The 57,671-nt window shown below is 61.5% G+C and carries 47 protein-coding genes and 3 pseudogenes (2 of these 50 cut by a window edge); 25 read left to right on the forward strand and 25 right to left on the reverse strand.

Annotation, left to right across the window (positions count from 1 at the left end; translation table 11 throughout):
- On the reverse strand, positions 1-167 hold the beginning of the coding sequence (gene hemQ, locus CCICO_RS06605; RefSeq protein WP_018020435.1) for a hydrogen peroxide-dependent heme synthase. Its footprint begins 538 nt before the window's first position; 167 of the gene's 705 nt are visible here — the first part of the coding sequence; it begins with the start codon at positions 165-167; its stop codon lies beyond the left edge, outside the window.
- Positions 168-447: 280 nt separating this feature from the next.
- Between hemQ and CCICO_RS06610 the strand changes: the two genes are divergently transcribed.
- The gene (locus CCICO_RS06610) at positions 448-1,065 is read left to right on the forward strand and encodes a DUF3000 domain-containing protein (protein WP_026161581.1); all 618 of its coding nucleotides are present in this window, start codon (positions 448-450) and stop codon (positions 1,063-1,065) included.
- A gap of 83 nt (positions 1,066-1,148) precedes the next feature.
- A complete protein-coding gene (locus CCICO_RS06615; RefSeq protein WP_018020433.1) occupies positions 1,149-2,375 on the forward strand; it encodes an HRDC domain-containing protein in 1,227 nt (408 codons plus the stop codon).
- Positions 2,376-2,533: 158 nt separating this feature from the next.
- On the opposite strand, the gene CCICO_RS06620 is transcribed toward CCICO_RS06615, so the two are convergent.
- The 5 genes from CCICO_RS06620 to dut all read right to left on the reverse strand — a co-directional run bounded on the left by CCICO_RS06620 (position 2,534) and on the right by dut (position 8,299).
- The gene (locus tag CCICO_RS06620; RefSeq protein WP_244264019.1) at positions 2,534-3,370 is read right to left on the reverse strand and encodes a formate/nitrite transporter family protein; all 837 of its coding nucleotides are present in this window, start codon (positions 3,368-3,370) and stop codon (positions 2,534-2,536) included.
- An 81-nt stretch (positions 3,371-3,451) separates the two neighbouring features.
- A complete protein-coding gene (gene dxs, locus CCICO_RS06625) occupies positions 3,452-5,398 on the reverse strand; it encodes a 1-deoxy-D-xylulose-5-phosphate synthase (protein ID WP_018020431.1) in 1,947 nt (648 codons plus the stop codon).
- A gap of 279 nt (positions 5,399-5,677) precedes the next feature.
- Entirely contained in the window at positions 5,678-6,865 is a 1,188-nt protein-coding gene (locus CCICO_RS06630) for a class I SAM-dependent RNA methyltransferase (RefSeq protein ID WP_018020430.1), read from the reverse strand.
- 9 nt (positions 6,866-6,874) lie between these two features.
- Positions 6,875-7,798 (reverse strand): DUF3710 domain-containing protein, encoded by a 924-nt coding sequence (locus CCICO_RS06635; RefSeq protein ID WP_018020429.1) that lies wholly within the window; start codon positions 7,796-7,798, stop codon positions 6,875-6,877.
- 69 nt (positions 7,799-7,867) lie between these two features.
- Positions 7,868-8,299, reverse strand: coding sequence for a dUTP diphosphatase (gene dut, locus CCICO_RS06640; protein WP_018020428.1), 432 nt, complete (start codon positions 8,297-8,299; stop codon positions 7,868-7,870).
- A gap of 231 nt (positions 8,300-8,530) precedes the next feature.
- Between dut and CCICO_RS06645 the strand changes: the two genes are divergently transcribed.
- Positions 8,531-9,109, forward strand: coding sequence for a DUF3093 domain-containing protein (locus tag CCICO_RS06645; RefSeq protein WP_018020427.1), 579 nt, complete (start codon positions 8,531-8,533; stop codon positions 9,107-9,109).
- Between the two features lie 179 nt (positions 9,110-9,288).
- Here the strand turns inward: CCICO_RS06645 and CCICO_RS06650 are convergent, their stop codons facing one another.
- Both CCICO_RS06650 and CCICO_RS06655 read right to left on the reverse strand, forming a co-directional pair.
- On the reverse strand, positions 9,289-9,585 hold the full coding sequence (locus CCICO_RS06650; RefSeq protein WP_018020426.1) for a DUF4193 domain-containing protein: 297 nt from the start codon (positions 9,583-9,585) through the stop codon (positions 9,289-9,291).
- Positions 9,586-9,794: 209 nt separating this feature from the next.
- A complete protein-coding gene (locus CCICO_RS06655) occupies positions 9,795-10,652 on the reverse strand; it encodes an inositol monophosphatase family protein (RefSeq protein WP_018020425.1) in 858 nt (285 codons plus the stop codon).
- Positions 10,653-10,806: 154 nt separating this feature from the next.
- Between CCICO_RS06655 and ppgK the strand changes: the two genes are divergently transcribed.
- Both ppgK and CCICO_RS06665 read left to right on the forward strand, forming a co-directional pair.
- Positions 10,807-11,559, forward strand: a complete 753-nt coding sequence (ppgK, locus tag CCICO_RS06660) for a polyphosphate--glucose phosphotransferase (RefSeq protein WP_018020424.1) — start codon at positions 10,807-10,809, stop codon at positions 11,557-11,559.
- Between the two features lie 337 nt (positions 11,560-11,896).
- Positions 11,897-13,552, forward strand: coding sequence for an RNA polymerase sigma factor (locus CCICO_RS06665; RefSeq protein WP_018020423.1), 1,656 nt, complete (start codon positions 11,897-11,899; stop codon positions 13,550-13,552).
- A gap of 138 nt (positions 13,553-13,690) precedes the next feature.
- Here the strand turns inward: CCICO_RS06665 and CCICO_RS06670 are convergent, their stop codons facing one another.
- The 5 genes and pseudogenes from CCICO_RS06670 to CCICO_RS06685 all read right to left on the reverse strand — a co-directional run bounded on the left by CCICO_RS06670 (position 13,691) and on the right by CCICO_RS06685 (position 17,954).
- Entirely contained in the window at positions 13,691-15,103 is a 1,413-nt protein-coding gene (locus CCICO_RS06670; RefSeq protein ID WP_301354435.1) for a DUF418 domain-containing protein, read from the reverse strand.
- 164 nt (positions 15,104-15,267) lie between these two features.
- A complete protein-coding gene (locus CCICO_RS06675; protein WP_018020421.1) occupies positions 15,268-15,822 on the reverse strand; it encodes a hypothetical protein in 555 nt (184 codons plus the stop codon).
- A gap of 174 nt (positions 15,823-15,996) precedes the next feature.
- Positions 15,997-16,170: pseudogene (locus CCICO_RS11410) on the reverse strand (ATP-dependent helicase); the annotation flags it as partial.
- Positions 16,171-16,295: 125 nt separating this feature from the next.
- Positions 16,296-17,718: pseudogene (locus tag CCICO_RS06680) on the reverse strand (DEAD/DEAH box helicase); the annotation flags it as partial.
- Positions 17,715-17,954 (reverse strand): DUF3039 domain-containing protein, encoded by a 240-nt coding sequence (locus tag CCICO_RS06685; RefSeq protein ID WP_026161577.1) that lies wholly within the window; start codon positions 17,952-17,954, stop codon positions 17,715-17,717. The gene CCICO_RS06685 and the pseudogene CCICO_RS06680, both read right to left, overlap by 4 nt.
- Before the next feature lie 72 nt (positions 17,955-18,026).
- On the opposite strand from CCICO_RS06685, the gene CCICO_RS06690 reads away from it, so the two are divergent.
- From CCICO_RS06690 to galE, 6 genes are all read left to right on the forward strand, one after another.
- The gene (locus CCICO_RS06690; protein WP_018020418.1) at positions 18,027-18,512 is read left to right on the forward strand and encodes a DUF3099 domain-containing protein; all 486 of its coding nucleotides are present in this window, start codon (positions 18,027-18,029) and stop codon (positions 18,510-18,512) included.
- Between the two features lie 22 nt (positions 18,513-18,534).
- A complete protein-coding gene (locus CCICO_RS06695) occupies positions 18,535-20,046 on the forward strand; it encodes a DUF7782 domain-containing protein (RefSeq protein ID WP_018020417.1) in 1,512 nt (503 codons plus the stop codon).
- Between the two features lie 32 nt (positions 20,047-20,078).
- Complete coding sequence (gene dtd, locus CCICO_RS06700; protein ID WP_018020416.1) at positions 20,079-20,519, forward strand: D-aminoacyl-tRNA deacylase; 441 nt, start codon at positions 20,079-20,081, stop codon at positions 20,517-20,519.
- A gap of 143 nt (positions 20,520-20,662) precedes the next feature.
- Complete coding sequence (locus tag CCICO_RS06705) at positions 20,663-21,655, forward strand: sigma-70 family RNA polymerase sigma factor (protein ID WP_018020415.1); 993 nt, start codon at positions 20,663-20,665, stop codon at positions 21,653-21,655.
- Between the two features lie 168 nt (positions 21,656-21,823).
- Entirely contained in the window at positions 21,824-22,504 is a 681-nt protein-coding gene (locus CCICO_RS06710) for a metal-dependent transcriptional regulator (protein ID WP_018020414.1), read from the forward strand.
- A gap of 225 nt (positions 22,505-22,729) precedes the next feature.
- Entirely contained in the window at positions 22,730-23,713 is a 984-nt protein-coding gene (gene galE, locus CCICO_RS06715) for a UDP-glucose 4-epimerase GalE (protein ID WP_018020413.1), read from the forward strand.
- A gap of 94 nt (positions 23,714-23,807) precedes the next feature.
- On the opposite strand, the gene CCICO_RS06720 is transcribed toward galE, so the two are convergent.
- Positions 23,808-24,890 carry a DUF4192 domain-containing protein gene (locus CCICO_RS06720; protein WP_018020412.1) on the reverse strand — a complete coding sequence of 361 codons (1,083 nt, stop codon included), beginning with the start codon at positions 24,888-24,890 and terminating at the stop codon, positions 23,808-23,810.
- Positions 24,891-25,302: 412 nt separating this feature from the next.
- Here CCICO_RS06720 and CCICO_RS06725 point away from each other — a divergent pair.
- Positions 25,303-26,322: pseudogene (locus tag CCICO_RS06725) on the forward strand (PAC2 family protein); the annotation flags it as partial.
- 378 nt (positions 26,323-26,700) lie between these two features.
- Positions 26,701-29,244, forward strand: coding sequence for a DEAD/DEAH box helicase (locus CCICO_RS06730; protein ID WP_018020410.1), 2,544 nt, complete (start codon positions 26,701-26,703; stop codon positions 29,242-29,244).
- Positions 29,245-29,416: 172 nt separating this feature from the next.
- Here the strand turns inward: CCICO_RS06730 and ahpD are convergent, their stop codons facing one another.
- Positions 29,417-29,941 carry an alkylhydroperoxidase, AhpD family gene (gene ahpD / locus CCICO_RS06735; RefSeq protein ID WP_018020409.1) on the reverse strand — a complete coding sequence of 175 codons (525 nt, stop codon included), beginning with the start codon at positions 29,939-29,941 and terminating at the stop codon, positions 29,417-29,419.
- A gap of 3 nt (positions 29,942-29,944) precedes the next feature.
- A complete protein-coding gene (locus CCICO_RS06740; RefSeq protein ID WP_018020408.1) occupies positions 29,945-30,541 on the reverse strand; it encodes a peroxiredoxin in 597 nt (198 codons plus the stop codon).
- Between the two features lie 375 nt (positions 30,542-30,916).
- Between CCICO_RS06740 and CCICO_RS06745 the strand changes: the two genes are divergently transcribed.
- Both CCICO_RS06745 and hrpA read left to right on the forward strand, forming a co-directional pair.
- Entirely contained in the window at positions 30,917-31,858 is a 942-nt protein-coding gene (locus CCICO_RS06745; protein WP_018020407.1) for a LysR substrate-binding domain-containing protein, read from the forward strand.
- A gap of 73 nt (positions 31,859-31,931) precedes the next feature.
- Entirely contained in the window at positions 31,932-35,906 is a 3,975-nt protein-coding gene (hrpA, locus tag CCICO_RS06750; RefSeq protein WP_018020406.1) for an ATP-dependent RNA helicase HrpA, read from the forward strand.
- Positions 35,907-35,984: 78 nt separating this feature from the next.
- Here hrpA and nrdR read toward each other — a convergent pair whose 3' ends face one another.
- Positions 35,985-36,449 (reverse strand): transcriptional regulator NrdR, encoded by a 465-nt coding sequence (gene nrdR, locus CCICO_RS06755; RefSeq protein ID WP_026161576.1) that lies wholly within the window; start codon positions 36,447-36,449, stop codon positions 35,985-35,987.
- Between the two features lie 1,052 nt (positions 36,450-37,501).
- Here nrdR and lexA point away from each other — a divergent pair.
- The 3 genes from lexA to CCICO_RS06770 all read left to right on the forward strand — a co-directional run bounded on the left by lexA (position 37,502) and on the right by CCICO_RS06770 (position 40,534).
- On the forward strand, positions 37,502-38,200 hold the full coding sequence (gene lexA / locus CCICO_RS06760; RefSeq protein WP_018020403.1) for a transcriptional repressor LexA: 699 nt from the start codon (positions 37,502-37,504) through the stop codon (positions 38,198-38,200).
- A gap of 586 nt (positions 38,201-38,786) precedes the next feature.
- Positions 38,787-39,566, forward strand: coding sequence for a transcriptional regulator SugR (sugR, locus tag CCICO_RS06765; RefSeq protein WP_018020402.1), 780 nt, complete (start codon positions 38,787-38,789; stop codon positions 39,564-39,566).
- Positions 39,563-40,534 (forward strand): carbohydrate kinase family protein, encoded by a 972-nt coding sequence (locus tag CCICO_RS06770; RefSeq protein ID WP_018020401.1) that lies wholly within the window; start codon positions 39,563-39,565, stop codon positions 40,532-40,534. Before sugR ends, CCICO_RS06770 begins: the two co-directional genes overlap by 4 nt.
- Before the next feature lie 154 nt (positions 40,535-40,688).
- Here CCICO_RS06770 and ptsP read toward each other — a convergent pair whose 3' ends face one another.
- Entirely contained in the window at positions 40,689-42,380 is a 1,692-nt protein-coding gene (ptsP, locus tag CCICO_RS06775) for a phosphoenolpyruvate--protein phosphotransferase (protein WP_018020400.1), read from the reverse strand.
- 496 nt (positions 42,381-42,876) lie between these two features.
- Between ptsP and CCICO_RS06780 the strand changes: the two genes are divergently transcribed.
- The 4 genes from CCICO_RS06780 to CCICO_RS06795 all read left to right on the forward strand — a co-directional run bounded on the left by CCICO_RS06780 (position 42,877) and on the right by CCICO_RS06795 (position 47,151).
- A complete protein-coding gene (locus CCICO_RS06780; RefSeq protein ID WP_018020399.1) occupies positions 42,877-43,656 on the forward strand; it encodes a DeoR/GlpR family DNA-binding transcription regulator in 780 nt (259 codons plus the stop codon).
- The gene (locus tag CCICO_RS06785) at positions 43,653-44,615 is read left to right on the forward strand and encodes a 1-phosphofructokinase family hexose kinase (protein WP_018020398.1); all 963 of its coding nucleotides are present in this window, start codon (positions 43,653-43,655) and stop codon (positions 44,613-44,615) included. The genes CCICO_RS06780 and CCICO_RS06785 overlap by 4 nt, the downstream gene beginning before the upstream one ends.
- Before the next feature lie 32 nt (positions 44,616-44,647).
- A complete protein-coding gene (locus CCICO_RS06790) occupies positions 44,648-46,729 on the forward strand; it encodes a PTS fructose transporter subunit IIABC (RefSeq protein WP_018020397.1) in 2,082 nt (693 codons plus the stop codon).
- A 155-nt stretch (positions 46,730-46,884) separates the two neighbouring features.
- The gene (locus tag CCICO_RS06795; protein WP_018020396.1) at positions 46,885-47,151 is read left to right on the forward strand and encodes an HPr family phosphocarrier protein; all 267 of its coding nucleotides are present in this window, start codon (positions 46,885-46,887) and stop codon (positions 47,149-47,151) included.
- An 88-nt stretch (positions 47,152-47,239) separates the two neighbouring features.
- Here the strand turns inward: CCICO_RS06795 and CCICO_RS06800 are convergent, their stop codons facing one another.
- From CCICO_RS06800 to CCICO_RS06820, 5 genes are all read right to left on the reverse strand, one after another.
- Positions 47,240-47,878 carry a pyridoxamine 5'-phosphate oxidase family protein gene (locus CCICO_RS06800; RefSeq protein ID WP_040357945.1) on the reverse strand — a complete coding sequence of 213 codons (639 nt, stop codon included), beginning with the start codon at positions 47,876-47,878 and terminating at the stop codon, positions 47,240-47,242.
- A gap of 53 nt (positions 47,879-47,931) precedes the next feature.
- Positions 47,932-49,221 (reverse strand): uracil-xanthine permease family protein, encoded by a 1,290-nt coding sequence (locus CCICO_RS06805; protein ID WP_018020394.1) that lies wholly within the window; start codon positions 49,219-49,221, stop codon positions 47,932-47,934.
- A gap of 172 nt (positions 49,222-49,393) precedes the next feature.
- The gene (gene hflX / locus CCICO_RS06810) at positions 49,394-50,956 is read right to left on the reverse strand and encodes a GTPase HflX (protein WP_018020393.1); all 1,563 of its coding nucleotides are present in this window, start codon (positions 50,954-50,956) and stop codon (positions 49,394-49,396) included.
- A 546-nt stretch (positions 50,957-51,502) separates the two neighbouring features.
- A complete protein-coding gene (feoB, locus tag CCICO_RS06815; RefSeq protein WP_040357967.1) occupies positions 51,503-53,470 on the reverse strand; it encodes a ferrous iron transport protein B in 1,968 nt (655 codons plus the stop codon).
- Between the two features lie 89 nt (positions 53,471-53,559).
- Positions 53,560-53,811: a FeoA domain-containing protein gene (locus CCICO_RS06820; RefSeq protein WP_083878348.1), complete on the reverse strand. Its 252-nt coding sequence runs from the start codon at positions 53,809-53,811 to the stop codon at positions 53,560-53,562.
- 343 nt (positions 53,812-54,154) lie between these two features.
- On the opposite strand from CCICO_RS06820, the gene CCICO_RS06825 reads away from it, so the two are divergent.
- Together CCICO_RS06825 and CCICO_RS06830 are read left to right on the forward strand one after the other, a co-directional pair.
- A complete protein-coding gene (locus CCICO_RS06825) occupies positions 54,155-54,916 on the forward strand; it encodes a hypothetical protein (RefSeq protein WP_018020390.1) in 762 nt (253 codons plus the stop codon).
- Between the two features lie 119 nt (positions 54,917-55,035).
- Entirely contained in the window at positions 55,036-55,548 is a 513-nt protein-coding gene (locus tag CCICO_RS06830) for a hypothetical protein (protein ID WP_018020389.1), read from the forward strand.
- Between the two features lie 25 nt (positions 55,549-55,573).
- Here the strand turns inward: CCICO_RS06830 and miaA are convergent, their stop codons facing one another.
- Positions 55,574-56,512, reverse strand: coding sequence for a tRNA (adenosine(37)-N6)-dimethylallyltransferase MiaA (gene miaA, locus CCICO_RS06835; protein WP_018020388.1), 939 nt, complete (start codon positions 56,510-56,512; stop codon positions 55,574-55,576).
- Positions 56,512-57,129, reverse strand: coding sequence for a class III extradiol ring-cleavage dioxygenase family protein (locus tag CCICO_RS06840; RefSeq protein ID WP_018020387.1), 618 nt, complete (start codon positions 57,127-57,129; stop codon positions 56,512-56,514). Before CCICO_RS06840 ends, miaA begins: the two co-directional genes overlap by 1 nt.
- 180 nt (positions 57,130-57,309) lie before the next feature.
- Between CCICO_RS06840 and CCICO_RS06845 the strand changes: the two genes are divergently transcribed.
- On the forward strand, positions 57,310-57,671 hold the start of the coding sequence (locus CCICO_RS06845; RefSeq protein ID WP_026161573.1) for a DUF349 domain-containing protein. The gene runs 1,003 nt beyond the window's last position; the window shows 362 of its 1,365 coding nt (coding positions 1-362); its start codon is at positions 57,310-57,312; its stop codon lies beyond the right edge, outside the window.

Here is a 57,671-nt window from a genome sequence, read left to right on the forward strand (position 1 = left end):
CGCACTACTACGCGATCGGCCTCAGCAATGGCGGCGAAAAACTCGCGGGCCTCGGTAATCACATCCTCGCGCTCGTTGCCGAGGCTCCCCGGGATAGCCCGAAACACTGCCCACTGGGTGTAGCGCTGAATGGAGTTGAGCTTGGCGTAGTCTGGCCGTTCACTCACGAATAAGACCTCGTTTCACTTCTCTTGAGTAAAGCTGGAGCTCGCATGGGTGGCTATCCACCGGATTTCCTGCACATCTTAGGGTGGACTATCCACACGAGTGCTGACAGTGCAAAGTCTAGCTAACCCCACTGCCCTTGCCCATACCCACCCCGCAAAGCAGCGGTGGGCATCACGGATGAATGAGCTGCCACTCGAGCCGCTCACTGCAGATTATGGCGCTGCACGGGTTCGGCGCGCCTCCCGCGGGCGTGCGCGTGCAGAAGCTAGCTTGGATCACGTGAAGGAATCTGAAGCAACCTTGGCATCCGCCCCGAATAGGACGTCCTCGCAGGGCTACCCGCAGGAATTTGCTGCGGCTGTGGAGTCGCTGCACAGTGTCTCGCTGCGGCCGGAGATTTCGCTGGGCACGATCCGCCCGCCCCAGAAGCTCGCGCCGTATTCCCACGCGATCGGGCTGGAAGTCGAGCATCCCCTTCGCGAGAACGAGCCCATCCCCACCGAGTCCGAGGGCGACGCCTTTGGCCGGTTGATCGTGCTCTACGATCCCAACTCGGATGATGGCTGGAACGGCAATATGCGCCTGGTGGCCTATATTCAGGCCGATATGGATGACGCCGTGGCTAATGATCCCCTGCTCCCCGAAGTGGCGTGGCAGTGGCTATCGGAGGGACTCGACGATTCTGGGGCGTCCATCACCGATGTGGGTGGCACCGTCACCTCCACCGCCTCCGTGCGCTTCGGTGATATCGGCGGCTCGCCGCGCTCCTTCCAGCTGGAGATGCGCGCCTCGTGGACCGCGCTGGACACGGACCTTAGCGATCATGTGCTCGCCTTCGCCAAGGTGCTTGCCCTCGTCGCCGGTCTGCCACCCGAAGGCGTCAGCACACTGCGCTAGCACTAGAATGCTCGTGGAGCCACCCGCGCCTATGCTCGGGTGAGTTGCTTATTTGCTTATCGACGCCAACCTCAGGAAGCACAGTGCAGCTTGACGAGCCACGGGACGGCCTGCCCCCTGTTTATTCCACTCCCACCGAATTTCAGCACGCCGCCGCTGCCCTCGCCGCCGGCCATGGCCCCATTGCCGTAGATACCGAGCGGGCCCAAACTTATCGCTTCGACGATCGCATTTTCCTTCTGCAGCTACGCCGTGCCGGCTCCGGCAGCTTCCTCATTGCCCCCGAGCGCCACCGCCGCGAGCTGCCGCGCATTCTTGCTCCGGTGCTCAATCCTGAGACGTGGATCCTACACTCCGCCCACAATGATCTGCCCATGCTGCGCGCACTGGGCATCTATCCCAGCGGACTTATTGATACCGAGATAGCCTCACGGCTGCTCGGTGTGGACAAACCTAATCTGTCGAACTCCCTGCAGCACTTCCTCGGAATTTCCTTGGCCAAGGGGCACGGCCGCGAAAATTGGTCGCGCTGGCCGCTGCCTAGCTCTTGGCTCAACTACGCAGCACTGGACGTGGAGCTACTGATCGAACTCGCAGAAGCGCAAGCAGCACTGCTGGAGCAGGAGAACAAGAGCAGCTGGATGGCCCAAGAGTGCGCTCACTTGCTCGCCCTGTGCGATGTCGATGCACCCGAGCCCAGCTGGACGGGAGTCAAGGGTGTGGGCACGATCCGCAGCCGCAAACAGCTGGCCTTCATGCGAGAGCTGTGGGCCGGGCGGCGCACAGTGGCACGCAAACACGACCTGCCGCCGTTTAAAGTGCTGCCCAATCCCCTGCTGCTCGAGCTTGCGCGGCGTCAGCCCCGCAGTAAGAAAGAGCTCAAAGATGCCGTGCAGCCTCAGCGGCGACTCAAGGACGTGCCATCCCGGGTGCGAGCAGAGCTACTCGATGAGCTCAGCATGGCCTTAGGGAGGGCCCGCGCCATGCGTAAAGAGACGTGGCCGCAGCGCCCGGGCGAGAATCAGCGCTCTGGCGACTATGGGGTGAAAAGCAGCGACCCGCTCTACAAAGCGAGCCTGCAGGCGGTGCGAGAAGACCTAGAGGATCTAGGCGAATCGCTGCACCTTGACCGCGGGTTGCTTATCGACGCCCGCGCGATGAAAAAGATCGTGGCCCACAGCGTCAACGTCGGCCCGCTCGACGACGCCGAGCTTGATGCCGACTATCAGCGTTTCGATGTCCGCCCTTGGCAGCAGGAACTCACCCGCACGATCTTTCACCGGCACCTGCAGGCTTCAAGCAACTACTAGCCCCCGCGCCCCTAAGCTGCGCATGGGTGCTGCTGCGCTCTGCACCGTTGGGCCGAAGCGGGCAGTTCCCGCTTGGCCCCTTGTGTCGAGATAGAAACACAGCCCACACCGGCTAGTTAGGGCCGCGTGTGGGCTGTGTTGGGAAAGACGCTGTGCGCTTAGTCGGCAGCGCCGGCGCGCCAGCCGCGCAGCACGCGCGGCATGGTGGTCAGCAGCAAGCCACCGAGCACGTTGAGCGGGATCACCCACCACACCCACGCGAGCCAATCGATGAAACCGATACCAGGGGCACCGGAGAAGATGGCACCGAAGATGATGATGGAGTCCAGCACCGAGTGGAACAGCGGCGGGCCTGCCAGCAGGAAGGCTCCGGCCACAGCCGCGGCGATGGTGGTGGCACCATCTTGGGAGCCGACCTGCATGCGCGTCATCAGAGTGATGGCGCCGCCGGCAAGAAACGCCAAGGCAACACCTTGAATGCTCAACCCGATTTCGAGGAATCCATGCGCACTTTCGGCCATGGTTCCGTGCAGTTCCGGCATGGCCAGCTGCACCAACCAGATGGAGAAGGCTCCGCCCATGAAATTGGTGACGAGGGTGATCGACCACATGCGCAGGACTTCCCACCATGTTCCCTCTCCGGCGGCCACCGCGACCACGGGATAATAAAAACCTTCAGTGAACAAGTCCGAGTGGGCTAGAAGCAGGGCGACGAAGCCAATTGAAAAGGCCAAAGCCGCCAGCAGGTGGCTGTCCGTCTCGTGCAAGGTAAGCAGATAGGCCAAGACACCAAAGGTGATTTCAATGCCGCCGAGCAGGCCGGTGGCTGTCATCACCCGCCACGAACGGTGGAGGCGCTCCGCGCCTTTGCTGGCGGTATCGACGTAGGCGTCGATGATCTCTTCTTCGAGGCTCTCACGCCCCCGCTCGTGCTCCGCTTGGTTATGCTCTTTGAGCTGCTGTTTTTTTAATTCCGAGTTTTCTTTCTCAGCCACGAGCACACAGTATAGGTGCCCTGAGGGCAAAGTCCTAAGCGGTGACACGCACAGCTGCCACGCGCGGTGGGATCTGTGTGGCTAGTTTTGCTCAGCCTCGGACTCTGCAGCGGCGGTGGCATCCTCTGTGGGACTAGCGCCGATACCGTCCAGCCACTCCCTCGTGGAGTTGGCAATTCCGGCAGCGTCGAGTCCAATCTCCTCCATGATCTCCGCCCGCGAGGCGTGAACCAGGAAGCGCTGCGGTACGGCGGCGTGGCGGGTGGGCACATCCACCTCGGCGGCGTTGAGAGTCTGGGCGATGGCCGAGCCCACTCCCCCGTGCACCACTCCATCCTCGATGGTGACCACTAGGTCGTGATTGGCGGCCACATCCACCAAGGAGGACGGCACCGGAATGACCCAGCGCGGATCCACCACCATGGTCGATACTCCTTCGGCCTCAAGGGCGCGTGCTGCATCCATAGCGGCGTGGGCCATGGGGCCGACAGCGATAAACAGCACTCGAGGCGAGGATGCATCGTCCTCGTCTGGGTAGCGCAGCACATCAACGCCATCGCTGAGGACTCCGACGGCCTCAAGCTCCGGCGGGCGTGCTCCCTTGGGGAAACGCACCACAGTGGGGCCGTCTTCTACCTCGAGTGCCTCCCGGAATTGTTCCCTGAGCTGTTGGGCATCGCGTGGGGCAGCTAGCTTCAACCCGGGTACGATGCCGGTGACGGCCATGTCCCACACGCCGTTGTGGCTGGGCCCATCGGAGCCAGTAACCCCTGCCCTATCGAGCACGAAGGTAGCGGGTTGTTTCAATAGCGCCACATCCATTAGCAGCTGGTCGAAGGCGCGATTGAGGAAGGTGGAATAGATAGCCACCACGGGATGTAGCCCGCCGAGGGCCAAGCCTGCGGCCGAGGTGGTGGCGTGCTGCTCGGCAATGCCCACATCAAAGAAACGATCGGGGAACATCTCGCCGAATTCGGCGAGCCCAGTAGGCCCGGCCATCGCGGCGGTGATCGCCACGATATCGGTGCGCTCTTGACCGGCCTTAATCAGCTCTTCGCTGAAGATCTTGGTCCACCCAGGCGCGGATTTGGCCAATGGCTCGCCCGTGATCGGATCGATCACCCCAGTGGAGTGCATAAGATCGGCCATGTTTGCTTCCGCCGGGGCGTAGCCACGGCCCTTTTCGGTGACCATGTGCACGAGCACCGGCTTGTCGTACTCCTTGGCGTACTTCAGCGCGGAGTTCACCTGCTCTTGGTCGTGACCGTCCACGGGACCGACATATTTAATGCCCATCTCAGGAAAGAGCACCGTAGGAAGGACTGCATCTTTCAGGCCTTCCTTGACTGCGTGCATAGTTTTAAAGGCACGCCGCCCCACCCAGCCCATGTTGTTCAGGGTGGACTTGCCCTGCTCCATGACCCGATCGTAGAAGGGCTGCATGCGCAGCTCGGCGAGGTTATTGGCGAAACCACCGATGGTGGGTGAATAGCTACGGCCGTTATCGTTGACCACGATCACCAAGTTGCGATCATTATCCACCGCCACATTATTCAGCGCCTCCCAGCACATGCCGCCTGTGAGGGCGCCATCGCCAACAACGGCAACCACGCAGCGATCGGTCTGGCCTTGGAGGGTAAATGCCTTGGACAGGCCATCAGCCACAGAGATCGAGGCTGAGGCGTGCGAGGACTCGGTCCAATCGTGCTCGGACTCACCGCGGTCGGTGTAGCCGGACAAACCGCCCTTTTGTCTTAGGGTGTCAAACTCCTCACGGCGCCCGGTGAACATTTTGTGCACATAGGACTGGTGCGAGGTGTCGAAGATGATCGGATCGTGCGGCGAATCGAACACATAGTGCAGGCCGATAGTGAGCTCCACCACGCCGAGGTTTGGGCCGAGGTGGCCACCGGTTTGGGAGACGTGCTGGACCAGGAACTCCCGAACTTCCCGCGCGAGCGCTTTTTGGCCGGCGATGGTTAACGCCTTGACGTCATCCGGAGTCGAGATGTGCTCCAAGAACCCCATGGGATCGGTCTTCCTTTCAAAAGATCTCGGCGCCGTTATCGGCCGTGGCGCAGCGGAGATGCCCACTGCGTGATTCCATATCCGTGTGGCTCACACTGTGCGCTGGGCGGGCGCACAGTGTGCACACCTAGGCGGCTTTAAGCCACGAACTGTGGCGCGGGTCTATCAGGCCGCAGTCTCATTCCTATCTAGTGTACTAGGCGGCCTCGCCGCTGTGAGCGAACGGTAGCCGCTCAGACTCAGCCACCCTAAAGCTGCGGCGATGCAACCCCATGCCCACTACCGTGCCCGCAGCAGCGCGATGCTCTCGCAGTGGTGCGAGCCGGGGAAGGCGTCCACCACAGTCAGCTGCGCTAGGCAGTAGCCGTGCTCTACCCAGCGCGCAAGATCGCGGGCGAAAGTAGCGGGATCACAGCCGATGTGCACCACGGCCCGAGGGCGGCGCGCCGCCGTCCCAGCAATCACGGCCGCATCGGCACCCACACGCGGCGGATCGAGCACCACCACATCAGGATCCGGCAGCAGCCCCTCGGTAAAGATGGCTTCAGCGCAATCCATGCGATGAAAGTGCACACCGGATTCGCCGGCGAAGGCGCGCCGGCCACACTCGGCGCCATGCTCGGCGAGTTCCACCGAATGCACCTCGCGCCCGCGATCGCCGCGCACAGGATCCACAAACAGTCCCACGCCGCCATAGAGGTCCCAGCCAACATCGCCATCGATGTCGGCTAGAGCCTCGGCGATGATGCGCTGATAGGCCTCGGGGGCCCGCTGGTGGGCCTGCCAAAAAGCATCTGCTGGAAGCTCGAAGCTGCGTCCGCCGACCTGCTCGCGGGCACGCCCGCTACCCAGCAGCACCTGGCCGCCGGCCATGGCGTGCACGCACCCCTCGGTGTCGAGGCAGACGCTGACTTCCTTGGCACGTGGTGGGCTTAGCGTAGAGACGGCGTCGATAAGCGGCTGTGCCCACGCCGAGCACAGCGGCTCGTGGACGACCTTGTGGGAGCCGCGCCGGCGCATTCCGATCCGCCCGCGGCGATCGACTCCTACCCGAGCGCGGGTGCGCCAGCCGGTGTCCATGCCTAGATCGATTGTGGTGAGATGCTCCGGCGCATCGAGCTTGCCCAGCCGACGCAGCTGCTCCACGACGATGCCGGTTTTGGTCTCTGCCTCAATGGCGGGATCCAGATGGGCGAAGTCGCAACAGCCGCTGCCATGTGCCACCGCCGGGCAGCGGGGCTCAACGCGGTGCGGGCCCGGAGTGATAACCCGCACGAGGCGGGCGCGCATAAAGCGCTTCTTCACCTGAACGAGCTCTACCTCGAGCTCATCGCCGATCACGCCATCACGAACAAACACGATGCGCTGATCCTCATCAGCGTCGCTGAGCTGGGCGATGGCCTCACCGCCGTGGGCCATGCGCAGTACCTGCACACGCACCCGTGCACCTTTTTTCACATCAAGCACAATGAGAGCCTAGTTATCCTTGTTCAGCTCTTGGACCTGCTGCACGCCACTGCCGGGCTCGGACTCCTCTGGGGTGGGCACCTGCGGCTCACCCGTGGGGGTCTGGGGCGGCTGGGGGCTGTGTGCCGTGTTCGGCTGGGCCGCATCCTGTTGGGCGGCGGCATTGTTCTGCTGCGCCATGTTGTACTGCGCGAGCGCTTGGGCGGCCTGGCGCTGTTGGTTCTGCTGCTGTGCCTCCTGGGCGGCGTTCTTGCGCTGCGCCATGGCCTCTTGCACTTGGGAGACAAGCTGCTCGGGCAGCACTACCGGCAAAGAGTTACCAGCCATCATCGGCTGATCACCTCGGTAGACAAAGGTACGAGCGAGTACGTCGCGGGCCAGATCGCGCAGCTGATCGGCGCGCTCCTTCGGCCCCACCAGGGTGGTGCGCAACATCCAGCGCGGGCCATCGCAGCCAATCATGCGAATCTGCGCCTGCTCGGTCACGCCGACGAGCTCAGTACCCCACGGGCCCTGTTCGCTGTGCACGGTCAAACCATCGTTTTCCATCCCGGCGCGAATCTCGTCGATCACCGTGGGCCACTGCGGCTGGGAGGCCGCGGCGGCGAAGGCGACGGGGGTGATACGGCCGTGTTCAGTCACGATGTGGAGCATGCGCGGCCCCTTCTCCCCCATCTCGACCTGCACCTGGCTGGGCTTGGGCAGGGCGATCTTCATGGAGCCTAGGTCGAGGGTGCCCAGAGAAAAGTCAGAGAAGTCGAATTCCTCGATATCCACACTCTGGCCGTCGAAGGGGCCATAGTCGGCTTCGGCGGCTGCGCCGGTATCGGCGGCGGATTCACCGCGGAAAGCGTCGGACTGGTCGGGGCCGTGGGCCACCGCGTCCTCAGCCGCTGCGTCATTCTCTGCGTTCTTCTTGCCAAACGGCCACATGGGGCGTCACTACCTAACGTGAATTCGATTGATGTTGCTGTCGTGTACTACTTTTGCCGAGCCTACTATTTAATTCAGCCCTGTCGAACCATAGCCGCCCTCTCCGCGGACGGTCTCGTCGAGTTCTTCGACTTCTTCGAATTCCACGAGTTCTACTTTTTGGATCACCAGCTGGGCGATGCGCATTCCGCGGGTCACATCGAAGCTTTCTCGCGGATCGTGATTAATCAGACACACTTTGATTTCACCGCGGTAGTCGGCGTCGATAGTGCCTGGGGTGTTGACCACGGAGATGCCGTGCTTGGCGCCAAGCCCGGAGCGCGGGTGGATCAGGCCCACATAGCCCAGGGGTAGGGCCAGAGCGATGCCCGTGGCGATCAGGGCGCGCTCGCCCGGCTCTAGCGTGAGCGAGTCTGCGGCGTAGAGATCTACGCCGGCATCGCCGCGGTGAGCGCGGACGGGCAGGGGCAAGTCGGGGTCGAGTCGCTTGATCTTAAACACATCAGACAGCCTAGTCCTTAGATTCTTCCGCCCCAGCGGCGCCCGCCACCCCGTGCCTGAGTAACCCCCGACGACCGAGGGGGCGCGCCGAGGGGGACGCGCTGCGGACCATGGTGAAACCTTGGGTGGGAGCCACTGCGAAGGAACTGTGGGCGGGCGTGCGGCACGGCCGATCTCCTACGGGCGCTGTGGCAGTCACAGGAAACACTGAGTGCAGGCTGAGAGGAGTTTATGAGTGGTGAGGCGAAGTTGGATGTCGCGATTGCTGCACTACACTCTAGGGATGTGACTACGTCTACGGAGAAGCGCACCGCGATCCTCTACCGCGAACGGCAGTGGGTTCCGTGGTATTGGTGGGCCCTTGCGCTCGCGATGGTGACAGTGTTCTGCCTGCAGTTGATGTTCAACCGTAATGTGTGGTGGTTCATTATCCCCGAGATCATTCTGGGCGCTGCAGTGATCTGGTACCTGTGGTGGATGTCCTCGACCACCGTGGTGGTGGAGGAAGATGCCGATGGGGTGCGGTGGCTCAGCACCGATGGCGCCTCGCTGCCGCACACCGTGGTTGATCGCTCGTTGGCGGTGCCGGCCTCGGCGAAGCAAAACGCGATGGGCCGCCAGCTCGACCCCGCCGCCTATTTGGTTTCTCATGGCTGGGTGCCGCAGATGGTGATGTTGGTGCTGGACGATCCCGATGATCCCACGCCGTATTGGCTCATTGGCGCGAAGGATCCCGCCGCGGTTCTCAGCGCGTTTGTACCCGATCAGGCGGATACCGCCACCGCCGCATTGCGCCGCAGCCAAAGCTAGCGTCAATCCCAGCAGATACATTCACACCAGCGCCGACGATGACTAGTGGATCATCGTCGGCGCTGGTTCTATGCGGGGCTTGATGCTTATCGACGCTTCCCCGCCGGCGTCTTTATCGTGTTCCTGTCCACGTCAGCGTGTTGCTGTCATCAGCTGAGCGGGACCACGGGTGATCGCTGTTAGGCGCAGTCGAGGCAGATCTCGGAGCCATCGGGCTCGACATGGGACATGCGGTTGCGCTTTTGGACGAGGAAGCAGCTCGCGCAGGTGAATTCGTTGGCCTGGCGGGGTTTGACGTCCACGTTGAGTTCCTCGCCGGATAAGTCCAGCGCCGGCAGCTCGAAGGGCTCAACGATTTCGCCGTCATCATCAATATTCGAAGAACCGGTATCAGCGGCGGCCTTCAGGCTTTCCAACGAATCAGCGTCGAGTTCGTCTTCGACTCGGCCGCGTGGTGCGTCGTAATCAGTAGCCATAGGGGAATAACTTCCTTAAGGGTGTCTCGGGCTAGACGGTTAGGTCAGGATCTAGGCGAGTTCCATGCACGATTTTCGAGGGGTGAACAGGTGGTGAACTCGCTATCGACGCGCATACTAAAACACATCCGTAGCTTTGTCACCTTCCCACTCGGGCATAATCGGCGCACCCCACCCCCGCTGGGTCATGAGGCTACTGATCGTCCAGCTCACAGCCCGCTACCCGAGCCTTCAATCACCCCCGCAAGCTGGGTCGCGATGCCCGGTTGCGCCGCGAGAACGAGCGCATTATCCCCGCTGGAGGTAGACAGCGGCGGACACTGCACCCTCGCGCCAGCCTCGCGGGCAATCAGCATGCCGGCGGCGAAATCCCAGGCGTTTAATCCTCGTTCGTAATAGGCGTCTACCGTTCCATCGGCCACGGCGACCAGATCCAGCGCTGCCGAGCCCATGCGACGAATATCCCGCACCTGTGGCAGCAGGGTACATAGCAGCTCGGCCTGTTCGGCGCGGCGCTGCGCCGCATAGGAAAAGCCGGTGGCCACCAGCGCGGTTGCCAGATGCTCGGCATCACCGCAGTGCAGAGGGCGAAGGTTCGGCGAGGAGGCGTGATCACGCATATGCGCCCCTTGCCCCACCCCAGCGCTAGCTAGGGCGCCTGTGGCCACATTGAGCACCGCGCCCGCCACCACGGCACCATCGATAGCTGCGGCGATCGACACCGCATACTGCGGCAGGTTGTAGAGGAAGTTCACTGTGCCGTCGATGGGATCGACAATCCACACCACCCCAGTCGCGCTGCGTTTGTGGGCCCCCTCCTCCCCGATCAACCCATCACCGGGGCGCAACTGCTCGAGCCGGGTGGTGATGAACTCCTCGCTGGCTTCGTCTACCACCGTGACAGGATCCACTGCGGAGGATTTGGTGCGCGTCACCGCCCGTAGATCGCCTCCTAGCTCGGCGCGGGTACGCAGAATCACCTCCCGGGCCTCTTCTGCCACAGTGATGGCTGTGCGGCGGAGCTCAGAAACGAGATCAGGACCTGGGGTGTGCTGTGTGCCAGTCATAGCTCCTATTGTGCACTGCCGGCGCCAGCCATGGTGGCCCACAGCAGCCCTCGCAGAGCCCAGCGATCAACACTTCCGAATCGCGGGCAGAGCAGTGGGGATAGACGGGGTCAGTGGCGCTGCGCCGCACAGGGTGTTTTGTAGAATGGTGCCTATGACTCGCACAGGCTTTGGCATTGATATCGGCGGCTCGGGCGTAAAAGGCGCCAAGGTTGACCTCGACACTGGTGAATTTATTGGCGACCGCCTCAAGATTGCGACTCCGCAGCCCGCAACACCGGAGGCAGTAGCCGAGGTTGTCGCCGAGATCGTTGAGCACTTCGAGTGGACCGGCCCCGTGGGCATTACTGTCCCCGCCATTGTGAAGAACCAGGTGGCGCTGTCCGCAGCAAATATCGATCCCTCTTGGATTAACACGGATGTCTCCGAGCTGTTCTCGAAGCACCTCGATAATGAGCAGATTGTGGTGCTCAACGATGCCGACGCCGCAGGACTCGCGGAAGTGCGCTACGGCGATGAGCGCGCCCGCACTGGCGCTGCCATTTTGCTGACCATCGGCACAGGTATTGGCTCCGCCATGCTTATCGACGGCACCCTCTTCCCCAACACCGAGCTGGGACACATGAACGTGGGCAAAAAGGAAGCCGAGCAGCTGGCCTCCTCGGCGGCGAAGGAGCGCGAAGAGCTCTCCTATAAGAAGTGGGCCAAGCGAGTAAGCAAGGTGTTTAACGAATACGAACGGCTCCTCAACCCCTCAGTGTTTATTGTCGGCGGCGGTATTTCTCGCAAAGCCGACAAATGGGTACCGCTGTTGACTGTGGACACTCCGGTGATCCCTGCCCAGTTGCGCAACCGTGCCGGCATTGTGGGCGCGGCTCTCGCGGCCGAGGACAATATCACTCCATAAATACCGCGCGCTGCTACCACCAGCACTCCTGGAACCACACGCCGAGGAGACCCTAGTGGCAGCGCGAGGGAATAGTTCTATATACTGGGCGGTTGTTCTCAACTGAGGCCGAACCACGGCCTCTCTTTGCACCGCTGGTACACCCTACCGGTTTGGCGTTTTCGCAGGCCAGTAGGACAGAAGCCGGCGGTTACGTTGGTTAGAGATTCGACGGCACCGCACCGAGGCGCCGCCGGCGATATACAACCGCACACGACGATACTTCGCTCGACACACCGCACACTTCGGGTGATCTCTCGGGTGTGAAGACGAGCGAGACAGACGAGAAAGGGCGTACGTGGCAGCCACTGATCCTTCGGATACCGGTACTCCGGCCGAGACTGGTTCCCAAGCAACGACTGGGCGTGACAATGCCACGGGAGGCACGACTGTGAAGAAGGCAACCGCTAAGAAGGTCGCACGTAAGGCTGCACGCAAGGCAGCCCCGCGCGCGGCACGCACCTCTGAAACTTCGACCTCGGCAGACTCCACCGCCGCGAGCGCCGCAGCCACTTCCGCTGCCACCGCTGGCGCGACACGCACAGCAACCGACGACGCCGAGTCCTCGGCCGCCCCCGCTGCCAAGGCCACGAAGAAGGCCACCAAGAAGACGGCAAAGAAGTCGGCGAAGAAAACCGCCCGCAAGGCTGCAAAGAAAACCGCCAAGAAAACGGCGAAAAAAACCGCGAAGAAAACCGCTAAGAAGACGGCGAAAAAAACCGCGAAGAAATCCACCCGCAAGCCCACCGCTGCGGAAAAGCTCGTGGTGGATGAGGATCTCGAGGAAGATCAGCTCCACGAGCAGGACGTAGACACCGATCTCGACGACGCAGATGTGGACTACGATCCGGATAACCCGGCGGATGAGGACGAGGACTTCGTCGACGCCGAAGCTGACACCGACTCCGAAGACGACAGCACCGAGGAGGAGGACGAAGAAGACGACGGCTCCTCGGTATGGGACGAGGATGAGTCTGCCGCACTGCGCCAAGCCCGTAAGGATGCGGAGCTCACCGCTTCTGCAGACTCGGTGCGCGCCTACCTTAAGCAGATCGGCAAGGTCGCGCTGCTTAACGCCGAGCAGGAGGTGTCTCTGGCCAAGCGCATCGAGGCTGGCCTGTATGCCACCCACCGCCTTGAGCAGCTTGCCGAGGCCCACGCCCAGGGTGATAAGGACGCCAAGCTCACTCCGGCAATGAAGCGTGATCTGCGCTCGATCGCCCGCGACGGCCGCAAGGCTAAAAACCACCTGTTGGAGGCCAACCTGCGCCTCGTGGTGTCTTTGGCCAAGCGCTACACCGGCCGCGGCATGGCATTTTTGGATCTCATCCAGGAAGGCAACCTCGGCCTGATCCGCGCCGTGGAGAAGTTCGATTACACCAAGGGCTATAAGTTCTCCACCTACGCCACCTGGTGGATTCGCCAAGCCATTACCCGCGCCATGGCAGATCAGGCCCGCACCATTCGTATCCCAGTACACATGGTGGAAGTGATCAATAAGCTGGGCCGTATTCAGCGCGAGCTGTTGCAGGATCTGGGCCGCGAGCCCACCCCGCAGGAGCTGGCGAAGGAGATGGACATCACCGAGGACAAGGTGATGGAAATCCAGCAATACGCCCGTGAACCGATCTCGCTGGATCAAACCATTGGCGATGAGGGCGACAGCCAGCTCGGTGACTTCATCGAGGACTCCGAGGCCGTGGTGGCTGTGGACGCGGTATCCTTCACTCTGCTGCAAGACCAGTTGCAGGATGTGCTGCATACCCTGTCCGAGCGTGAGGCCGGCGTGGTGCGTCTGCGCTTCGGCTTGACCGACGGCATGCCGCGGACTCTCGACGAGATCGGCCAGGTCTATGGGGTGACGCGCGAGCGTATCCGCCAGATCGAGTCGAAGACGATGTCTAAGCTGCGCCACCCCTCCCGTTCCCAGGTGCTGCGCGACTACTTGGATTAAAGCCTGCGGCTGCTAAGCGCAGCGAAAGCTCAATGCACACGGCCCCTGCCATATTCATTTCATGGCAGGGGCCGTGTGCTGTAGGTCGAGGCGCGTGCCCCGCAGAATGCAGCCGCGGGAAACGCGCTCGGCAAGTGCCTAGGGGTGTTGTGGCCCCACCGATTCTTGCGGCGTGTCGTGCTGGGTATAACGCGGGGGAAGCACTGGGGGCGCAGGCAACGGCGAGACTGGCCCCGCCGCGGGGTGAAGTGCCGTTGGCTGCGGGGCTGCAGCCGCCCCTATCTGTTGTGACGGATGCTGTTGCGGATGTTCCGCCCAATAGTTAGCCGCCAGTCCCTGCTTACCGTAGGCCATGCGCCGGTGGAGAGTTTCCAGCGGGCCGCGCCTCCCCAGCAGCTGCAGAATATAGGCTGCCACCACCGTGACCGCCCATATCGCTGCGGCAAGCCCGGTAGCTACGGCGGCTCCAGATTCTTGTCCCCAGCCCAAACCATAGGTGGCCACACACACGGAAGCCAGTACGGATTGGGCCACATAGCCCGACATCGAACGCTGCCCCAGCGCCGCGATGGGAGCGATCCACACCGGTACGGCCTCGCTATAGCTGAGACCACGCGCAGTCTTTTCTGAAATCCGACGCTGCAGAGGGGCGCAGGCAAGGGCGATGATCGCCACGATACCGGGGCCGGTGATCACACCGAGGCCGTTGTTGATGGTCATCCACACGACAGCGTTGCTTTCGTCTCCTAACACACCGATCGCATTCAACCCCGCAGGTAGTCCCACCCCAAACATCACCACAACTGCTGCTGTGGCGGCCGTAATGAGCGTGCGCCGATGCTGCTCTGGGTGGGTGAGCACCCCGCGGCGAGCCCACACAAATCCCACCAGCATCAGCGGAAAGAGCATGGGCAGCTCCATTCCGAGGGTGAAAGGTTGCAAGACGAGACCGAAAGCCCCGACCCCTAGCTGCGATAGATAGCTGTCTGCAACCCCCGTCCCAAGCTGCAGTGTGTCGGTGGATGCCTGCGTGGAATCAAAAACGTCCATGCTCGTATCGGCAACCATCATCACGATTCCGATGACGATACTGCCCACAATCCACAGCCCAGACAGCACGCCCGCCATGATGAGTAGGGGTTTATCACGGAAGTTGATCAACAATGCCAGCAACATTCCAGCGAGACCATAGAAGGTCATGATGTCTCCAAAGAAAAGAAACACCATGTGCACCGCACCGAAAATGGTGAGCCACATATACCGTAGCGCGATGGTTTTTCTCGCAGCGGAGAGAGGATACCCGCGGCTAGCCAACGATAAGGCGATGAGCCCCACCCCGAAGCCCAACATGGTGGAAAACATCGGTAGGCCTCGAACGTGAGCGAACATCGTGCCGAGAACCACCGCCACCTTATCCGCTGTCGAATCGTTGACTACCCCGCCTAGCATTGGCGCGGTGGCATCCTCAGGTCCAGCAAGCCAAGTGGTGGTGAGGTTGGCAATGGCAATGCCCAACAGGGTGAATCCGCGGGCAAGATCGGGTGCGAGCATTCGAGTAGTGGCGGCGCTGCGGATCGGAGAGTGTGCTGATGCAGCTGAGGCCGAGTGACTCATCACTGGTGGCGTCCTCTCTTCGTGGTCTAGGCAGGAGTGAGGTCGATGGATAACTAAAGCCGCGTGAGGCTTGATTCTCACGCGGCTTGAGCACTAGGTGCTTATTGCTCCAGGTAGTTCTGGACGCAGGATTCGACTTGATCCTCAGGCACGTTCTCGCATTCTTCCACAGCACCACCAATGAGGCTGCCGAAGAATACGGTAATGGCGGCGACAACCACAAGCATCAGCACCGAGATGACCACCGAGATGATCGACATTGTCACGCGACGCTTCGGCCCCTGCATCTTACGGCCCTTGACCCAGGCAATAATGCCCAGCACGAGGCCCGCGAGCGCCAAGAACGGGGTGATAGCCAAACCGATGACCGTGGCGGCCAGCACGACCGAGGCGAGGGATACACCCAATGCCCACGGCGCGAGCTTGTTCACTTGCTCCACGCCGTAGCCATTCTGGCCAGCTGGGAAATTCTGCTGAGCGGGATAGCCACCCTGGTTCGGGTAGCCACCCTGGTTCGGATAACCACCCTGGTTCGGGTAAGCGGAGTTCTGCGCATCCTGAGAGAAGGAATCACTCGCGTTGCGCATGCTCTGCTGCGGGTCATTATTCGGCCAGCTGTTGTCCTGCCAGCCGTTGTTCCCGTTCGAGTTAGTCATGTGAGTGTTGTCCTTCCACACTGTATGAGTTCTTGGCCTACGCCCCGCGCCCCAGTGCTGGGTCGGGGGCGTAGGACAATGGGTTGTACCCGAGCGAGTTTATCATTGCCTCAGGAAACCGGTTTCAATTTCCTCGCGCACCCCACACCGAGTGTCGATGCGATCAAGGGGTATCTACCACTGGCGCAGGAAATTAATGCGCGCGCGCAGCTGCTCGGCCGAGCACAGGGCGGTCGGCGGCCCACCGCAGGCTCGGCGCGCCTCATTATGAATGGCACCATGCGGTCGGCCGGTACGTGAGCTCGTAATAGAGACCACTGCATTGAGTTGCTTGCGTAGCTCTGGAATGAGGGCCGCATCCTCATCTGGAGTATCGGCCTCGCGGGTCGACGCCGCCTCGCTGCCCTGTGCACGCTCTGCCGAAGAGGTCGAAGTCACGGGATGGCTGGACTGGGCGGACTGTGCCATCTCGTCTGCTTGGCGTTTTTTGAGTAGCTGCCGCATTTGCTCGGCGTCGAGAAGCCCAGGCAGGCCAAGATAGTCCTGCTCGGCCTCACCGATGCTGGCGGTGCCGTACGTCGAGCCATCGAAGATGAGCGAGTCAAGCTCGGCTTCGGCGCCGAGAGATTGGTAGGAAGGATCTTCCTCCCCCGGTTCGTTCTTCTCCTTATTGGCTTCGGCAAGTAGCTCATCATCCCAGCCTTCCTTTGGCCGGTCCGGTTTGCCGAGAACATGGTCGCGAGAAACTTCGAGTTTCGCGGCAAGATCGAGCAGCACCGGCACCGAGGGCAGAAATACCGAGGCGTTTTCACCGGGCATGCGTGAACGCACGAAACGGCCGATGGCCTGGGCGAAGAAGAGCGGGGTGGATGCCGAGGTGGCGTACACGCCCACGGCCAGCCGGGGCACGTCCACTCCCTCGGAGACCATGCGTACCGCGACCATCCACTCGTCGGTGGAATTGGAGAACTCTTCAATGCGTTCGGAGGCGCCGGCCTCATCCGATAGCACTACTGTCACTGGTGTGGAGGAAAGTCTCTCGAGCACTCGGGCGTAGGCACGGGCGGCCGTTTTATTGGAGGCGATCACCAGCCCGCCGGCGTCGGGCATGTTGTGGCGTAACTGGCCGAGCCGTGTGTGGGCGGCCTGCAGCACCGCTGGTATCCAGTCGCCCTTGGGGTCGAGGGCAGTGCGCCAAGCGCGGGCGGTTTGTTCGGCGTTGAGCGGCTCGCCCAGCCGAGCAGCGTATTCCTCCCCGGCGCTGTCACGCCAGCGGGCCTCGCCCGAGTAGGCCAAGAACACCACTGGGCGCACTACGCCATCGCGCAGCGCATTGGAGTAGCCATAGGTGTAGTCGGCGGCGGATTTGAGGTTGCCTTCGCCATCATCTTCGTAGCGGACAAAAGGAATGGCGGCGTCATCAGAGCGGAAGGGGGTACCGGTGAGACAAAGCCTGCGCTCGGCGTCGCGATAAGCGGTGGCGATGCCATCGCCCCAGCTTTTCGCGTCGCCACCGTGGTGCACCTCGTCCAGAATCACGAGGGTGCGCTTGTTGGTGGCCAGCTGATAGTGCTTGTAGGGATGCATGGCCACCTGGGCGTAGGTGACCACGATGCCCTGATAAGAAGGGTTAATGGCCCCACTATTGGAAAATGTGGGGTCAAGGGTAATGCCGTTACGCTGCGCCGAGGCAGCCCATTGCACCTTCAGATGTTCGGTGGGAACAACCACGATCACGCGATCTACCGTGCGCTTGTTCAACAGCTCAGAGGCGAGCCGCAGCGCGAACGTGGTTTTACCGGCACCCGGGGTTGCGACCGCAAGGAAGTCCTTGGGCTGGGTGCGTTCGTACTTGGTGAGGGCGGCCTGCTGCCAGGCGCGAAGGTTAGCACTCACTTGCGCCGCAGACCTCGATAAATCTGCTCGCAGTCGGGGCACACGGGAGAACCCGGCTTGGCTTGCTTGGTCACGGGAAAAGTCTCCCCGCAGAGGGCCACAACCATTTTGCCACTCACGGCGGAGTCGACAATCTGATCCTTCTTCACGTAGTGGAAGAACTTCGGCGTGTCATCGTCAGTGCCGGTGTTCTCCCTGATGTCGGGACGCTCGATGGTAGTTGTCTGAGTACTCACCTGAACCATCATGCCCGAAAAGTGGCGTCTTCTCATCCTGCCCCGTGACGGGAAGGGCTAGGCTTGTTCACGATGACTGGAGATGACGAATACGTTGATGAACCGGCGGAGCAGCACTCGGCCGAGGAGACGGCGTCGACAAGCGCCCGCCGCAGCCGCCTACAGGCGCTGCGTCGCCGGATGCGTAAAGCCGAGCTCATCACCGATGCGCGCCGCACCTCGGCGCAGAATTATCGCCACCGCAAAACCGTCTACGCCATCTTGCAGGGTTCACGCATCCCCTTTTTGTTCCTCAGTGCCGCCACCTATTTCCTATGGGAGAACATGGTGGTCTCTGGGATACTTTTTGTGATCTCCACCCTGCTGCCGTGGGTGGCGGTGGTGATTGCCAATGGCGCGGGCGAGCCCGAAGACAAGCGGCATCCACGCCAGTACAAACCGGATGTGCAGCGCGCCCAGCGTGCCGCTCACGCCCGTGCCATGGAGCAGCGCTCCGCCCGCCCCCAGCTGGGCCCGGGCACTGGCGAGCACATCATTATTGACGCAGACGAAAACTAGACGTTAAAGGCCTAAAACTATCGTGACCACCTCTCTTGCCGCGCGCGTAGGCGCCGACATCGCCGATGTGTGCTCCCGCATCGGCTACACCCACGCCGGAATTGCCAGCTCCCTAGGCCCCGCTGCTTTCGCCGCCATGGGACGCGGCGAACCAGCCGCTGTACGCCGCGTGCTCGGCCACACCGCACTGCACGAGGCCATCCGCCTATTCATCCTCCACGATCCCCTCCCCCTTAAGCGCTGCGAAAACCTTCTGGGCTCCGCGCTTATCGACGCCCTCCTCGAGCTGTCTTGGGCCGAAGAGGACGACGACAACCTACGGGTGATCATCGATATCCGCCCGCTGGATCGCGGCGGGCGCGCTGGGTGGGTGATATCCGATATGGATGCCTCAATGGTCCAGCACATCCCCGGCAAGGAGCATGTGCTCGGTGTTGGCGCCGCATCACTGTCGCTGGCCGAGGCCGTGCCGCACTCACCGGTAGACACCCTGCTCGATCTTGGCTGCGGTTCAGGGGTCCAACTGATCCTGCAGGCCGACTGCGCAGAGCGGCTCAGCGGCAGCGACATCTCCGAACGGGCGCTCAGCTTCGCCCACGCCAGCCTCGCCGCTTCTCACGTTGACGCTGAGCTGCTTCACGGCCCTTGGTTTGAGCCCGTGCACGAGCGCCGTTTCGACCGCATCGTGGCCAATCCTCCCTTTGTGGTCGGCCCCGCCTCGATCGATCACGTCTACCGGGACTCGGGCAAAGACCTCGACGGCGCCACCGAGCTAGTGGTGCGCGAAGCCTGCGCGCACCTCAGCGAGGATGGCAGCGCCCACCTCGTGGGGGCGTGGGCCCTTGACGGCGGAAATTGGGCCCAGCGGGTCAGCGCGTGGATCCCTTCCACCGGCTACGCCGCCTGGGTGCTCGAGCGCGACCGTGTGGACGCCCCGCGCTACGTCTCCACCTGGTTGAAGGATGAATCCATCGACCCCCGCAGCGATATCGGTCAACGCAGAACCGAGCAATGGCTGGACCACTTCGACCGACACGGCATCACTGGGGTGGGCTTCGGCTTCATCCACATCCAGCGCCTCGAGGAGGATACTCCCAGCGAGGTGGTCTGCGAGGACTTCTCGTCCGCCTCAACCAGCGGACTCGGCGATGAGGTGGAGGAATACTTCCTCCGCACCGCTTGGCTGCGCCAGCAAAGCTCCAGCTCGATGCTGGCAAGCTGCTACCAGCTGCGCCCCGGGGTGTGCATCGATCGCATTAGCCGTACCGACGATGAAGCCGGCATCGGCATGCGTCGAGACAGCGTGCACATTGCCCGCACCGACGGACCGCGCTTTAGCCACGAAATCGACGAAGCCGTCGCCGCCCTCGTGGCTGGTCTTCACCCGCAGGGACTGCCGTTGGGTGAAATCGTGGAACTCTACGCCGCGGCCGAGGGCATGGACAGCTCAGCGATTCTCCCCCAAGTCATCACCGTGATGGTAGATATGATCCGCCACGGGCTGGTGCTTCCCGCCGAGCTCATCGCCGACTAACACCCATCCCTATATATAAGGAGTTTCTAGCCGTGAAAGCAGTACTGACCCGCGTCACCGAGGCCACCGTCACCGTTGATGGGCACACAGTTGGTTCCATCGACTGCCCCGAGACTCAAGGCCTGCTCGCGCTGGTGGGTGTCTCCCGCGAGGACAGCGATAGCGATGTAGAGCTGATGGCGCGCAAGATCGCCGAGCTGCGCATCCTAGACGGCGAGCGCAGCGTGGAATCCTGCCACGCACCCGTGTTGTTAGTGAGCCAATTTACGCTCATGGGTCGGACCAGAAAGGGGCGCCGTCCCTCATGGTCGGACGCGGCCGGCGGTGCGGAAGCAGAGCCGAAAATCGCCGCTATCGCCACACTCCTTAAGCAAAGGGGTATTCCCGTAGAAACCGGACAATTCGGTGCTCATATGAAAGTCTCCTCCATTAACGACGGACCGTTTACCGTGCTGGTGGACACCACATCATAGGTGCATACCCACGAATAGGGGGAGGGAATTGAACGCATCGCCCCAGCTCGCGGCGTAGGGGCAGCAGTTTTGCTAGCGGTGGAACTAAATCCGCGTTGCTGGCGTTAAACAGAATGACATTCTCGATGGAGCAGGAGGCGCCAATGAGCTCTGCAGCTGAAGCCGCACGAGCGAACGATAACGAAGCCGTTGATACCCGAGGACGACGCAATCAGACGAACGACAATCCTGCCGCCGATCTCGTCCGCGTCTACCTCAACGGAATCGGTAAGACCGCGCTGCTCACCGCCGAGGACGAAGTAGAACTAGCCAAGGCGATCGAGGTCGGGCTCTACGCCGACTATCTACTCAAAAACAGTGATGATCTCACCCGCGCAAAGAAGCGCGATCTGAAGATCCTCGCTAAGGAAGGGCGTAAGGCGCGCGCCCACCTGCTCGAGGCCAACCTTCGCCTCGTTGTCTCCCTTGCCAAGCGCTATACCGGGCGCGGCATGCCCCTGCTGGATCTCATCCAGGAAGGCAACTTGGGGCTCATCCGCGCGATGGAGAAGTTCGACTACGCCAAAGGCTTCAAGTTCTCCACCTACGCCACCTGGTGGATCCGCCAAGCCATCACCCGCGGCATGGCGGATCAGTCCCGCACCATCCGCCTTCCCGTGCACCTCGTAGAACAAGTCAATAAGCTCTCTCGCATCAAGCGGGAGCTCTACCAGCACCTGGGCCGCGAAGCCACCAATGAGGAACTCGCCGAAGAGTCTGGGATCGATGAGGCCAAAATCGAGCTACTGCTGCGCCAGTCGCGGGATCCCGTGAGCTTGGACATGCCGGTTGGTGCCGATGAGGAAGCCCCCTTAGGCGACTTCATTGAGGACTATGACGCCACTGATGCCGAAACCGCCGTGGTGGCCTCCTTGCGTCACTCCGATATTCGTGCCGTGCTCGACACCCTCGAGCAGCGCGAGCAGGACGTGATCAAGCTGCGCTACGGTCTGGATGATGGTGTACCTCGCACCCTTGATCAGATCGGCCGCCGCTTCGGACTATCCCGCGAGCGAGTCCGCCAGATCGAGCGGGAAGTGATGTCCAAGCTGCGCGACGGCGACCGCGCCGACAAGCTCCGCGCCTACGCTCTCTAGAGAGCGCGGGCGATCTACCGAACCGCTTGCTGTGGCCTACACATGCGACTCGCCGGTGGGTCAAAGTAGGCTAGATTTAAATTACAGGGACAAACAATCGTGATTTCTCCTGTGCCCACCCCGCTGGCTGGGTGCAGGAGAGCGAACACAGAAGGGCTTATTAGTTTCGTGAAGGATCTTGTCGATACCACCGAGATGTATTTGCGGACGATCTACGAGCTCGAAGAGGAGGGCATTGTTCCCCTTCGAGCTCGTATCGCCGAGCGTTTGGAGCAGTCCGGCCCCACCGTGAGCCAGACCGTAGCCCGCATGGAGCGCGATGGACTCGTGGTGGTCGCCAACGACCGCAGCCTCCACTTGACCTCCGATGGCCGCCAGCGCGCGATCGCTGTGATGCGTAAGCACCGCCTCGCCGAGCGGCTTCTTACCGACATCATTGGCTACGACATCGAAAAGGTCCACGACGAGGCCTGCCGCTGGGAGCACGTGATGAGCGACGAGGTTGAGCGCCGCCTGCTGGATGTGCTCGAGGATGTGGATCGCTCCCCCTTCGGTAACCCGATTCCTGGCATCGAGCGCTTGGGCCGCCGCGATCACGTAGAACCCGAGCATGGCACCCGCATCGTGGACCTCGCCGAAAACACCGAGCACCACGTGAAGATCGTGCAGGTCAATGAGATCCTGCAGGTCAATGACGATGAGATGAAGCGCCTGATCAGCTCCGGAGTGCGTATCGGTAGCACCGTCACTGTCTCCCACGATCGCAACGGTGTCACCATTAGCCACGACGGCAAGGAAGTGCGCCTCTCCCCTGCTTTGGGCCACGCTGTGCGAGTGGAAAAGGCCTAAAACCTTAATGTAGGTACTCTTCTCGTCGGCATTATGTCTTCGCCCCGAGATCTGTGTATGCGCCCGCCTTTGGGCACCACCGCGGTGCCAAAGGCGGGCGCTCGCCTGTGCACACCCACCATCGGCGAATGTGAAGCGTGAAGTAGGACTGGGTGTAACACTTAAGTGCAAACTGGGCCCTATCAACAGACGTCTCATTTCAAGACGAGACGGTAGGCTAAGACTATGAACATTCTGGTCACTGGAGGCGCCGGCTACGTCGGTAGCGTGTGCGCTCAAGTTTTCATTGAACAAGGACACAGCGTCACCGTCATCGATAACTTCTCCACCGGAAATCGAGAGGCCGTGCCTGCCGATGCAACACTCGTCGAAGGAGACGTGCGCGAGGTTGCCGCCACGGTGCTGCGCGAGCACAACATCGACGCCGTGGCTCACTTCGCGGCGCGTTCTTTGGTGGGAGAATCCGTAGAGAAGCCCGAGGAATACTGGCAACACAACCTGGTGACCACCTTGGCGCTACTCGACGCCATGCGTGACAACGGGGTAAACAATTTGGTGTTTTCCTCCACCGCCGCCACTTACGGCGAACCAGAAACGGTGCCCATCACCGAAGACATGCCCACTGCTCCCACCAACCCCTATGGCGCCACCAAGCTCTCGATTGACTATGCAATCACCAGCTACTGCCACGCCTACGGTATGGGCGCCACAAGCCTGCGCTACTTCAACGTGGCTGGAGCCTATGGCAGCATCGGCGAAAACCGCGCGGTGGAAACCCACCTCATTCCTCTGGTGCTGCAGGTGGCTTTGGGCCACCGCGAGAAAATCATGATCTTCGGCGATGACTGGCCCACCGAGGACGGCACTTGCGTGCGCGACTACATTCATATTCGCGACCTCGCCGATGCGCACCTTCTGGCCCTAGAATCCAACACCGCCTCCCAGCACCGGATCTTCAATCTCGGTTCCGGCGAGGGCTACTCGGTGGCCCAGGTTATCGACACCTGCCGCGAGGTCACCGGTCACCCGATCCCCGCAGAGGTCGCACCCCGGCGCGCCGGCGATCCGGCGACTCTCATCGCCTCCTCTGCCAAGGCGATGAATCAGCTCGGGTGGCGCCCTAGCCGCACGGATCTGCACACGATCGTCAGCGATGCTTGGGCTTTCACCTCCCAACTTGGCGATAGGGCCTATAGCGCCCAGCGCTAGTTAGGCCCTGATCGGTCTCCAGCTGCTCGCCGTGCACCGAGGCGAGCATCGCCCCCAGGTCGGCGCGCTTAAAGCCCGCTGTACGTGGGGGCTTCTAACTGCATCGGGCACGCTGAATCCCGACGCTCGAGCACAGTTGCTCGGCTGCTTCGGTGCAGGCAGCAACGGAATCGCCAATCAGTCCGTGCATGTAGGCATTAAAGAGCAACTCGGCGAGTGTGTGATCCTGCTCTTCTTCTTGAGCGAGCGAGAGTACCGCCGGCACGACTGTCATCCATTGCCGCGCCGCGGATTCTAGGGCGAGAAGGGTGAGTGCATTGGCACGGATTGTGCCGGAGAACACTTGGGCTGCTGCTTGGAGGGCGTAGTACAGCACTGGCGAGGTAGTGTTGCCCACCGTCACGATCGCCATATCCCGAAGCCTACGATCAGCGAGGCAGGAGCCTATGAGCTCCATGAATCCGAGATTTTCTTTCATCTGCTCGACGCCAGTGTCCTGAGGTAGCCGATCGAGTGCAGAGAAGAACTCCTGCACAAGCCGGTATGGGGCGGTGTCTTTGTCTGGGCTGTCGTAGAGATCCATCACTTTGTTTTCCAACGCCCAAGACCAGAGGCGAGATTGTTCCTCGGGCACAGTCTCGCTATCGCGGCGGAACTGGCCGATAAAGCTATCGCGATCGAGCTCGGGAAGCTCTTCCCCGCGGGCGATGAGATCTCGCATCGAGGTGGTGCGCTCGAGTGGCGGGATCGTATCCTCGCAGAAGTGGCGTTTCCATGCAGCGATTCCAGAGACAGTCTCGGAGACCCATTCGAGTCGTACCTGCTCGCCTGCGGCGATCTCGTAAGTAGACCACAGCGCCCCCACTGGCAGCTCGGTGCAGCGGCAGTGCTCTTTCACCTGCTGCGCTATCATGCGGCTTGAGCCGTGTTTGATGATAAAGCCAAGGAAGAAATCGCAGTCCAGTGCGGTGAGAGTGGCCGACACGGAGTCGATGCGTTCCCGATCAGCTAGGTTGATTCGGGCGATGGGTCCGGAACTGATTGTCACTGCGCCGTCGGTCTTGCTCGATGATGAAATCCGAAACCCTGCCAAAAGCAGCGAGTCTTGGGGGAAGAATCCTAGGGTGGCGGGGATAGAGGCGAGAAAGGAACCGGGTGTGAAGTGATGTGTGCTCATGGCAGGCATCCTTGCCGGTTGATTAGTGAAAAGCAGCGCAATGCGCACACAGGGGCGCATACCTGTGGATGGCGCGGAGTTATCCACAGCGACCGGATGCCCTAACCACGCCACGGTTCCGTGGGGTGCACTATGGTTAGTCGTTTGCGCCAGTGTGCGAGAATATCTTCCACGCCCATCCCAGCATGTCCCCGCTGCGCCGCACCGGGCTGGGAATAGCGGGGGCATACGCAGCGTTGTGGCTCACAGCAGGAGGGCACACGATCCATCTTCTGCCACTACTAGCGGGGAGTGCCGCCCAGGGCCGACAGGCATCAGTGGGCGGGAAAGAAACTAAGCTAATAACACAGGCGTGATTATCGGATCAGCGCCACATGGTGTGACCCCGCCCGCTCTATCACTAGGAGGCACGATGACACGAGACAATTTCTCGATGTACGAACTGGAGTATCCGTCTCCGGAGCTGTCTTCTTCCGCCGAGCACGGTAACGAAAGTGAGACGAGCCCTGGGCTGACAATGGTGGTGGCTCTCGAGGGCTATCTTGATGCTGGCCGTGCCGTGGAGTCGGTGTCTCGGCACTTGTTGTCGGCGTTGGATCACCGTCTTATCGCCTCGTTCAATAACGACGAGCTCATTGATTATCGTTCTCGTCGCCCGCCGGTGGTTATCGACACCCAGCGAGTGATGGAGATTGATGATCTCAAGCTCACGCTGAACGTGGTGCGCGATAATACCGGCCGCTCTTTTCTTTTGCTCTCTGGCCCCGAGCCGGATATGCGCTGGCAGGCGTTTAGCAAGGCTGTAGCCGATCTGGCCGATCGCTTCGACGTGGATCAAACCATCGCGTTGTATGCGGCCCCGATGTCTGTGCCACACACCCGCCCACTCATGGTTTCGGCGCACGGCAACGATCCGCGGCTGGTGCAACCGCACTACGCGATCGATTCGCAGACCATCGTGCCCGGCGCGGCGGCGCTGAATATTGAGCGGTTGTTGAATAAGCGCGGTCGGAGCGTGGCCGGCTACACGGCTTGTGTGCCGCACTATGTCTCGGCCTCAGAGTATCCGGAAGCGGCGTTGAGTTTGTTGCAGGCCATCGGTGATGTGGGAGAGCTGGTGCTGCCCTTGAAGTCTCTGCAGGCTGATGCCGAGCGCGTCAAGCGGGATTTGGCGGAGCAAACCCTAGATTCCCAAGAAATCCAGCAGGTTGTCGCCTCTTTAGAGGAGCAGTTCGACGAGCAGTTGGCGCGCTTCCGCGAGAATAACCCGCAGGCCCTCATTCCGCGCAATGTGGATGTTCCCTCCTCCGAGGAGCTGGGGGCGGAGTTTGAGGAGTTTTTGGCATCGATTGACACCGATCGTCGCTCCGAAGGTGGATCCGAGGATGGCTCCGAGCACGACATCGCCGCGCACGGTAATGACGAGCAGGACGAGACTGCGCGGGAGGAGACAGCGCAAAACGAGGAAGGTGCTTCTCCCACCGAGCCAGGCACCCGCACGAGGTGGCAGTCCATGATTGAGCGCTTCGTTGGCGATGAACGCAATCTCTACCGCATCGAGCGCAACAATGGTGAGCACTCGGGCGAGGGTGAGAACACCACTGAAGACACCACGGACGCCTCCGGTGATACCGACGGCGCTTCGCAGGACTCGGATGACTCTGACGAGGGTGGCTCCTACTAGGGGCTCTTCCCCATCAGCTACAACCCACCCACATGCGTTCGTGGCAGGATGTGCCCGCATCGTTGTGGGAGGCTGGAAAAGGGCCGCCCGCCGCTAGGCGGATGAGGCTAGGTATTCTGAGTAAGTGTGAAAACGACGCTAACTCAGTTCTTGCCGGATCTCGCCGAAGTCCCCGAGTCGCTGCTGGATGAATCGATCTTCGATTCCTATCTGCGATGGGTAGACGATAGCGGTATCAGCCTCTACCCTGCCCAGGAGGAAGCGTCGCTCGGCATTCTCGCTGGCGATAACGTCATTCTTGCCACCCCGACGGGCTCGGGAAAATCGATGGTGGCGATCGCTGCGGCGTTCATCGCGATGGCCCGTGGGCAGCGCTCGTATTACACCGCCCCCATCAAGGCGTTGGTGAGCGAGAAGTTCTTCGCCTTGTGCGATATTTTCGGCCCGGAGCAGGTGGGCATGATGACAGGCGATGCCACCGTCAATGGCTCGGCGCCCATCATCTGCGCCACGGCGGAAATCGTGGCCAATATTGCGCTGCGCGATGGCGCTGAGGCCGATATTGATCAAGTGATCATGGACGAGTTCCACTACTACTCGGATCCGCAACGAGGCTGGGCGTGGCAGGTGCCGCTGCTCGAGCTGCCCAAAGCGCAATTTCTGCTCATGTCCGCCACCTTGGGCGATACCTCCGCACTGGAGAAAGACCTCAGCGAACGCACTGGCCGAGAAACCTCGGTGGTCGCTGGCGCCACTCGCCCGGTGCCACTGGAGTTCTCCTATGTCTACACCCCGGTGCACGAGACCATCGAGAAACTCATCAGCGCGAACAAAGCCCCCATCTATGTGGTGCATTTCACCCAGCGAGAGGCCACTGAACGCGCCCAAGCGCTGACATCAATGAAAGTCATCACCGAAGAGGAGAAGAAAAAGATTGCCGAGGAGATCGGCTCATTCCGCTTCTCCACTCGCTTCGGCAGCACCCTGTCCTCGTTGTTGCGTAAGGGCATCGGAATCCACCACGCCGGCATGCTGCCGAAGTATCGCCGATTGGTGGAGCGGCTTTCCCAAACTGGTCTGTTGAAGGTGATTTGTGGCACCGACACCCTCGGTGTGGGCATCAATGTGCCGATTCGTACCGTGCTCATGACTGGTCTGGTGAAGTTCGACGGCCAGCGCCAGCGCCTCGTGAAATCCCGCGAATTCCACCAGATCGCCGGCCGGGCTGGGCGCGCCGGATTCGACACGGTCGGCACCGTTGTTATCGAGGCTCCCGAGCACGAGATTGAGAACTACAAACTGCGCAAGCGCGCCGGCCAGGACGAGGCGAAGCTGAAGAAGCTGCGCAAAAAGGCCGCGCCGAAGGGCGAGGTGACTTGGACTGACACCACCTATGAGCGGCTTATCGACGCCGAGCCTGAGAACATGCAATCCCAGTTCCGCATCTCCCACTCGATGCTGCTTAACCTCCTCGCCCGCGAGGGAGATGGGTTGGGCCACATCACGGAGCTCATCCGGCGCAATCATGACCCGCGCTCAAAACAAACCACGGATCTACTCACATCCATCGACCTAATCAAGGGATTAGTGGCAACGGGTATCGTCGATAAGCACTCTGCCCCCGATCCGCGGCAGGAACGCTACGAGCTCACCACCGAGCTGCAGCGGGACTTCGCGCTCAACCAGCCGCTGGCACCTTTTGCCATTGCAGCCCTCGAGGTGTTGGATCCGGAGGCGGAGAGCTTCGCCCTCGACGTGATCTCCGTATTCGAGGCAATTTTGGAGGACCCACGGCAGGTGTTGGTGGGCCAAGAGCGCGCCGCCCGCAGCGAGGAGATTCAAGCCCTTAAGGCCGAGGGCTACGACTACCACGATCGCATGGCCATGATCGAGGAGATCACCTACCCCAAGCCTTTGCAAGAGTTGCTCGAGCAGACCTTGGACACCTACGCAGAAACGCAGCCGTGGGTGAAAGAATTCGAGCTCAAGCCGAAGTCTGTGGTGCGCGAGATGATCGAGAAGGCCATGACGTTCTCGGATCTGGTGTCTACCTATCAGCTTGCCCGCTCCGAAGGCGTAGTCCTGCGCTATCTCACCGATGCGTGGCGCACACTCGAGCATTCGGTACCGCCGGAGTATCGGAATGAACAGGTCGACGACATCATCGTCTGGCTAGGCGAACTGGTGCGGCAAGTGGATTCTTCGCTGTTGGATGAATGGGCGCATATGGCGGATCCGGATCAGCCGATTGACCAAGACACCGTGGATCAGCAAGTGGCCTTCGGTGTGGAGGACCCGGCGGCGCTGAGCGCGAATCGCCGCGCGTTCACCATCATGGTGCGCAACTACTTCTTCCGGCTCACCCAGCTATTCGCCTACGAGGAAGAAGACGCCCTAGCGGAGATGCTGAACTATCTCGATGAGGTGCCCGACTTCCCAGCAGCTATGGACGCTTATTTCGAGGAATATGCGGACATGGATGTTGGCCCCGAGGCGCGCGGGCCCGAGTACTTCCGTCTCGACCAGCACGCGCGCAGCTGGTCGGTGCGCCAGATCTTCAAAGATCCCGAAGGCGATAACTCCTTTGCCCTCGAAGGCGTCGTCGATCTCGACGCCTCAGATGCTGCCGGCGAGGTGCGACTCAGCTCGCTGAGCATCGATTACCACTAGCGGCCGCCTCTAGCCGCGGCAGCCCCGGGACGCAGCCCACCAGGTGGCAAAAGGAAACGCACTGTCTCACCACCCAGTACAAGGGGGTAAGACAGTGCGTGCACGTCACTACAGCTCGGTAGCGAGAGTGCCGGGCAGCTGAGAACCACAGCTGCCGGCGCGGAGTACAGCTTTAGCGTGCGGCCTCGATCTCGACGGCCTGAGCCACAGCCTGAACGGTGGCGGCGACCTTCACGGCCTCCCACACCTGCTCCTTGGTGAGTCCTTCTTCGCGCACGGTCTTGTCGTGGGCGACAGAGCAGTGCTCACAGCCGTTGATGGTGGACACGGCCAGGGAGAAGAGCTCAAAATCAGCCTTCTCGATGCCCGGCTTAGCGATGATGTTCATGCGCAGACCGAACTTGACCTTGGCGTAGTCGTCGCCCAACCAGCTCTTAGCGCGGTAGGCAACGTTGTTCATGGCCATGATGGTGGCCGAGCCCAAGGCGGCGTCGAAGGCCTCCTCTGAGAGGTGCTCCTTAGCCTCGTCAGCGATCTCGGAGAATACCGTCTCGTTGCGGGTAGCAGCGGCGGAGGCCACGAGGGTGCCCCACAGCTGCTGCTCGTTGAGCTCGGAGGTACGGGTCAGGGAACCGAGGTTGAGCTTGACGTCCTTGGCGTAGTCGGGCAGGGACGAGCGGAGGTTATCGATCGACATGTATTACTTCAGGCCTTCCTGGAGCACGTCCATCTTGTTGATGTTCTTGGTGGGGTCGTTAGCCTCCCAGTTGCAGGCGCAAACCTCTTCGGACTGAAGAGCGTCGAGGGCGCGCAGCACCTCGTCAACGTTACGGCCCACAGCGTCCGGGGTGACGGAGACGAACTGGATCACACCATCGGGATCGATGATGAAGGTGGCGCGATCGGCAACACCGTCAGCGTTTTCCACACCGAGGGTGCGGATGAGCTCGTGCTTGATGTCAGAGAACATCGGGAAGGGAACGCCCTTGAGCTCCGGGTGGGTGGCACGCCAGTTGAAGTGAGCGAACTCGTTGTCGGTGGAGCCGCCGAGCACCTGGGTGTCGCGGTCCAGGAACTCTTCGTTCAGCTTGCCGAAGGCAGCGATCTCGGTCGGGCACACGAAGGTGAAGTCCTTGGGGTAGAAGAACACAACCTTCCACTGGCCCTCGTACTTGTCGAGGGAGACGGTCTCAAAGTAGTCCTCGGGAGAGGTGGCGTTAGCCTCGTGCAGGTCGCCGCCCTTGAGAGCGGTGAGCTCGAACTCAGGGAACTTCTCGCCAACGGTCATGATAGCCATGTGTTTTCCTCCAATATCGCTGATGCGATGTAGCAATGTACAAGCGGTGCAGACAGCTCTATATGTGATGTCCGCTGTGCAGACAGCAACTGCCTGCGGGCTTAGTGTGCAACACCAATGGGCCGAGGCCGAGAGCACAATCCACATCGTGAGAGATCTCACTTCTGCGTGGAAGCGGTGGTCTCCGACTCTGCCGGTGATGCCAGTTTTATCGCACTATTGCGCCTCCCAGAACTGGGAAAACTAGCTCAACCTAACGGGATGCAGTGGGCTTATAAGCTCCTGCCCCGCCATCTGCGTTGCTGCCATAAGTATGCCACATATTGAGCTGGCGTCAAGAGGTAAACCTTTTTGGTGTGTTATAGAGTAATAAGTATGAACAATAAAGATTACCGCCCTACCCTTGCCCAGCTACGCACCTTCGTCACGATCGCGGAGAAGCGTCACTTCGGTACCGCTGCCGCAAAACTCAACATCTCCCAGCCCTCGCTCTCTCAGGCGCTCGCCGCTCTCGAATCAGGACTCGGTGTGCAGCTGATAGAACGATCCACCCGAAAAGTGATTGTCACCCCGATCGGCGCGAAACTTCTGCCCTACGCCAAGGCGACTCTCGAGCAGGCTAACTCCTTTTTGTCCCAGGCGCGCGGGGCCGATGGCCCCCTGCAAGGTCCTCTGACCATCGGCATCATCCCCACCGCCGCGCCCTACCTGTTGCCTGAGCTACTTCGGCTGTTGCAGCGGGATTATCCAGAACTCGAGCCGCGCATAGTGGAGGATCAAACCCATCATCTTGAGGCCATGCTTCGCGACGGCCAGATCGACTGCGCCCTTTTGGCCACCCCCGTCAATCGTGGAGGGTTGGAAAGCTACTCCCTCTATGACGAACACTTTGTCATCGCCGTCAACGAAGATGACGATCTCGCCGGCCGCACGGACATCACATTAGCCTCGCTCAAGCAGCTCCAGCTGCTCTTGCTTGACGACGGCCACTGCCTGCGTGACCAGATCGTTGATCTCTGCCGCATGGCCAAGGCAGATCCTGAAAACCAGTCCTCCACCTTCACCCGCGCCACCAGCCTCACCACGGTGCTGCAATGCGTGGGCGCTGGGTTTGGCTCCACCCTCATCCCGGCCTCCGCAGTCCCCGCAGAGGCCGGCCGCCAGGGTGTGGCTATCGCCCACTTTGCCCCCTCGGTGACCGCCCAGCGCACTATGCGCCTAGTCTACCGGGCATCCTCCTTCCGAAGCGAGGACTTCAGCGCCCTAGGCGAGGTCATCACTCGCGCCTACCAGTCCACCGTGGACACCTCCGTCTAGATTCGCCCTGCGCGTCCCATAAAGCCGGGCTACTCGCCTGAGACCGCAGGCAGTGGCTAGAATTTAAGGTCTTATGCCTCGCTCTGAACACGGATCCCCAGCAGCATCTCCCGCCGCCCCGAGCAAGAAAGAGCTGCTCGCGCGCCTTGATGGCGTATCGCTCAGCGCGGAGCGCTCCTTTCGGCGGCGGCTACGCAAGGCCCGCTCACCGCGGGCTCTTAGCGCCATCTCCGCCGATATCGATTCCGCCGAGCTTGCCGTACTCGCTATCGATGAGCGCGTTCCTGAGCTGAGCTACCCGGCTGATCTACCCGTCTCTTCCCGGCGCGATGACATCAAAGACGCCATCCGTGATCATCAGGTGGTGATCATTGCGGGCGAGACCGGTTCGGGCAAAACCACTCAGATCCCCAAGATGTGCCTGGAGTTGGGTCGCGGCAGACGTGGCCTTATCGGCCACACCCAACCCCGCCGCCTGGCGGCCCGTACCGTGGCCGAGCGCATCGCCTCTGAGATGGATCAGGAGATTGGCGAGTCGGTGGGCTATGCCATCCGATTCGATGATCGGGTCTCCGACACCACCGCGGTGAAGCTCATGACCGACGGCATCCTGCTTGCTGAGATGCAGCGGGACCGCTACCTCAATGCCTATGACACGATCATCATCGACGAGGCGCACGAGCGTTCTCTCAACATTGACTTCTCGCTCGGCTATCTCAAGCGCCTTCTGCCCAAGCGCCCAGATCTGAAGGTGATCATCACCTCCGCCACCATTGATCCTGAGCGATTCGCCGAGCACTTTGCCCACGGATCGCAGCCCGCACCGATCATCGAGGTCTCCGGCCGCACCTACCCCGTAGAGATTCGGTACCGTCCCCTCGAGGTCACCCGCGGTGATACAACCATCGATATCGATCCACTCGATGGGCTCATCGAAGCGATCGAAGAGCTGATGCAGGAGGGGCCGGGCGATATTTTGTGTTTCTTCCCCTCCGAGCGCGATATCCGCGACGCAATGGAGGCCATCGAGTCCAAGCGCTACAGAGGCGTGGAGGTCACTCCCCTGTTTGGCCGGCTGTCGAATGCCGAACAGCATCGAGTATTCTCCCCGCACGCTGGTCGACGCATCGTTCTTGCCACGAATATCGCCGAGACCTCTCTGACCGTGCCAGGCATTCACTACGTGATCGATACCGGCACGGCCCGAATTTCGCGTTACTCCACGCGCACCAAGGTACAGCGCCTACCGATCGAAGAGATCTCCCAAGCCAGCGCCCGCCAGCGCTCGGGGCGTTGCGGCCGTGTTGCTGAGGGCATCGCGATTCGTCTTTACTCTGAGCAGAACTTCCAGTCGCGCCCCGAGTTCACTGACCCTGAGATCTTGCGCACCAACCTCGCGAGCGTGATCCTGCAGATGGCGTCGTTAAAGCTCGGCGCGATCACTGAATTCCCCTTCGTCCAAGCACCGGAGCACAAGGCGATCCGCGATGGTTTGATGCTGCTGCATGAGCTCGGCGCGCTCGAACAAGGGGAAAAGGACGGCAACCCGATCCTGACACCTATTGGTCGGCAGCTGGCTCGCATCCCACTCGACCCGCGATTGGCCCGCATGCTTATCGCCGGACATGAGCGCGGTGTCGCCCGTGAGATCATGGTGCTCACCGCGGCACTCACTATTCAGGATGTACGCGAACGCCCCTTGGAAAAACAGGCCCAAGCCGATCAAGCGCACGCCCGATTCAAAGACACCAGCAGCGATTTCCTCAGCCTGCTCAATCTCTGGGACTACATCCAGGCCTGCCGGGCGGAGATGTCTGGGAACAAGTTCCGTAAAAAGATGCAGAGCGAGTATCTGCACTATATGCGTATCCGCGAATGGTGGGATCTAGTGCGCCAGCTCGAGCAGGTGGCGCGCCAGCTCGGATGGGAACGCGGTGAGACGCCCCGCAGTGCCACGGCCACTGCGGAACAGGTGCTGGACAATGCCGGAGATTCCACGCACCGCGATAGCACCGGCATTCACATGAGCATGCTCTCTGGTTTGCTCTCGCATATCGGTGTGCGTGAGGAGAAAACCAAGGAATATCTGGGCACCCGCACCACCCGGTTCAAGATATTCCCCGGCTCGCATGTGTCTAAGAAACAGCCGAGCTACGTCATGGCGGCAGAGCTGGTGGAGACATCGCGGCTGTGGGGCCGCACCGTGGCCGAGATAGATCCCCGCTGGGTCGAGAAGCTAGCCAAGGACCTTCTGCGACACCAGTATTCCGAACCGCACTGGTCCTCTAAGCGGGCCGCCGCCATGGTCTACCAGCGCTCTACATTGTGGGGTGTGCCCGTGGTGGTTGATCGCCTCACCGCCTATCACACGGTGGATCGTGCCGCTGCGCGAGAAATGTTTATCCGCCACGCCCTGATCGAAGGCGACTGGAACACCCACCACGAGTTCTTCCACTCCAACGCCGCCAAATTGGACGAGGCCGCTCACCTTGAGGCGAAGGCTAGGCGCCGCGACATCGTTGTGGACGAGGACACGCTGTTTCGTTTCTACGATGAGCGCCTGCCGGAGGATGTCACCACTGGGCCTAGTTTCGATGGGTGGTGGAAACGCACCCGCCGCACCAAGCCTGACTATCTGGACTTCGATCCCGAGAAGCTACTCAACCCCGAAGCCGAGGCCGTAGCCGAAGAGGCCTTTCCCGATAAATGGCAGCAGGGTTCCTTAGTCTTTGATCTCAGCTACGAGTTCGAACCCGGCTCGGAGTTCGATGGTGTGACCGTGCGTATTCCCATTCCAGTACTCGCTGGGGTGGAGGCCGCCGAATTCGAATGGTTGGTACCTGGCCTGCGCACCGAGCTCATCACCGAACTCCTGCGCAGCCTGCCGAAGCATCTGCGTCGTAGTGTTGTTCCGGCACCGACTTTCGCTGAGCGCGTCCTTCCCACCCTCGTGCCCTATACCTCAACCGTGGCAGAGCAGCTAGCCGAGGGGCTCACCAGGCTGGGGGCGCGGGGAATTAATCCTTCAGACTTCTCCTTCGACAAACTCGATGCACATCTACGCATCACCTTCGCCGCGATCGATAAGCGCGGAAAGATCGTGGATCATGATAAGGATCTCACCGCCTTACAACAGCGTCAGGCGGGACGGATCCAGTCCTCGGTACGTAAACGCGCCAACTCCCGCGCCAAGGCTCCAGCCCGCAGCTGGGATAGCGACTCGATTGGCGCCATTGCGGAAACCCATGACACCCTGGTCGATGGGCAGAGCTTTACCACCTACCCTGCGCTGGTGATCAAAGACGGCGGGCTGGTTGTTGAGGCGATGCCGACAAAGGAGGCCGCCGATGCGGCAATGCTCACCGCCCAGCTGACCCTGTTGATGCGCTCGATCTCAGTGAACCAACGCCACATGCTCAATGGATTGCCGTTGAAACAACGCGTTGCGGTGGAGAACTACCCCCATGGCAAAGCTTCAGGCTTGATTGAGGACGCCAGGGTCACTGCGATTCGCGATCTGATGCTGGCCCATGGCGGGCCGGTGCGCACCCCTGAGGAGTTTGAGGCTCTCACCGCCGCGGTAAGCCCCGAGGTCGCAGGCCGAGTGCGATCCATCATCGTGGCCCTTGCCCCCGGGTTAGTGGATTACTCCTACCTAGCCAGCGAACTCGAGGAGTGGACGGGCGACGCCATTGCCGACATGAAACAACAATTGGAGTTTCTGCTGCCGCACGGTGCCGTGGCAAAACACGGCATGGAGCATTTGCGTCATCTCCCCCGCTATCTTGCCGCAATGCGGGTGCGTTTGGAGAACATGGAACGAGACCCAGACCGAGATTTCGACCTCTTAGACGAGGTGGAGGCCGTCGAGGAAACCCTTTCCGACAAGCTCTCTACCTTGCCGGACTCACGCGCCCGCACCCGCGAGGTTAAAGACATCCGGTGGATGATTCAGGAATTACGAGTCTCACTCTTCGCCCAGCGCCTCGGCACCTCGGGGCCGGTGTCTGCCAAGCGCATTGAGAAAGCCATCGCCCGCCTGCGCTAGCATTCACTGCCGCAACAGTCTCGCTGCCGCGTCCCTAGAGGACAAAAGGCACCTACGCCGGCCTCTAGGGGCACTCGCCTAGAACGTGTCGGATTTCTTCGCAGAGCGGCGCATCTTCCGGATCTCCGCTTCAAAGTCGTCAGCACTGGTAAAGGAACGATAAACGGAAGCAAAGCGGAGATAGGCGACCTCGTCCAGTTCGCGCAACGGTTCGAGAATGGCTAGACCGATATCGTTGGCGTTGACTTGCGAGCTGCCGTGACTGCGCACATTCTCCTCCACCTCTTGGGCGAGGCGCTTGAGCGCATCGTCGGAGACATCGCGGCCTTGGCAGGCACGACGCACACCGGTGATCACTTTTTCGCGGCTGAAGGGTTCGGACACGCCATTGCGTTTCAGCACCAGCAGCATGGCCTTTTCGATCGTGGTAAACCGCCCACCACAGTCAGAGCATTCGCGGCGGCGCCGAATGGCCGAACCGGCGTCGATCACGCGCGAGTCAATCACTCGTGAGTGTTGATTTTGACAAAAGGGACAGTGCATCGTGCTGATTCCTCACATATCCAGTGCGATCAGGTGCCGGCCGACGCCGACACCGCCGCGGTTTCTCACGACCTAGTGCTCAACGCGGTCCAGCGTTTAAGTCTAACGAAGCAACAGCCACACCCTTTGCCTAGCATCGCCGATGTCGGTGCACCGTGCCTAGGTAAAGCCCGCCGCTGTATCACCCATATGGCAACCACCTCGGACGAGGAACTTATTTTACGCTGGCGGTGTGCGTGATCAGGGTCGGCGGAGTGTGGGGCATCTGCTCCTCTTGGGCACTCATAGCGGCGTGGAAACCGCCCGCCAACAGCACCCCCACACATGCTGAGAGCACAGCCTGCTTCACGGCCGTCCGCCACTGCCCGCGCGGGTTCATCCCCGTTACACCCTCGCTTAACGAGTACGGGGCTGCGTTCGAACGAACAACCGAGGCACGCGGCCCCTCGCCTGTCCTGTAGGCTTCGCATGCTCGCGCATCACCGCCTATCCCCTTGCATCGCCGGGGTGTTCTATCAGCATCCGCCAGCGTTCGAACACCAGAAACATCCTGGGATAGCTCTCGCCGCTGCGCCCCACCCCACGTTGCCGCTGGCGGCACCACGAGGGGAGAAGAATAAGGTGCACATTCCTGAGCACGGCGGGCGCCACGAGGTGCAGATACGGGATTCAGAGAGATAGTCATGAGTTTTCCTTTCGCCATTCTTGGGCTATCAACGTGAGCGACTATATGGGCCGAACCGGACGTTCGAACGACTCACCCGCTCACGTGTTCGACTATAGACAGCGTGTTCGAAAGTGCGCAAGTAGCACGTGTAATCCCAGTGATGCTTGCCCTGCTGCAGCAACGGCCGTATCATTTGAAGAGAAAAATGTTCGATTGGACGCGTTCGAACACCGCACGTTCCTTTCGGTTTGCGCCACGGCTGCCGGCGTCGACGGATGCTCACGTGGCAGCTAAACCGCACGCCCCCACCGTGCGGCGCCCATACCGCAATTCATCCTCGCTATATCTATATCCGCGCTAGTTAACTGAACGAAAAGGACTCTCCATGGCCCGCACCCCCTCCGAATCCGATTACAGCTCACTGTCCGATCGCCAGCGCCGCATCCTCGATGTGATCCGAGATGCCGTGATGCTGCGCGGCTACCCACCGAGCATCCGTGAGATCGGCGATGCCGCAGGGCTGCAATCCACCTCTTCTGTGGCCTACCAGCTCAAAGAGTTGGAAAAGAAAGGCTTTTTGCGGCGCGATCCTAATAAGCCTCGAGCAGTTGATGTGCGCCACTTGCCGGAATCAGCCAAACGCCCAGGCCCCAAGCCCAAGCAGAACCAGCAACCCACTCCGGCCGAGGAGGTGCCGGAAAGCACGTCGAATACTACCTACATTCCCGTGGTGGGTTCCATAGCTGCCGGCTCGCCCATCTTGGCCGAGCAAAACGTAGAAAGCTACTACCCACTACCCCAGGACATCGTGGGTGATGGTGAGCTCTTCATGCTCCAAGTAGTCGGCGAATCCATGAAGGATGCCGGAATCCTGAACGGCGACTGGGTCGTGGTGCGTTCTCAGCCGGTGGCTGAGATTGGGGAATTTGTTGCGGCCATGATCGATGGCGAAGCCACCGTGAAGGAATTCCATAAGGATCGCAGTGGCGTGTGGCTGGTTCCGCACAATGTGGAATTTGATTGGATCAAGGGCGATGAAGCAGAAATCCTCGGCAAGGTCGTCTCCGTGATGCGCAAGCTCTAAGCGGGTCAATTCCCACACCCAGCATCGGCACCGGCGCCCGCGACGCTAATAATCGGACTCAAGTCCACGCCTCGAGCGCCCTGCAGGACCCACTCTCCCACCCCACGAACGGGTTTTTACCCTCATTCGTGGGGTTTGTACTGTGCGTTATCGCCCACTGTTGCCAACGTAACAACATCGGACAACCCATCGCACTGACACGCCGAACCACTGGGCGTCACAGCAGTTCATCACGGCACGACCTGCCACTATGGTTGTGTTCATCGCTCACCGCTCGGGGGCGATGGGCAAACACGAACCACTGCAATGCCACACTACGGTGTGGAACTTAGCCCGATTCCTTCTAGGTTCTCGCCCGATCGTGCGAAAATAGATCTACATAATTCGATACCAAACCCACATAGTGCATGCTGTGAACCTTTATTTTCACCTGCCGTGCCCCGCCCGCTGCTCGCGTTTATGCCCTGCCTGCGTGCCGCTGGCACGGCCTGCACCGTGGGTGCTTGTCTGTGTATGGCCCCGCTCATGTGATCGTGTGCGGCTGTATACGGAAGTGCTCGTTCTAGCTTGAGGAGAGTGGACACCGATGTACGCCGAAGAACGCCGGAGGCAGATTGCCTCGTTGACTTCCATCGAAGGCCGCGTGAATGTCACGGAACTGGCCACCAAGTTTGGTGTCACTGCTGAGACGATTCGCCGCGATCTCGCCGTCTTGGACTCCGAGGGAACAGTCCACCGCGTTCACGGCGGTGCCGTCGCTAGCCAGAGCTTCCAAACCGCGGAGTTCAGCGTGGATGCCCGCTCCCGCTCCGCCTCTGGGGCCAAATCCGCTATTGCACGGGCTGCGGTGGAGTTCCTGCCCGAGCGCTCCGGCGGAATGTTCCTAGACGCCGGCACCTCGATCTCCGCTCTGTGTGAACTCATCTCTGAGCATCCCAACGCCCGCGCTTGGTCGATCGTGACCAACTGCCTCGCCCATGCCATGCACTTGGCTAGCACTGGTTTGGATGAGGTTCAGCTGCTTGGCGGATCGGTGCGTGCCATCACCCAAGCCGTGGTGGGCGATACTGCACTGCGAACTTTGGCATTGATGCGCGCAGACGTGGCGTTCATCGGCACCAATGCCCTCACCCTCGATCACGGTCTGTCCACTGCAGACTCCCAGGAGGCCGCAGTCAAACGCGCCATGATTACCAACGCCCGCAAGGTAGTGGTGTTGTGTGACTCCACCAAGCTGGGTAGCGACTATCTCGTGAGCTTCGCCTCGATCACTGATATCGATGTTCTCATTACGGATGCAGGGGCTCCCCAGACCTTCGTGGACAATCTCCGTGAGCGCGGCGTCCACGTGGTGTGCGCCCAATGATTCTCTGCGTCACACCCACCCCGGTCCTGCAACGCGCCGCCCGCATCTCCTCCCCTATTGTTGCTGGGGATATTAACCACTTCAGTGACGTGAGCATCACTGCTGGAGGCACGGGCACCAATGTCGCTTATGCGCTATACCTCGCGGGCCAGTCTGCCCAAGCACTCTTTCCCGCTCCAGAGATCAGTCACTATATGCGGCTGATTAATGAGATGGGATTAGCCCACGACTACATCGAGGTGCCGGGCCCCATTCCCATGCACTCCGCGGTGATCGAATCGGATCTGACCACCACTGAATTCCGCGACCCGCCGATGCCTCTCGATAGCCATCAGCTGGCCATGCTGCGCGATAAGACGGTGGCGGCCGCCGAACACCGCGGCTCGGTACTACTGACCGGCCCGCTGCCGATCGTTGCTACCCACGGCTGGTATTCGGATGTTTTGCGTAGCTTGTGTCTGTACCACCCCACCAAGAAGGTTTCCATCGCCTCCACTGGCCCCGCCCTTCAGGCTGTGTTGCGCCAAGTGGGCACTATTGCACCGCATTCAGTGATGTGCCACCTCGAAGACATCGCCACGTGGGCCCGCAGCGACGCCGAGGAGCTGCGCTCTCGCATATATTCCGAGCCGGACACCTGCGCTGCTGATATCGCACGTAGCTGCCAGCCCCTGCTCGATGCCGGCATTCGCACCCTCCTCATAAGCATCGATCGCCGCCACAGCCTCATGCTGAGCGAATCCTTGAGCGCTTTGGGGTGCTATACCGGCACCCCTGGCTATGTGTCCATCCCGTGGCGCGACAGTCTCGTCGCTGGTTTCCAACTCGGTGTGTGCGACCACGCCTCACCCATCGAGCAACTGCGGCTAGCGGTAGCTTTCGGCGCCGCAGAGGGCGATAGCCTGCACTCTTTCATGCCCACCAAGGATGGCGCCCGAATCGACCAAGTTGACATCATCCAGATCTGAGCGCGCCTCTGAGGCTCTAGCGCACACATCTATGAGCCCCCACCAAGCTCAGACTGGGCTGCACACATAGCACCGCGCCGGCAACCTTCGACAAGAAATACGTCTTCCGAGGTTGCCGGCGCGGTTTTGGAGGCACATGGTGTGCCGCTCAGGCTTAGAGGCCGAGCAACTCGCGCACTGCCCCCTTGGCCTCAGTGGCGCCGGCGGAGTCCAGAGCCACGGCGGCAGCGTGCTGGCACTCCTCGAGGGTAACCCGTGCCAGCTGGGCTCCCACACCGGCGATGGCGGTAGCAGCGGCGGATAGCGAGTTGACTCCCAGACCGGTCAGCACGCAAGCCAGCGCGGGATCGGCCGCAGCCTCACCGCACACGCCTACGGCGGTGTCGGTCTCCTTGCCCTGCTCACAGGTGCGCTCAATCAGGCGCAGCACGGCGGGCTGCCAAGGATCAGTGAGGTAGGCCAACTGGGGAGACATGCGGTCGGCGGCCATCGTGTACTGGGTGAGGTCATTGGTACCGATAGACACGAAGTCCAGATGCGGCATCAGCTTGTCCGCCATCAGGGCGGCGGCCGGTACCTCAATCATGGCACCCGGGATCAGGTTGCGCTCACGGCACAGCCCAGCAAACCACTTGGCCTCGCGGGCGGTGGCCACCATCGGGGCCATTACCCAGGTGGGGGCGGCGTCGTCGCGCCCCAGGCTCTCGCTGGCGAGGGCAATAGCGTCGAGCTGGCGAGTGAGCAGGTCCTCGTTGGCACGCGCGATACGCAGGCCGCGCACACCGAGGGCGGGGTTTTCCTCCTCGGCCATGTTGGCGAAGGCCACCGGCTTGTCGGAGCCGGCGTCGAGCGAACGCACCACAACCTTGTTGGAGGGAAACACCGAGAGCACCTTCTTGTACACCTCGGCCTGCTCCTCCACGGAGGGCTCGGAGGTGGCGGACAGGAAGCACATCTCGGTGCGGAACAGGCCAATGCCCTCGGCCGGGGTCTGGGCGGCGACGCGGGCGGCATTGCCGTCCTGGACGTTCGCGAGCAGCTGCACGCGGTGGCCGTCCTTGGTTTGAGCCGGCCCGCGCCACTTGGCTACACGCTCGGCCATCTCGCGCGACTTCTGTACCTCGGCAGCAGCAAAGGCTGGGTCGGCGTGGGTGGAGATGGTGCCCATAGCACCGTCGATAAGCACCTCGGTGCCCGAGTCGATCTCGTGGATCCCCTTGCCAGCGGCAACAATGCAGGGCACGCCGAGCTGACGGGCGAGAATCGCGGTGTGGCTGGTGGGCCCGCCAAGCTCGGTGACAAGCGCGGTGAAGTAGGTGGTGTCGAGCGCTGCGGTATCGGCCGGGGAGAGATCATCGGCAAAGAGCACGACCTCTTTGTTCACCGCGGGCAGGCCGGGCTCTTCGTCCCCGCGCAGCTCGGCGATCACGCGGTCGCGAATATCGCGCAGGTCGGTGACGCGCTCAGCCATAACACCGCCGGCAGTCTCAAACATGGTGATGAACTTATTGGTGGCGGTCACCACGGCATACTCGGCGGGGTGGCCGCCGCGAATGGCCTTACGGACCGTCTTCTGCCAACCCTTATCACGCACCATGCCGGCAGTAGCCTTCAGGATCTCTTTGGCGTGGTCGACAGCATCGGCCGAACGGGCTTCGAGGCGCTCAGCCACGGTGGCGGCAGCGGCCTGGAAGCGCTCGAATTCTGCGTCGCGCTGCTCCTCTTCAATAACGGAACCCGAGGTGGGCAGGGCGGGGCGGGGACGAATCCACACTGCCTCCGCGTAGCGGACGCCCGGCACAACGCCGGTGCCTTTGTAGGTGGTGGCTTGGGACATATCAGACATGAGGCGGGGACACCTTTCTTATATGGGGCGTCGTGTGATGGATAGTTGCTGTTTGGAAAGATCCGCCCAGTACAGGGGTGTCACTGGCAGTGTCACGCTGCCCACACTGCACTCCGAGGCGGTGATCTGTATAAAAATCTCTCGCGCCGATTGATGCCGGTCACTGAGACCGGAGCGATGTGTCGGAGCCTTGTGCCTCAATATAGCACGCACCCCCATGCCCGAGCGGCAAAAAATCGAAGACAATCCAACATCACACTTTTGACAAACCCACATAAATGGGCGTAAACACATACATTGAACAACATTCTCAGGGTTTCCTACCCCGAGAAGGGGTTCAGTGCCCACGAGTTGGGCACCGCGGCCCACTTAGGGCTACACCGTCCACCACGGCACGTAGGGGGTATGTGGTGTTAGACACATCCCGCATTCGTGTTGTCGTGGTCCTACCGTGCTACCTCACCCATAACCACACAATCACTAAGGGCTGACACTTATGCTTTCTGTCCATCAGCGCAGAGGGGAAATCTCCTCGCTGACGAACACGCAGGGCCACTCCTCGGTGGCTGAACTAGCGTCCCGCTTCCATGTCACCCCGGAGACCATTCGTCGTGACCTCAAGCAGTTGGAGAAAGCTGGGTTGCTGCAGCGGGTCCATGGCGGCGCCGTAGTGCATCAGTCTGGGCAGCAGTCGCGCCGGTCCTATGCGGCAGCCGAATTGGAGCGCTCCCGCGAGAAGCGCACCATCGGAGAGCTTGCCGCCACCCTCATCCCTGATGGCCCCGCTGCCATCTTTATGGACGCCGGTACCTCAACTAACACCTTGGCCAGCGTGATGGCCGAGCACTATACCGAGCAGCCGTGGACGATTGTGACCAATTCCCTGTCCATCGGTATCACCCTGGCAGCCGCCGGCGTGCCTGGGGTGAACCTAGTGGGCGGCACCATGCGTGCCTTTACTCGTTCGGTGATCGGCGAGCAGGCTGTGGACACCATCCAAGCTTTGCGCGCGGACATCGCCATCATGGGCACGAATGGCCTCAGCGTGGCTCATGGGTTGTCCACCCCCGATCCCTCCGAGGCCGCGATCAAGCGGATGATGGTGCAGAATGCAAGCACAGTGATCGCGCTCTGCGACTCATCCAAATTCGGACAGGACTATATGGTCACCTTCGCCGATGTCAATGATGTGGACTATGTGGTCACCGACGAAAACGTAGATAGCCACTACAAAAACACTCTGGAAGCCCACGGAATTGAGGTCGTGCACCCGTGATCGTCACGTTCACCCCTAACCCGAGCTTGGATCGCACACTATCGCTCGATGAGCCGCTTCAGCCCGGCTCGGTGCAGCGCCTGAGCGAAACCATCGATTTCGCCGGTGGCAAGGGCATTAATGTCGCCCACGCCTGCGCCCTCGCTGGCGAGAACACCCTAGCGCTGCTGCCGGCACGCGCCACCGATCCCTTCCTCATGGTGATGCAGGAAACTCCCATCCCCTTCGAGGCCACTCCCTCATCGGGCACGGTGCGCACCAATATCACTATCACCGATAGCGCTGGTGAAACCACCAAGCTCAACGGCCCCGGCCCGGTGCTCTCCCCGCTCGATGTGGACGCCGCACTGGCCACGCTCGTCGAGCGCGCCGCAGACGCGGACTATATGGTCTTGGCCGGTTCCCTCCCCCGCGGGGTGGACGTGGACTTTTATTGCACTCTTGCCCGCACGCTTCACGACGCTTTCCCGCAGCTCCCCCTAGCTATTGACACCTCGGACGACCCGCTGCGCGCTCTCGCCCCACAGCTGGAATCGCTGCATCTTGATGTGCTCAAGCCGAACGGCATGGAGCTAGGGCAAATTGCGGGCGTGTCGGGCGAACGTCTCGAGGCTGGTGCCCGCGCCGGCGACTACGCCCCCGTAGCGGAGGCCGCCAGCAGGCTTATCTCTCGCGGCTTGAGCACCTGCATTACTACCCTGGGAGCCGCAGGTGCGGTGCTGACCACCGCAGAGGGCTCGTGGGTGGCTCGAAGTGAGGAGATCACCCCCGTGTCCACGGTGGGCGCTGGGGATTGCACCCTCGCCGGTTACGCCATGGCCCGTACCCGTGGCGAGAGCCACTGCCATGCCCTGAAGCTGGCGGTGTCCTATGGCACAGCGGCGACCCTCAAGCCGGGCACGATGATTCCTAGTGCTGAGGATGCCGCAGCAATCCAGGTGGACGTCGATAAGCTATAAAGCAGAACCAACGAGCGAGGAAACACCACATCATGACTGACTCCATCATTACCGAGTCCGTTGTCTCGCTAGACGTTGATCTTGGCTCGCAGCCTGCGGATGTGATCTCCGCGTTGGCGGCGAGCGTGGTTGACGCCGGGCGGGCCACGTCCACCGATACTCTCGCCGCCGCGGCGATCACCCGCGAAGAATCCGCTGGAACGGGCGTCGCCGGCCGCGTGGCCATTCCTCACTGCCGTAGCTCGGCCGTGAGCGAACCCACGGTGGCTTTTGCCCGGCTGAGCCGGGCCGTGGATTTCTCTGGCCCTGATGGCGAGGCCGATCTCGTGTTTCTCATTGCCGCACCCGACGGCGGCGGTAAAGAGCACCTGAAGATTTTGTCGGGCCTTGCCCGTGCTCTCGTACGCGAGGATTTTCGCGCTCAGCTGCGTCAGGCCACGAGCGGCGCGGATGTTGTCCGCACCGTGAATGAGGCCCTGGCTGCTAAGAAACGCCGCACCCCTCGCAGCGACACTGCGGCTCCTGAGCCGCAAGCAGCAGCCGAAAATGGCACCCCGTGCCGCATCGTGGCTGTTACCGCCTGCCCCACCGGCATCGCACACACCTACATGGCCGCCGATGCTCTCAGTGCCGCTGCGGCTGATCGTGAAGACGTAGAGCTGCACGTAGAAACCCAAGGTTCGTCCTCGGTCGAGCCATTGGATCCGGCGGTGGTCGCTGCAGCAGATGCGGTCATCTTTGCCACCGATGTCGGCGTGAAGGATCGCTCCCGCTTCGCCGGCACACCGGTGATTGAATCGGGGGTCAAGCGGGCGATCAACGAGCCGGCGCAGATGCTTGATGAGGCTGTAGCCGCAGCCTCTAACCCGCAGGCGCGCACCGTCTCGGGTACTACAGAAGATCTCGGCGCTGAGCAGAGCGCTGGCGCTCAGCTCGGCTGGGGCAAGCGCATCCAGCAGGCTGTGATGACTGGGGTGTCCTACATGATCCCCTTCGTCGCCGCTGGTGGCTTGTTGCTCGCTTTGGGCTTTTTAGTGGGCGGCTTCGAGATGTCGAAGTATTGGGAGACCATTGTCACGCAACATTCGCTGACTAACCTGCCCCCAGCTGAGTTCATGGCTCACGACGGCACCCCAGCCGCCTTCGATCGACCCGTGCTCGGGGTGTATATCGGCGCCGTGCTTTTCGCTACCGGCCAAGCCGCGATGGGCTTTATTGTGGCAGCTCTGTCCGGCTATATTGCCTACGCGCTGGCTGGGCGCCCCGGTATCGCCCCCGGCTTTGTGGGCGGCGCGATCTCGGTGGCCGTGGGCGCGGGCTTTATCGGCGGGCTGGTTACCGGCATCATCGCCGGCGCGGTGGCGGCCTGGATTGGCAGCTGGCGGGTGCCGCAGATCGTCCGCTCACTCATGCCCGTGGTGATCATTCCGCTGTTGAGTACCCTCAGCGTCGGCCTGGTGATGTTCCTGCTCTTGGGTCGACCACTCGAAGCCGTGATGCATTGGCTTAACGATGCCCTGACCGGCATGTCCGGCTCCTCCGCCGTGGTGTTGGGCATCGTACTCGGATTAATGATGTGCTTCGATCTTGGCGGACCGGTGAACAAGGCCGCCTATCTCTTCGCCACTGCTGGGCTGTCCACCGGTGACGAGGCCTCGTTGAGCATCATGGCCGCGGTAATGGCCGCCGGCATGGTGCCGCCGATTGCGCTTTCGGTGGCCACATGGCTGCGCGCCTCGCTGTTCACCGATGCCGAAGTGGAAAACGGCAGGTCCGCGTGGCTGCTGGGGCTGTCCTTCGTCTCCGAAGGCGCGATCCCCTTCGCCGCCGCAGATCCGCTGCGCGTGATCCCCTCGATGATGGCCGGCGGCGCTGTCACCGGTGCGCTCTCGATGGCGTTTGGGGTCACCTCCCACGCCCCGCACGGCGGCATTTTCGTGCTCTTCGCTATCAATCCCATCACAGGCTTCCTCCTATCTCTGGTTGCCGGTGTGGCAGTGAGCGCGGTGTGCGTGATCGCTACTAAGACTCTGATCAAGCCTCGGGCATTATCGGCGCCGACCCGCGCTGCCGAGGACTCTGCTCACGAGAGAAATGCCACAGCTCACGTCTAAGCTGCGGCATCTCTACTGAAACATCCCACCTCGGGTGTTATGCAGGCTGCTTTTATTCAAGGATGTGACTATCCTTGTTAAAGAACGCTGTTACGCCCCTTCCCCAAAGATGGGGCCGGCGCATACACCCTTTTAAAGAAAGGACATTATCCACCATGGCTTCCAAGACCGTGTCTGTCGGCTCCGCTGTCGGCCTCCACGCCCGCCCCGCCACCATCATCGCTGAGGCTGCCGGCGAGTTCGATGAGGACATCTTCCTCAATCTCGTGGGCGAAGAGGACGACGAGACCGATGCTGCCTCCTCCCTGATGATTATGGCTCTCGGCGCCGAAAAGGGCGACCAGGTTGTCGTTACCTCCGACAACGCCGAGGCTGTCGAAAAGATCGCCGCGTTGATCGAAAAGGACCTCGACGCCGAGTAAATCCCGCCTCACGCGTATATAAACACTGCCGCCCACCACATGGTGGGCGGCAGTTGTGCATCTACTTCACTAGAGAAGGCGCTGGGGTTTAGGGCGTTGGGCGCGTCAGTCGAGATCTCAGCCGGTGCACCGACTCTGGAACTTCGTGCTCGCATCGCGGGTCGGTAATAGGTTCGCCCGCTGAGCGATGAACGGGGATGATGCCGAACCAGCCAGAATCACCGTCTTCAGGGGCAGGAGCGGCGCCGGTGCGGGCTTTGAATAAGAAGTCATCCAACGGCAGCATCAGGACCGTGGTGCCGGCCAGCTCCTTCGCTGAATGCTCACGCACCTCCTCCATTCTACCGGGCGCGAGGGCGTTGAGCACGACCTGCATGGCCCGCTGCTTGTCTTTCTTATCGAGTGGGCTGAGCTGGCCACGTATCACTGCAGAGCGGTAATTAGCAGAAGACCCGGAACCCGTGGCAGCCAGCACATAGGCATCGATGGCGAAGACCGTCAACGTCACGGGCACACCCGAACTGCAGTGGCGCAATAGCCCCGCACCAGTGGATCCGTGCAGCAGCACAGTATCGCCATCGCGAACAAAAAAGATCGGGATAGACCACGGCTCGCCCTCGACCACTGCAGATAGCGTGCCTACCATCTCCTCATCGAGTAGACGGTAGAGCTGCTGTCTATCCTGTGATGCCCGCTCGGGATGGCGGCTGATCTCATCTCGTCCCATGCTCAGAGGCTAACAGCCCACCACGGCCTGTGGGGGCACTTCGGCCCAGGCTTCTAGCCTTCGCGCTGTGCGGGGGCGTAGCGGCCCTCCCCGAGGCTGTGGTACAGCTTCATCATCACCGGATAGGCAATGATGATCCCGGCCGAGCCCCAGGCGATTCCCTCGAGCGAGATCGAGCCGATCGTCAATGTGAGGTTGCCGATACCGGCTACCAGCGCCACGGCCGCAGCCATGAGGTTGACGGGGTTATTGAAGTTCACCTTGTTGTCCTGCCAGATGCGCACACCGAGCATGCCGATCAGACCGTAGAGCACCAGCGTTGCCCCGCCGAGCACACCGGTAGGGATGGTGAAGATCAACGCCCCGAACTTGGGGATGAACGCCAAGGCCACCGCCGTCAGAGCCGCCACCCAGTAGGCGGCGGTGGAATACACCTTGGTGGCTGCCATCACCCCAATGTTCTCGGCGTAGGTGGTGGTTCCGGAGCCGCCGAATCCACCGGCGAGCATCGTGGCCATACCGTCGGCTATGAGCGCATCACCGGCGAGATCGTCCATGTTGCGGCCGGTCATTTCCGACACGGCCTTGACGTGGCCGACATTCTCAGCAATAAGCACGATCACCACCGGCAGGGTGACGAGGATAGCGCTGAGCTCAAAGTGGGGTGCGTGAAAGGTCGGCAGGCCCACCCAGGGCGCTGCGTCAATCGTCTCTTCCGCCCCCTCGGGAAGGTTGCCAGTCACCGCCGCAAAGATCCAGCCCACCAGCACACCGATGAGAATACCTAGGCGCGAGATCATCCCCCGCCCCGCCACCGTGGCGGCGAGGATCACCAGAAGAGTCACCGTGGCCACGAGGGGCTGAGATTCGAAGTTACTTGCTGCCGTCGGCGCCAAGTTCAGCCCGATCAACGCCACAATCGCACCGGTTACAGCAGGCGGCATGACCGCATCAATCACCTGCTTGCCGGCGGCCTTGACCACAAGGCCCACCAGCACCAGCACTGCGCCGGCAACGAGCACCCCACCGATCTGCGTGGCAATGCCAGAGCCTTGGGTGGCGGTGAGCGGGGCAATAAACGCAAAGGAGCTACCTAGATAAGAAGGCAGCCGGTTGCGAGTGAGCAGCAAAAAGAGCATCGTGCCGATACCCGAGAACAGCAACGTGGTGTTCACGGGGAAACCGGTGAGGGTAGGTACCAGCAGCGTGGCACCAAACATGGCTATCACATGCTGCATGCCGATGCCGATGGTGCGCGACCAGCTTAGGCGCTCTTCTGGGGCCACCACAGCGCCGGGGGCGATGCGTTTGCCGTCCCCATGCACGGCCCAGCCGAGACCCATCGGCCCCGTTGCTCCGCGCTTGGTTTCTTCCGCCTGCTGCGGCGGGGGTGTTTGAGATTGTGCGGGATTGTTCACAAACCCCAACTTTAAAGCACCCGCATCACGACGGGGTGAGTAACCTCACCTCAACTATTGACCGTGCTGCGGGCGGGCGTCGATAAGCGCGAAAAGGCTAGTGGGTGTGCACCACATAGCGGGCGAGCTCATCGGCGAGCTGGCGGGGCAAGCGCACATCCATGGTGGTACCCTCCTCGCCGTATTCCTCGCCGAGGACGGTGGCCTGATCGTGCAGCCGGGCCACCACATCGCCATCGGTGAAGGGAATGAGCATCTCCACGTGCGCGTCGAGGCTGTTGAGGAACAGCTCGATGCGGGCCTGCAGCTCCGCGATGCCTTCACCGGTGCGGGCGGAGACAAACACGCAATCCTCCAGCATCGCCTTCGCCTCGGCAAGAACCAACGGATCCGCCTGATCGATCTTGTTCACCACAATGATCTCCGGCGGGGCCTGGGTGCCCTGCTCGCGCACGATATCGGTGATCACCTCGTTGACCGCCTCGATCTGCTTCAAGGGGAAAGGATCGGACCCGTCGACCACGTGCAGCAGCAGATCAGCCTCCAGGATCTCCTCCAGCGTGGAGCGAAACGCCTCCACCAAGTGGGTGGGCAGGTGCCGGACGAAGCCAACGGTATCGGTGAAGATCACGCTGCGCCCATCGGCCAGCTCGGCGCGGCGAGTGGTGGGATCCAGGGTGGCAAAGAGGGCATCTTCCACCAGCACACCAGCGCCGGTGAGAGCGTTGATCAACGAGGATTTACCGGCGTTGGTATAGCCGGCGATAGCGATCTGCGGGGTGGTGGACTGCTGGCGGCGGGCGCGCTTGATCTCACGGGACGTTTTCATCCCCGCGATCTCCTTGCGCAGCTTCGCCATCTCTGAGCGGAGGCGGCGGCGATCCGCCTCGATCTTGGTTTCACCCGGTCCACGCAGACCGACGCCACCATTCGACCCGGCGCGACCACCGGCCTGGCGGGACAGCGCTCCGCCCCAGCCGCGCACGCGGGTAATGAGGTATTCCATCTGGGCTAGTGCCACCTGGGCTTTACCTTCGTTGGATTTCGCGTGCTGGGCGAAGATGTCGAGGATGAGCATGGTGCGGTCAATGACCTTCACATCCAGTGCCTTTTCCAAAGCGATCATCTGGCCGGGGCTGAGTTCACCATCGCAGACCACGGTATCGGCGTCGGTGGCCTCGACAAGGTGACGCAGCTCGGTGACCTTGCCGGAGCCGATGTAGGTGCCGGGGTCCGGCTTGTCGCGCTTTTGATAGAGCACTTCGACTACCTCGGAGCCGGCGGTCTCTGCGAGGGCTTGCAGCTCGGCGAGGGTGGCTTCGATTTCGGCGCTGGTGCCTTCAGTCCATACTCCGACGAGGATGACTCGCTCGAGGCGGAGTTTGCGGTACTCCACGTCATAGCCATCATCGCGCTCGGTGCGGCGAATCTGGGTGTCGCGGGTGATGTGGCGGAAGCGGCCACGTTCTTCGAGGTCAAGCTCACCGGTGGTGGGCGTGTCCTTGTCTGCGTCGTTGCTGGGGGCCTCTGTGGAGGCAGTGGGGTGGTTGGCAGAAATGAGGCCGGTGTGGTCTGTACCTGCTGCGCGCTCGTCCGGCACTACCGTGGGACGGTGATCGCGGAAGGCCTCATTCATAAGTTCGTCATGAGAATCTGTCATCGTATCCGCGATCCTACAGCATTACGCTGCTTACCAGCGCTCTTGCTTCCCGCTTCCTTGAATCGTATGCAGGGCTTAGTCCCCTGCCACCCGCTCAGGCGACGGCTCTGCGCAGCTATCCGCGCGGCGGGAGTGGGTGAAGTGTAAGGGTGACGACTCCCGATCTCTTGCCGATCTGGGCTGGGTCCTCGCAGGAGCCCTGTTCGGAACAACTCGCGCAGGAACGGGAGGTGGAACAGGCGCATACCTGCAACTGTCGGGTGAGCAGGTTCATGCGTTCGAGCTGCTCGAGACCGGCATGGACCACGGAGGCATCTAAACCAGTGGCTGCGGCGATGCTGCCGACAGTACTGGCCCCGCCGTGAATGGCTGCGCGGATCGCGCTTAAAGGCCGTGCGGGAGTAGACGCAGGCGCTGGTGAAGGGGTTGATGAAGAGGAGGGGGAAATCATGGAGGAACGTCTCTGCCTTCGTATCGGCGGGTCTGTAGGCCACCTCAGGGGCGCATACGAATCGCATGCACCCCATGGGAGTAGGGCTGGTGTGCTTAGAGGAAGAGCTTGAGTATCTGGAACACGGCCACGGCCAGCACCCAGGCTGTAAGTAGCTGGAACCCAACTCCTGCGATGGTCCATTTCAGGCCAATCTCTCTGCGCTGGGCGGCCAGGGTGGCCACGCAGGGGGTGTAGGCGAGGATGAAGATCATAAAGGCCCACACCGCGGCGAGGGTGTGGCCGCCAGAGGTCTGCTCAAAGTCGGCGCGCACTGCGGTGGCTAGCGGTGAGGCCGCCTGCTCCTCGGGGCTGTCATCGGTGTCATCGTCAAGGGCGTAGGTTTGCGCCCAGGAGGCGATCACGGCTTCTTTGGCCACGAATCCTGTGATGAGGGTGCCGGTGATGGACCAGGAGCCGAAACCGGCTGGCTCGAATACTGGGGCGATTGTCTCCGATACTTGGCCGTAGAGGCTCTCTCGCGGGTCGAGGTCCTCATCACCGAAACCGTACTCGCCGCTGATGGGAATGGATTGCAGTACAAACACCACGGTGACTGTGGCAACGATGATCGTCCCAGCGGTGTGGAGGAAGCCGCGTAGCCGTACCCACGCGGAGGCTAGGGTCAGCCGCGGGCGGGGCAGCTGATAATCGGGCAGGTCGATCACCAGCGGATCAGAGGGCATGTGGCGCCACAAGGTGCCGCGCAGCAGCAGACCGGTGCCCACAATCAGCGCGATAGAGATGAGATACATGGCAAACACGGCCGAGCCTGCATGCTGCGGGAAGAAGGTGGCGGCCAGCATCACATATACGGTCAGTCGCGCCGAGCAGGAGGTGAAGGGAATCAGGAGCGCGGTCAGTAGTCGCTGCCGCGGATTGGGCAGCACCCGGGTGGCGGAAATGGCCGGCACATTGCAGCCATAGCCCACAATCAACGGAATAAACGCGGTACCGGGCAGGCCGATCGCGCGCATCACTCGGTCAGTCACCACCGCGGCACGGGCCATGTAGCCGGAGTCTTCCAACACGGCCAGACAAATAAACATCAAGGCCATCAGCGGCGCGAAGGTGAGCACCATGCCCACGCCTGTGATGAGACCATCCACAAGCAGGGCCTCAATCACTCCCCCACCGAGCCCGATCGAACCCAGCAATGAGCGCGCCCCCTCGCTGAGCGGCCCACTGAATAGCGTGTCGAGGGCGTCTTGTAGCGGCACCGCCACGGTGGTGGTGATCTGAAAGACCAGCCACATCACCGCCAGAAATAGCACCGGGCCGACCCACCGGTTGAGGGCCACCGCATCGATCTTCTCCGACACACTTGGTCCTGCCTCACCGTCGCTACTCATCGCGGCCTGCACAGCCTGGTCGATGAAGGCGAAGCGCTCATCGGCGGCGTCAAACTCATCCGCTGGCGCTTGTCGACGCTGCGTCGCAGCCGTATTCAACTCCAATTCCACCGCTTGGGCCACGGCGTCAACATTTCTCATCCGGCGCGGATCCACATCGATTACCGGCATCCCCAATGCCGTGGACAGGGCACGGGCGTCTACCTGGGCACCTTTGGCTGCGGCCATGTCATTTTTGCTCAGCGCCACCACTACGCGCAGGGGCTGTTCTGTCAGCTGGGCGATCATGTACAAGCTGCGGGCTAGGTTGGAGGCATCAACCAATGCGATGACGCAATCAGGTTTGTCCTCCGTGGGAGCGTCGATAAGCACATCGGCGGTGAGCTGTTCATCGGGGCTGACCGGATCAAGCGAGTAGGCACCGGGAAAATCAATGAGATCGAAGGTGCGGTTGTGGTGCTTCCACAGCACTCGCGAGGTTTCTACGGTGGTGCCGGGCCAGTTGCCGGTGCGGGCTTTAGTTCCGGTCAAAGCATTGAGCAGGGTGGATTTGCCAGCGTTGGGTGAGCCGACGAGGGCCACCACCGGGGTTCCCTCGGGGGCGGCGACGCCATGGGTAGAGCAATGGCACGACGTGTGAGATGCCACGGAGCTGACCTCTTTCTTCAACATGGTAGTGAGGTACACACCCCGTCGGGGACCTATGCGGCGGCGGAGCGCAAAGGATGATGCTGAGTTCCGATGGGTGAAATAGACAGTGACTAGAGCTTGAGGCGCATCGCTTGGGCGGTGTGGGCATCAAGCGCATAACGGGCAGAACCGACGCGAACCACAACCCCGCCGCCGGTGGTGCGTTGGGTGATTTCAATCGGACAGCCCTGGCGGAATCCGAGTTGAGAAAAGCGGCGGTAGCGCTCGGGGCTGACACTGTCTGCGTCGATGCCTTCGAGATGTCCGCGCTGTCCTGTGTCCAACTCGGCAAGAATCGCAATCATGGATACTCCCTTATCCATCTAAAAGTGTGAGCGTATTAATCATACGCACCAATACATAGCTAAGGCTGCGCTGAACATATGTGAGGTTATTCTCAGTGAGTAAAGCCTCACTTGCCCGAGGATCGTGGCTCACATCCAGCGGAGTTCTGTGTGCACCGCCACGAAACCCAGCCACTAAGGGGCTCTCGCCGCTGCGCGGGTGCACCCGCCACCACCCGTCGCAGCGGTGAGGTGGGCAGATGAGGTGGGATCGCAGCTTATGCAGGGCTGTGGCTATCCCCACAGAAATCCACGGATTTTCTAGGAGAAATAGCGTGGGCTGTATTTTTATCTGGGTGTGTCCTTGCCTACCATGAATGTCATGACCAGTGATCTTAAAAGTATCGGCATGGACTTTCCGGCGTGGCAGGACGCAGTGGAGGCCGCAATCTCCTCGAACCAGCTCGCCGTCACCGGCGAGGTCGGAGATGGCCAGCTTGTGCAGTTCACCGACGCCTCCGGCGCCCAGATCAACATCTTGGCCGCCGAACCCTTCTCCACCTACGCGGGGTTTCTCTCCCCGCTCGTGGCGCGCGGCCATGTCACCATGGTCAACGAGGTACTCGGACTCGTCGAGGTGCTCGACGATAACGACGAAACGATCACTACTCTCAGCGCCAACATCGCCCAAGGGCCACTGCTGGTAGAAGAAGGCCAGCAGCGCTTCCAAGAGCTGTCCATCACGGCACTCGGCATCTCTCTTGCCGGCTTTAGCGATCCTGACAGCTATATCGCCTCCAGCTCGGGGCTGAAACTGGGCGAGGTCGTCTCCCACGGCGCGGCAGTTATCGCAGCGAATGACGGCTCAACTCGGCCGGATTCCGCCGCCCAGATCGCGTTCCAAGTATCTCACTCGGAGCATCGCACCAATGCTCTCACGGGCCAGCGTTTCATCTATGTACGCGTCTCCTCCCCCTTCCCCATGGATCTTTGCCTGCCGGCAGATTCCGATCTGCCTGCCCCAGGCTCAGTGATTGCCGGCAGGGTGTCGCTGACTGCATCGATCCTCGCCCCCAGCGGCGGCGGTTGCGGCTCCGGCTCCGGTGGCTGCGGTTGCGGCGGCTGTGGCTGCGGCGGCCACTAAGGCACACAGCCTTAAAAGGTGGCGGGAACCATCTCCCACCACCGCCCGTTGGCGTAGTATCCCTACACCCCGTCACCCGATCACCGTCGATGCCACCAAAGGTTAAGGAAAGGAGCACTGTGATACACCGTTGGCCCACACTCGACTGGACCCACTATGTCCTGCTGATCTGCTGTGTCGCGCTCATTGTGTTCCTGCGCTTCGAAGGCATCATTTTGGTCCTGCTGGTCGCCGCCGTGGTGGGGTTCACGCTGCGGCACCGACCCGACAGCAAAGAGACAGCGGCAGTAGTATCCTCCATCCGCTACTCCGCGGAAGACATTCAAGACACCATCGCCGAGTATGAGCGATTCCTCACTGGCACAGACACCGATTCCATCGCCGATCGCACCCTGCAGCGGCCCGCGCTCGCCGATCCGGACTGTAACGACCCCGACATCGAAGAATTTCACCACGAATATTCGACCGCCAAGCGCTTCCTCAACCGGCTGAACAGCAAGCTCGAAACCCACGACACCATCCCGCAGCTAGAAACACTGCTGGCGGTGACCGATCGACGCGCCGCCGCCCTTCAAGAGCGCTATCAACGTGCCCGGCGCGCCGCGCTGCGTCTGGGCCGCGACTACAGCTAAACCTAGGTGGCGCTCCAGTCCACGCCTATTCAGCGGCGTTGTCGTGCAGGTGGTAGCCCCACGTGTCCAACAGCGTCAAGGCCTGCTCTTCTGGCCGGTCGGCGGCATCGATCCAGCTGATGCGCGGGTCGCGTTTAAACCACGAGCGTTGGCGCCGCACATAGCGTCGGGTTGCCCGCACAGTATCGTCATAGGCTTGCTCGGCGCTGATCTCCCCCCGCAGATGCGCCAGCACTTGGGCGTAGCCAATGGCGCGACCAGCCGTGGATGAGGCGGTGAGCCCGCATTCACGCAGTTGCCGTACCTCCTCAATGAACCCTTGGTCGAACATCTCCCGAGTGCGCTGCTCAATGCGTGGGCCTAGCCACTCCATATCCACAGCCAGCCCGATGAGATGAGTTCCCCAGCGCGGCGGGGCGTCCTTGGGCGGCTGGGAGGCGGCGAAGGGCTTGCCGGTGAGCTCAATAACCTCTAGGGCGCGGACATTGCGGCGCGGATCGTTCGGCTCGATGATCTCCGCCGCGGCGGGATCTACGGCTCGTAGCCGCTCGTGCATTCCCGCCGGGCCGATTTTGTCCTGCAGCTGCATGTAGCGTGCGCGCACGTCCGGATCGGTCGGCGGAAATTCCCACTGATCCACCACGGATTGCACATACATCATTGATCCACCCACCAACACTGGTACGGTGCCGGCGCTGCGCAGCCGCTCCACCGTCGAGCGCGCAATGTCTCCATACTCGGCCACCGAGGCGGTGTGGGTGACATCCCAAATGTCAAGCACATGATGGCTCACCCCGCCGCGTTCATGTGGACGAAGCTTGGCGGTGCCGATGTCCATGCCTCGGTAGAGCTGCATGGAGTCGATATTGACCACCTCTCCGCCGAGACGACGCGCCACGGCGATGGCCAAGCTGGATTTCCCAGAGGCAGTAGGCCCCACGATTGCCACAGGTGTCGGATGCATTAGTTCACCATCTCCCATTTGGCCACGAGCCGACCCACCCCTCCAGTGGTGTCATGTGCGCACACCTGGCAGGCTGAGGATTGATCGCGCAGGGCGAAGATATCCATCCAAGGTTGTGGGTCGATAACCCCAACCGATAAGAGGTCCTCGGTGGTCCAGCCGTGAACATCCTCGCCGTTAAGCATGGCTCGAAGAAAGCCAAAGGCCTTCTCGGCATCGGGGTGATAGCCTCCAGGGGCCCGGTCAGTTAGTGTCACTGGGCCATCGGCGGTAACGATCACTAGATCGGCGTCGACAAGCGTGGCGATCTCCTCAGCGCAACCGGTGATCTTCTGTTCTGACTCGCCCAGCAAGAGTCGGGCAATGATCTCGCCGAGCAGCTGCCCGCCCTGGGCGCAAGCGAGTTCCGCCCCCGGCGCCCAGGCGCTCAAGGAGCCGGTCAGCTCGGTGCGGCACTCCTCGCTAGCGGCGCACACCACCCCGATGCTGCGGGCCTGGGCCGCGCATTCGCCCAGCACCGCCTGTGCCGCGGCGCGCAGACGCGCAGAGCCCTCATCGTTGGGCGAGACTCCCTCAATCAGTGCCGGGGAGGAAGGGATAACCACAATTTGGCGCACGAATAACTCCTGGCCTTGACGAATCGTTGACTCGGAAAATCAGCTTAAACCATGCCGTCTCAAGCCCTTGCGTTCCCCACAACGTGACCAGCACGGAGGTGCTAGGGTTTTTGTCAGTTCGTGTTTATTGGCAGCCGTGCCGCGCGGCACTGTTGAGACGTGTGAAGGATGACTAACGCCATGACTACTCCCCCGAGCCCCACACCAGGTCCGCGTCCGGGCCCCCGCCCCGGCGCTACCCCCGGAGCCATGCCGGGAGCCACCCCCGCACCGCGTCCCCGCGCCGTGCCGCGCCCCGCCGCACCCCACGCCGTACACATCCCGAAGTCTGATCCTTCCCGCTTCGGCCGGATCGAAGACGACGGCACGGTCGTGCTCATCACCAAAGCCGGTGAACGCGTCATCGGTTCGTGGCAGGCCGGCACCCCCGAGGCCGGTTTGGCGCACTACGCCCAGCGCTTCGCCGACCTAGCCACCGAGGTTGAACTCCTCGAGGCCCGCCTCAAGGCACACCCGGATGACGCCGCGAATATCCGCACCTC

Source organism: Corynebacterium ciconiae DSM 44920, from assembly GCF_030440575.1.
In the GTDB taxonomy this organism is placed as follows: domain Bacteria; phylum Actinomycetota; class Actinomycetes; order Mycobacteriales; family Mycobacteriaceae; genus Corynebacterium; species Corynebacterium ciconiae.

Bases quoted from the DNA above. Each gene is read 5' to 3' on its own strand.
- CCICO_RS06805 (WP_018020394.1), bottom strand. From the start codon at position 49,221: ATGGGTCTCGGCTGGGCCGTGCATGGGGACGGCAAACGCATCGCCCCC.
- lexA (WP_018020403.1), top strand. From the start codon at position 37,502: ATGGCCCGCACCCCCTCCGAATCCGATTACAGCTCACTGTCCGATCGC.
- CCICO_RS06675 (WP_018020421.1), bottom strand. From the start codon at position 15,822: ATGACTAACTCGAACGGGAACAACGGCTGGCAGGACAACAGCTGGCCG.
- CCICO_RS06790 (WP_018020397.1), top strand. From the start codon at position 44,648: ATGACTGACTCCATCATTACCGAGTCCGTTGTCTCGCTAGACGTTGAT.
- nrdR (WP_026161576.1), bottom strand. From the start codon at position 36,449: ATGCACTGTCCCTTTTGTCAAAATCAACACTCACGAGTGATTGACTCG.
- CCICO_RS06655 (WP_018020425.1), bottom strand. From the start codon at position 10,652: ATGACTGGCACACAGCACACCCCAGGTCCTGATCTCGTTTCTGAGCTC.
- CCICO_RS06770 (WP_018020401.1), top strand. From the start codon at position 39,563: ATGATTCTCTGCGTCACACCCACCCCGGTCCTGCAACGCGCCGCCCGC.
- CCICO_RS06825 (WP_018020390.1), top strand. From the start codon at position 54,155: ATGACCAGTGATCTTAAAAGTATCGGCATGGACTTTCCGGCGTGGCAG.
- CCICO_RS06800 (WP_040357945.1), bottom strand. From the start codon at position 47,878: ATGGGACGAGATGAGATCAGCCGCCATCCCGAGCGGGCATCACAGGAT.
- CCICO_RS06820 (WP_083878348.1), bottom strand. From the start codon at position 53,811: ATGGATAAGGGAGTATCCATGATTGCGATTCTTGCCGAGTTGGACACA.
- CCICO_RS06670 (WP_301354435.1), bottom strand. From the start codon at position 15,103: ATGCTCGCACCCGATCTTGCCCGCGGATTCACCCTGTTGGGCATTGCC.
- CCICO_RS06650 (WP_018020426.1), bottom strand. From the start codon at position 9,585: ATGGCTACTGATTACGACGCACCACGCGGCCGAGTCGAAGACGAACTC.
- CCICO_RS06740 (WP_018020408.1), bottom strand. From the start codon at position 30,541: ATGGCTATCATGACCGTTGGCGAGAAGTTCCCTGAGTTCGAGCTCACC.
- CCICO_RS06635 (WP_018020429.1), bottom strand. From the start codon at position 7,798: ATGTGGCCGTTTGGCAAGAAGAACGCAGAGAATGACGCAGCGGCTGAG.
- sugR (WP_018020402.1), top strand. From the start codon at position 38,787: ATGTACGCCGAAGAACGCCGGAGGCAGATTGCCTCGTTGACTTCCATC.
- hrpA (WP_018020406.1), top strand. From the start codon at position 31,932: ATGCCTCGCTCTGAACACGGATCCCCAGCAGCATCTCCCGCCGCCCCG.
- dxs (WP_018020431.1), bottom strand. From the start codon at position 5,398: ATGGGGTTCTTGGAGCACATCTCGACTCCGGATGACGTCAAGGCGTTA.
- CCICO_RS06780 (WP_018020399.1), top strand. From the start codon at position 42,877: ATGCTTTCTGTCCATCAGCGCAGAGGGGAAATCTCCTCGCTGACGAAC.
- CCICO_RS06705 (WP_018020415.1), top strand. From the start codon at position 20,663: ATGAGCTCTGCAGCTGAAGCCGCACGAGCGAACGATAACGAAGCCGTT.
- ahpD (WP_018020409.1), bottom strand. From the start codon at position 29,941: ATGTCGATCGATAACCTCCGCTCGTCCCTGCCCGACTACGCCAAGGAC.
- CCICO_RS06720 (WP_018020412.1), bottom strand. From the start codon at position 24,890: ATGAGCACACATCACTTCACACCCGGTTCCTTTCTCGCCTCTATCCCC.
- CCICO_RS06690 (WP_018020418.1), top strand. From the start codon at position 18,027: ATGACTGGAGATGACGAATACGTTGATGAACCGGCGGAGCAGCACTCG.
- ptsP (WP_018020400.1), bottom strand. From the start codon at position 42,380: ATGTCTGATATGTCCCAAGCCACCACCTACAAAGGCACCGGCGTTGTG.
- hflX (WP_018020393.1), bottom strand. From the start codon at position 50,956: ATGACAGATTCTCATGACGAACTTATGAATGAGGCCTTCCGCGATCAC.
- CCICO_RS06645 (WP_018020427.1), top strand. From the start codon at position 8,531: ATGAGTGGTGAGGCGAAGTTGGATGTCGCGATTGCTGCACTACACTCT.
- CCICO_RS06795 (WP_018020396.1), top strand. From the start codon at position 46,885: ATGGCTTCCAAGACCGTGTCTGTCGGCTCCGCTGTCGGCCTCCACGCC.
- feoB (WP_040357967.1), bottom strand. From the start codon at position 53,470: ATGTTGAAGAAAGAGGTCAGCTCCGTGGCATCTCACACGTCGTGCCAT.
- ppgK (WP_018020424.1), top strand. From the start codon at position 10,807: ATGACTCGCACAGGCTTTGGCATTGATATCGGCGGCTCGGGCGTAAAA.
- miaA (WP_018020388.1), bottom strand. From the start codon at position 56,512: ATGCATCCGACACCTGTGGCAATCGTGGGGCCTACTGCCTCTGGGAAA.
- CCICO_RS06745 (WP_018020407.1), top strand. From the start codon at position 30,917: ATGAACAATAAAGATTACCGCCCTACCCTTGCCCAGCTACGCACCTTC.
- galE (WP_018020413.1), top strand. From the start codon at position 22,730: ATGAACATTCTGGTCACTGGAGGCGCCGGCTACGTCGGTAGCGTGTGC.